This is a genomic window from Pseudomonas gingeri, from assembly GCF_013386115.1.
In the GTDB taxonomy this organism is placed as follows: Bacteria; Pseudomonadota; Gammaproteobacteria; order Pseudomonadales; family Pseudomonadaceae; genus Aquipseudomonas; species Aquipseudomonas gingeri.
Genome location: NZ_JACAOR010000011.1, coordinates 455,380 through 512,030 on the forward strand (window position 1 = coordinate 455,380; position 56,651 = coordinate 512,030).

A 56,651-nucleotide genomic window follows, 5' to 3' on the forward strand; every position below is an offset into this window, starting at 1 on the left:
CGCTTCATGAACTGTCTGATTTTGGTCGTGAGTTACAGGCGTGGAGTGGTGCGCTATTCGAAAACTCAATAAAGATCAACTGATATGAAATGCACTGAATTCAAGGGGCAAAAGGCGCTGGTCGCGTGTTCCCGATTGGTGGATTTTGCGGGTGCCGAGATGGCAACCCTGGAAGTTGCCGCAGCCTTGGCGGACCTCGGGTATGAGGTTGTGCTCGCGGCGATGGAGGTGGGTGGTTTCATCGAGGCCGAGCTGAACGCGAAGGGGCTGTATTTTGTCGATCTTTCCGTTGTCAGTCTGGCCGACAAGGACTTTGACCTTGTATGGGTCAGCCATTATGTGGTGGCGTATCATTTATTGGTGCGTGACCGGATTTCGGCCAGGCATGCTTTCTATTCTTCCTTGTCTCATTTCGAACCGCTCGAAACACCGCCGCTGCCGAATATACTTTTTTCACAGTACCTTGTTCATTCTCAGGAAAATTTCGAGCATTTTTCCGCGCGCTATCCTCACCTCGTTGACCGTCTCGGTATTTTTCCCAACGCCGCACCCGCAGAGTATTTTGAGGTAATCAGGCATTCGGCCCGGCCCGAACTTCGGTCCATAGGGATTGTTTCAAATCATGCTCCCGATGAAGTTCTTGAACTGTTGGCATTGCTCGAAAACCGTGGCATCAATGTCGAGCTGATTGGCCTTCAGGGGACACCGAAAAGAGTGACCCCTGAATTGATCCGTCAGTACGACGCTGTCATCAGTATCGGGAAAACTGTGCAGTATTGTCTGGCTGCTGGTATCCCCGTCTATTGCTACGATCGTTTTGGTGGCCCCGGCTGGATTACCAGCAGTCATTTTGAGATGGCATTCGCAAAAAACTTCTCAGGTCGATGTACGCCCAGAAAGCTTTCAGCAGCCCAGATCATTGAAGAGATGGTCGCCGGGTACGAAGCGACTTTGGCGCAGTCCCGTTCGTTGAGGGATCTTGCTCTTGATCGGTTTTCGCTCAAGCGGAATTTGATAGCGGTTCTTGACCGGTGCAAGAGCTTTCCTTTGCTCAGGAAGTTTTCCAAAACTGAAATCGAAATATTGTCCAGGGAGTCAGAAGTCTTTCTGGCACAACGACGGGTGATAAAAAACTACCAACAGGCTGTCGCTGAACGCGATGCCCGACTGGCAAACATCAACCCATCTGAAGCTGAGCAAGACGTGGTGGATAGGGATGTGAACAAGGTATTGATCGCACGTGAAGCCCAAGTCGAACTCTTGAATACCGAACTCTCGAATTGTGTAGGTCGGGTGGCCCGGTTGGAGGGGGAACTCGAGAGCTGTTCTTCCAATATGGAAACATTCAACATGACCCGGGCGGATTGGGAAGCCAAGCTGGCCGCAGCCCCTGTTCGCACGGCAAAACAGGAAGAAAAGGCGCCTCATGCCAATCTGGACTCCAAAGGACAGCGAGCGCGGCTGGCAGTTTCCAATGGCTTGCTTTATGAGCAAGAGGCCAGGATCGCCCGGCTGAGTGACGAATTGGCCTTGGCCAATCAGGAGCTACAGGATGCTTCATATTCCAGGAGGCAAGTGACGCAGGAGTCGACTCGGCGGATTGCCGAACTTGAGAGACTGTTGGCGTTGTCGCGTCAAGAGTTGATGTCGACACTCGATTCGACCAGTTGGAGAATCACTGCCCCATTCCGGCGCCTTGGGGGGTGGTGCAGGCTGCAAGCGGCCTATATGAAGGTGCTACTGGATAATTCGGTTTTTGTATTGCGCCAGCAAGGTGTTGTGCCATTTGTACGCAGGGCAACCGGCTTTCTGCTGCGTTGGCGACAAAGGAAGACGGCGTCGCTGAAACTGGCGAGATTCAACAAGGCTGAAAGCTCCGTGTTGGCGGTGGATGCGCCTTTGGTTTCGTTTGTCATCCCTATCTATGATCGGGTCGAGGTGTTGCGTGAAGCGGTGAATTCGGCCCTGGCCCAGACGCAACAGGTCTTCGAGGTCATCCTGATTGCCGATGGTTCTCCCCCCCAGACCTTGGCGGTAATCGAGGAGTTTCGCGACAACCCATTGGTCAGGATCTTCAAGTTCCCCACCAGTTCGGGCAACGCTGTGCGAGGTCGAAACAAGGGGATTCTTGAAGCGAAAGGTAAATACATCGCTTTCCTCGACAGTGACGATATCGCTGCCGTCGATCGCCTGGAGGTTTGCCTGCCGGTCTTGGAAAGTGGCGTGGATGTGGTCTATGGCGGTTGGCGCGCGTTACTGGATGGCACTCGCGCAATCGATGGATTGGTCAATGGTCAGGTGGTCTATAGCCCCGATTGCAGCCTGGAGATGCTGGAGAAAACCTGCGTGCCTTGCCAAAGCACCGTCATGGTCAGGCGAGATACGCTTCTGCGCTGTGGGTTACTGAAACATCGGATGGAATACAGGGAAGACCATGAGTTATGGCTGCGGCTTGCCTATCATGGCGCGAAATTCAAGGCCATTCCCTATGTTCTCACCGATCTGCGCTTGCATGCCGGCAACAATGAACTGAACTTCAAGAACGACGATAGCCACTGGCAATCCCTGCTCAGGGACGAATACCGCAAAAAGGGGCCCAGCCCCAAGAAAATCGCCTTTCTCCTGGCCGGGTTGGGTATATCCGGGGGCGCAGCCGTCGCGCTGAAGCATGTCAGCCTGCTGCTTGACGAAGGTCACGATGCTTTCGTGATTGATCTTGGCGGACAGGGAGATATCGATTGGTATGGAAATCCTGCGATCCGCGTGTACCGGCTGAATGAGTTATCAGCCTGTGGGATTGATAACATCGACATGCTTTTTGCGACGTTCTGGACCACCGTCGAATGGCTTGAAAAAATTCCGGCTGGAAGAAAGCTGTACCTGGTTCAGTCGGATGAGCGACTTTTTTATGAAGATCCCGCATTGAAACGTCGCGTCGCACAAACCTATGGCAAGGATATCGAATATATCGGCATTGCGAATTGGATCGTTGATTTCCTGCGGGACGAGTTTGGGCGTTCGGTCGTTTATCTTCCCAATGGCATTGATGCTGCTCTGTTTTATCCGGATGTTCCGCTATCAGAAAAGAACCCGCAGTGCCCGCGTGTTCTGATCGAGGGGCCTGTTTCCGTTCCTTTCAAGGGGGTAGCGGATGCATACGCCGCGGTCAGCGAGCTCGATTGTGAGTTGTGGGTCGTCAGCAGTGACGGTGTTCCGGAGCCGCATTGGCGCGTCGATCGTTTTTTCCAGAAGGTCAGGCAGGAGGATATGCGCAGGATTTACTCGTCGTGCGACATTCTGCTGAAGATGAGCAGGATAGAGAGCTTTGCCTACCCACCGCTGGAGGCCATGGCCTGTGGCTGCTCCGTTGTCGTCATGGAGGTGAAGGGCGGGATTGAGTATGCGGTGGATGGAGAAAATGTGTTGAAGGTGGGCTCCGGCGACGTGTTGGCCGCGAGATCGGCTGTCAGGAGGCTGATGGATGACGATGGCTTGCGTGACAGGTTGAGAAATTCCGGCTTCAGGACGGTAAGGAACTGGAGCTGGGAGCCGGCAAGAAAGGTCTTGTCGCAATTGACCGAGTCCTGAGTCGATCAGGCACGCTTCTGTCCTGCTTCGGTCGCGACATGGCGGGGCGGGCAACCCGCTCCGTACCGGGCTGAAACGCATCGTTTCCCCCTGCGCTACCTGCCAATGTCCGAATATGTCGCAGCGCCGCAAGCACGGGCGTTCGCCCACTCGTTAAGCTGCGCAACGGATAGTTTTCTCCCCGGGCCCGGCCTGTAGAATCGGCGGCGGCCCCCGAAGAAGCTAATCTTCGAACGTGAATGTGACCCCTGGGTCGCGGCCAGCTTCATCAACCTGTCACTCTGCACTGCCCAGATATACCCTGCAGAGTGATGCAGGACCCCTTTTTACGGGGAAAACGCGCGACGCTTCTCTCTATAACAAGCCCAAGCGGAGTACCACAGATGGCGTTCTTCACCGCAGCCAGCAAAGCCGACTTCCAGCATCAACTGCAAGCGGCACTGGCGCAGCACATCAGCGAACAGGCACTGCCACAAGTGGCGTTGTTTGCTGAACAGTTCTTCGGCATCATTTCCCTGGACGAGCTGACCCAGCGTCGGCTCTCCGATCTCGCCGGCTGCACCCTGTCGGCCTGGCGCCTGCTGGAGCGCTTCGATCACGCCCAGCCACAAGTCCGGGTCTACAACCCCGACTACGAACGCCATGGCTGGCAGTCGACCCACACCGCCGTCGAAGTCCTGCACCACGACCTGCCATTCCTGGTGGATTCGGTGCGTACAGAACTCAACCGCCGCGGCTACAGCATCCATACCCTGCAAACCACCGTGCTCAGCGTGCGCCGTGGCAGCAAGGGCGAACTGCTCGAAATCCTGCCAAAAGGCACCCAGGGCGAGGGGATTCTTCACGAATCGCTGATGTACCTGGAGATAGACCGTTGTGCCAACGCCGCCGAACTGAACGTGCTGTCAAAAGAACTGGAACAGGTTCTGGCGGAAGTCCGGGTCGCGGTCGCTGACTTCGAGCCGATGAAGGCCAAGGTCCAGCAGTTGATCGAAGGCATCGACAACAGCCAGTTCGCCATCGAAGCTGATGAAAAAAGCGAGATCAAGAGTTTCCTGGAATGGCTGGTGGGCAACCACTTCACCTTCCTCGGCTACGAAGAGTTCGTGGTCCGTGACGACCAGAACGGCGGTCACATCGAATATGACCAGAATTCCTTCCTCGGCCTGACCAAGCTGCTGCGTGCCGGCCTCACCGCCGATGACCTGCGCATCGAAGACTACGCCGTGAACTACCTGGCCGAGCCGACCCCGCTGTCGTTCGCCAAGGCCGCGCACCCGAGCCGCGTGCATCGCCCGGCCTACCCGGATTTCGTTTCGGTGCGGGTGATCGACGCCGACGGCAAGGTGGTCAAGGAATGCCGCTTCATGGGTCTCTACACCTCGTCGGTGTATGGCGAAAGCGTGCGCGTGATTCCGTATATCCGCCGCAAGGTCGAGGAAATCGAACACCGCTCCGGCTTCCAGTCCAAGGCCCACCTGGGCAAGGAACTGGCCCAGGTGCTCGAAGTGCTGCCGCGCGACGACCTGTTCCAGACGCCGGTGGACGAGCTGTTCAGCACCGTGATGTCGATCGTGCAGATCCAGGAACGCAACAAGATCCGCGTCTTCCTGCGCAAAGACCCGTACGGTCGCTTCTGCTACTGCCTGGCCTATGTGCCGCGTGACATCTACTCCACCGAAGTGCGCCAGAAGATCCAGCAAGTGCTGATGGATCGCCTGAAAGCCACCGACTGCGAGTTCTGGACTTTCTTCTCCGAGTCCGTGCTGGCCCGTGTACAACTGATTCTGCGGGTCGATCCGAAGAACCGCCTGGACATCGATCCGGTCCTGCTGGAAAAAGAAGTGGTCCAGGCCTGCCGCAGTTGGCAGGACGACTACGCCAGCCTGGTGGTCGAGAGCTTCGGCGAAGCCCACGGCACCAATGTGCTGTCGGACTTCCCGAAAGGCTTCCCGGCCGGTTACCGCGAGCGTTTCGCCGCGCATTCGGCCGTGGTCGACATGCAGCACCTGCTGAGCCTGACCGAAGCCAACCCGCTGGTCATGAGCTTCTACCAGCCGCTGGGCCAGGTGTCCGGCCAGCGCGAGCTGCATTGCAAGCTCTACCACGCCGATACCCCGCTGGCACTGTCCGATGTCCTGCCGATCCTGGAAAACCTCGGCCTGCGCGTACTGGGCGAGTTCCCGTATCGCCTGCGTCACAGCAACGGTCGCGAGTTCTGGATCCATGACTTCGCCTTCACCGCTGCCGAAGGCCTGGACCTGGATATCCAGCAACTGAACGATACCCTGCAGGACGCCTTCGTCCACATCGTCCGTGGCGATGCCGAGAACGATGCGTTCAACCGCCTGGTGCTCACCGCCGGCCTGCCATGGCGCGACGTGGCGCTGCTGCGTGCCTACGCCCGCTACCTGAAGCAGATCCGCCTGGGCTTCGACCTGGGTTACATCGCCAGCACCCTGAACAACCACACCGATATCGCCCGCGAACTGACCCGGTTGTTCAAGACCCGCTTCTACCTGGCCCGCAAGCTGAGCGCCGACGACCTCGACGACAAGCAACTGCGCCTGGAGCAGGCGATCCTGACCGCCCTGGACGACGTCCAGGTCCTGAACGAAGACCGCATCCTGCGTCGCTACCTCGACCTGATCAAGGCGACCCTGCGGACCAACTTCTACCAGACTGACGCCAACGGCCAGAACAAGTCGTACTTCAGCTTCAAGTTCAACCCGCACGCGATCCCCGAGCTGCCCAAGCCGGTGCCGAAATTCGAGATCTTCGTCTATTCGCCACGGGTCGAGGGTGTGCACCTGCGCTTCGGCAACGTCGCCCGCGGTGGCCTGCGCTGGTCGGACCGCGAGGAAGACTACCGCACCGAAGTCCTGGGCCTGGTAAAAGCCCAGCAAGTGAAGAACTCGGTCATCGTGCCGGTGGGCGCGAAGGGCGGCTTCCTGCCGCGTCGCCTGCCCCTGGGCGGCAGCCGTGACGAGATCGCGGCCGAAGGTATCGCCTGCTATCGCATCTTCATCTCCGGCCTGCTGGACATCACCGACAACCTCAAGGACGGCGCCCTGGTGCCGCCGGCCAACGTCGTGCGTCATGACGACGATGACCCGTACCTGGTGGTAGCGGCGGACAAGGGCACCGCGACCTTCTCCGACATCGCCAACGGCATTGCCATCGACTACGGTTTCTGGCTCGGCGACGCCTTCGCTTCCGGCGGCTCGGCCGGCTACGACCACAAGAAGATGGGCATTACCGCCAAGGGCGCGTGGGTGGGCGTACAGCGTCACTTCCGCGAGCGCGGCATCAACGTCCAGGAAGACAGCGTCACCGTGGTTGGTGTCGGCGACATGGCCGGCGACGTGTTCGGCAACGGCCTGTTGATGTCCGACAAGCTCAAGCTGGTCGCGGCCTTCAACCACCTGCACATCTTCATCGACCCGAACCCGGAGCCGGCTTCCAGCTTCGCCGAGCGCCAGCGCCTGTTCGACCTGCCGCGTTCGGCCTGGTCCGACTACGACACCAGCATCATGTCCGAAGGCGGCGGTATCTTCTCGCGCAGCGCGAAGAGCATCGCGATCTCCCCGCAGATGAAAGAGCGCTTCGACATCAGCGCCGACAAGCTGACCCCGACCGAACTGCTCAACGCCTTGCTCAAGGCGCCGGTGGACCTGTTGTGGAACGGCGGTATCGGTACCTACGTCAAGGCCAGCAGCGAAAGCCACGCCGATGTCGGCGACAAGGCTAACGATGCACTGCGCGTGAACGGTAACGAACTGCGCTGCAAGGTGGTGGGCGAGGGCGGCAACCTGGGCATGACCCAGCTCGGTCGCGTCGAGTTCGGCCTCAATGGCGGCGGCTCCAACACCGACTTCATCGACAACGCCGGTGGCGTGGACTGTTCCGACCACGAAGTGAATATCAAGATCCTGCTCAACGAAGTGGTGCAGGCTGGCGATATGACCGACAAGCAGCGCAACCAGCTGCTGGCCAGCATGACCGACGAGGTCGGTGGCCTGGTGCTCGGCAACAACTACAAGCAGACCCAGGCCCTGTCCCTGGCAGCCCGTCGTGCCTACGACCGGATCGCCGAGTACAAGCGCCTGATGAACGACCTGGAAGGCCGTGGCAAGCTGGACCGCGCCATCGAGTTCCTGCCGTCGGAAGAGCAGCTTGTGGAGCGTGTGGCGGCCGGCCAGGGCCTGACCCGTGCCGAACTGTCGGTGCTGATCTCCTACAGCAAGATCGACCTCAAGGCTGCCTTGCTCGACTCCAAGGTGCCGGACGACGAGTACCTGACCCGCGACATGGAAACCGCGTTCCCGCCGACGCTGGTGAGCAAGTTCGCCGATGCCATGCGTCGTCACCGTCTGAAGCGTGAAATCGTCAGTACCCAGATCGCCAACGACCTGGTCAACCACATGGGCATCACCTTCGTGCAGCGCCTGAAGGAGTCCACTGGCATGAGCCCGGCGAATGTCGCCGGTGCCTATGTCATCGTGCGTGACATCTTCCACCTCCCGCACTGGTTCCGTCAGATCGAGGCCCTGGACTACAAGGTCTCGGCCGAGACCCAACTGGAACTGATGGACGAACTGATGCGCCTGGGCCGTCGCGCCACGCGCTGGTTCCTGCGCAGCCGTCGCAACGAGCAGGATGCCGCCCGTGACGTCGCGCACTTCGGTCCGCACCTGGCAGCCCTGGGCCTCAAGCTCGACGAACTGCTGGAAGGTCCGACCCGCGAAGTCTGGCAGACCCGCTACCAGGCCTATGTCCAGGCCGGTGTACCGGAGTTGCTGGCGCGCATGGTGGCCGGTACCACGCACCTGTACACCCTGTTGCCGATCATCGAAGCGGCTGATGTCACCGGTCACGACGCCGCCGAAGTGGCCAAGGCCTACTTCGCGGTGGGCAGTGCCCTGGACCTGACCTGGTATTCCCAGCAGATCAGCGACCTGCGTGTCGGCAACAACTGGCAGGCCCAGGCCCGCGAAGCGTTCCGCGACGATGTCGACTGGCAGCAGCGGGCGATCACCATCTCCGTGTTGAAACTGGCCGACGCGCCGGAAGACATGGAAGCCCGCGTGGCCCTGTGGCTGGAGCAGAACGCGAGCATGGCCGATCGCTGGCGTGCAATGCTGGTGGAAATCCGTGCTGCCAGCGGCACCGACTACGCCATGTACGCAGTGGCCAACCGTGAGTTGATGGACCTGGCAATGAGTGGTCAACCCGTACTCGCATAGCCTGGAACAAGTGGTAACTGAAAGCCCCGACTCGTGAGAGTCGGGGCTTTTTTATTGATGGCGGTACATGCGTATTTGCACTTTATGAAAGGAGTTTGCGATCAGCCGAAAGGCTGTTTGCTGGTTTTATTGTGGGAGGGCGTTAATAGATATTTCATGGGTGGATAATATAGATGGAAGGAGCGCGGAAGCGATTGGCTATTTGAACTTTTTATCAGGGGGATGAAGATTAGTATAAGGCGATTGAGGTTATTCAAGGTTTTTTGCTGATGACTGTTTCTGCTCTTGAAACATCGAATGTCGCCGTGGTACTTGATGGCGAGGGCTATCATGCCCTGGTGGCCAGCCGGCTGCCGGCCTGGATGAAGGATGCACCCTTCGCGACCCGTAGCGCCTACACCGACAGCCTGCGGCGCCATCAGTCGGACAAGGCTCGTCTGGCGTCGTATCTGCGCGCTTTGCAAAGCCCGGAGGCGTTTGCCGCGCCGCTTCTGCAAGGCGCCCTGGACAAGGAGTTCGGCCCGGGCCTGGACGTGCATGAGGACCAGCTCAGGCATGTTCACATACTGGCGGCGCAAACACTGTCCACACCCTATCAGCAACGGTTGACGCAACAAACACTGTTGCAGGCCGCATTGCAGAACTTCGAAGAGAGTGAAACGACCTACTTTGGTTTCGATAGAGGCTCGCAGATATTGCGCAAGACTTCAGGCGTATTGCTGAAGGAGTTTACGCCGCGGGTATTTGCGCGGTTATGTCGCGAGCTGGACCTGGGCGGTAAATATAAAGAGCATATCGAGTCTTTCCTGTTGCGCAAGAATGCCTCCGGGCAACGCGATGACGAGTTTCGTCGATTGTTCATGACCAACGAAATCTCCGAGTTGGCGCTCCAGGCCGATATTGCCGTGATGAAAGGGCATATCGACGACTCGTCCTACCGGATGCTCAAGCAGTGGGTCGGCGGCAACGCCAGTCCCCTCTGGAGCCTGCATGCCGTGCAGTTTCATGAAATCAAGATGCTCGATGTGCGCATCCCTGACGGTGGCTATCGGGGGGCTTTGCTCAAGGGCGTCCTGTTGATCCGTTTCGACGTCCCGAGCAGCGGTGAATCCTGTCCCTGTGTGGTGTACCTGTCCGGTGATGGCGAACAGGCGCTCAAGCAGTATTCGAGCCTGGCGGCCTTCGAGGATGATCTTCGGCGCCGGCTGCGTGACCCGGGGTATCGGCACGAGTTTCGGCGCTACCTTCATCTGCGTTCTCAACCGGTGTTTTTCGCCGTGCTGAACGAACGCCTGAATCCCGTGAGTGGCGAAACCGGCCGGCGGGTGCCTGATGAGCAGGCACGCTTGCAGTTGCAGCTCGCGCGGATCACCGGCGATCCCTTTTTCGAGCTCTATGCGCAGCACACCGACAAGATGCTCGATGATGCCCGGTTACTGGCGGTGTCGACGGGCGCGGAGGACAAGAAGACCCGCAGCGCCCGTTGGCATGCCTTCCTGGATTGGGGCGTCAACCTGCTGTTTTTCGTGCCGGGCCTGGGCGAGGCGATGCTGGCGGTGGCTGCGGCCCAGATGCTGGTCCAGGTCTACGAAGGCATCGAGGCGTGGGACCACGACGACAAAAAGCAGGCCGTACTGGCCTTTCTCGGTGTGGTGCTGAACCTGGAACTCGGCGCCTTTATACAGGCCCTGGCCCGCAATACCGAGGCGACGGCTTTTATCGACAGCCTCAAGCAGGTCAGGCTGGCGGACGGTGACACCCGCTTATGGAAAGCCGACCTTGCCCCCTATCGACAGGCTCCGGCCCTGCCCGAAGGCCTCAGGCCCGACGCGTCGGGCCTGCACACGCGCAATGCCAGTACTTATCTATCGCTGGACGGGGACTACTACCGGCTCAGTCCCACTCGTGTCAGCCATGAGTATCGCGCCGAGCATCCCACCCGCACGACCTATTCGCCGCTGTTCAGTCACAACGGCTCGGGCGCCTGGACCCATGAGCTGGAGGAACCGTTGCAGTGGGATGCGTTCAAGCTGTTTGCGCGCCTGGGGCCCGAAGTGGCGGATTTTTCCCCGGAACAGGCGACCCGGATCATGACCATCAGCGGCGTGGAGGCCGATCAGTTGCGGCCGGTGTACCTGGATCAGATGAGCTGCCCGGCGCTGCTCAACGACACGGTGCAGCGCTTCCGGATCGATGCGGATATCCAGCGGTTTATCGACACCGGTACGACCAATGGTGGCGTGGTCGATTGGCATATCCAGGAACAGTTGCTGGAAGCCTTGTGGCCGCCGACCCGGGTGTTGCGGTTCGTCAATGGCGAAGGGCGGGTGCTGAAGGAATACGGTCCGCCGGACAAGGCGCGGTTGCCGGTGGTGACCGTGACCGAAGCCCAGATCCATGACGCCGAACTGCTCCAGGTGGTGTTGCAGGGGCTTGACCGGGAAGAGGTCGATACATTGCTCGGGCGCCAGCCGGGCCAGGCGCGATTGACCGATGCCGAACAGCTGACCGCGCTGAACCGACGGCTTGCCGACGAGGCCCGCAACCAGCGCAGCGCGCTGTTCGAGGCCTATTACCAATTTCGCAGCCGGTCGCGCAATGCCTTTGCCGCCTTGTTCAAGCGTGATTTCCCCAACCTGCCGACGATGATTGCCGATGAGTTGACCGGTGCGGCCAACAGCTATGAGGTGGCGTCGCTGGAGGCGGGCAGGGTGCCGCTGCGGCTGGCGGAAGAAAGCCGCCGGTATGCGCAGCAGGTACGTATCGCCCGGGCCTATGAAGGTCTTTTCATCGAGTCTTCGGTCAGCCTGGATGCCGACCGGTTGTTCCTGCATTCACTGGAGAACCTGCCGGGCTGGTCGGAAAACCTGCGCGTCGAGCTGTATGAGCCCGCCGAGCTGGCACCGGGCGGGCGACGCCTGCTCGACAGCCTGGGACCGACCTCCGACACGCCGCTGGCGTTGCTGCGCACGTCGGGGGGCTATGTGATCGAAGGGCAGCCCCGGCCTGGCGATCTCCAGATGGCGCTGTTGCAGGCGCTGCCGGATAACCGGCTCCAGGCACTGGGCTTTTCGCGCACCACCGCCCCGGAGTTGTTCAGGCAGGCGGTGGCACGTCACCTGGAGTTGTCGCGCCCACGTGTTCGCTCGTTGCTGGGCATGCAGGCGATCAAGCCCGGATTCAGGTCGCCCATGCGTTTGAGCGATGGCCGGATCGGTTATCCGCTCGGCGGTCGGCAGGGTGTGCATAGGGTGTCGTCGAGTCATTTGCAACTGCTGGTGGACAAGCTCTATCCCGGCCAGGACGTGGAGGTGGTCCGCCGGTTCCTGACGGTTGAAGGGGCGGATGACGGGGTTTTCCTGAGGGCCCTCAAGAAACAGCAGGAAGAGTACCAACGACTGAAACTGATGTTGGAATACTGGCGGCTCGACGGTGAGTACGAGCGTGGCAGCAGCGGCGGCTGGCTGGTCAACAAGGCGGCCAAGTCACGGGTGGTGGAGCGGATCCGCAGGTGCTGGCGCCGGGAGTCGCCGCCGCTGCTCGATGCCGGCGGCCAGCCGTTGGGGCATGAACTGGACCTGTCGGGCGAGCGCCTGCTGAAGTTGCCGGAACTCGAAGAGGGCAGTTTCGATCATGTGGTCTCGTTGAAGCTGACCCTGGTCGGGCAGCGCGATCGCCGCGACCTCGATACCTTTCTCAAGTGTTTCACCCAGTTGCGCGAGTTGCAGATCTCCGGGGGCAGGCTCACGCGGCTGCCGGTCGGCATTGGCGAGATGAGTGAGTTGCGCAGGCTGCAACTCAACGGCAATCGGATCGTCTGGACCGTGACGCTGGGGCAGCAACTGCGCAGTCTGAAACGCCTGAGGCGACTGAACCTGGACGGCAACCCCCTGGGGATGTTCAGCGCCAGCGGGATGCCCAGGCTGCAAGGGCTCCAGTTGCAGCGTACGGGGTTGTCCATCTGGCCCCTCGGGGCCCTGGACCTGCTCGATCTGGCCGTGCTGGACCTGCAGGGAAACCGCCTGACCTCGATCCCCTGGAGCTTCTACAGCCTGAGCAGTCGCAGGATGAGAACGGTATTGCTGTATGGCAATCCCTTCGATGCGCCGACACGCTATGCGATCGCCCAGTTCATTGACCGCCCCTCGATACGCTTCACCCTGCCTGAGGACACGGGCGTCCTGGAGCAGGGGGTGCCGAAGCTGATGCCGGTCGTGGAAAACTGGCTGAACAGCAGTATCCCGGTTGCCGAACAGGAACGGCTAAGGACCTTGTGGAGCCTGATGGTCGATGAGCCGGGCAGCCAGACGTTCCTGGAGTCGATTGCCGCGCTGCGTTACTCGGCGGACTATCGCGTCGAATACCGGGATCAGTTGATCCGGCGGGTCTGGCGGATGATCGAGGCGGCGGTGGCCGACACCCGCTTGCGTCAGCTCCTGTTCGACTGGACGAGCGACCTGGAAACCTGTGCCGATGGCTTTATCGAGGTGTTCAGCCGCCTGGGGGGCGAGGTCCTGCTCTACGAGGCGCAGCAACTGGCGGATGATGCCAGGGAAACGGCATACACGCGGCTGGCCCTGGGGCGCTCGCGCCTGGCCCGACTGAACGATATCGCCAAGGTCGAAACCGCCAGCCAGGAGATCACCCGGGCCGGCCATATCGAGGACGCCAGGGCGCAGGCCGTCGCGACGGCGAGCGGGCTGGGCCTGAGCGAGGCCGAAATCGAGGCGGCGGGGCAGGTGGCGGCCGCGGCCGCTGACGAGCGCTGGCCCCATGTCGATGAGGTCGAGATCTACCTGGCCTACCGTGTCGATCTCGCCAAGCGCCTGGCGCTGCCCTGGCAGCCCCTGACCATGCTGTATCGCGGCGCCAGCAATGTGACCCGGGACATGACCCGGGAAGCGGGCGATCGCATCCTGGCTGCCGAGAACGTACCCGGCAGGCAGGTCGAATTGCTGCTTGAACAACCGCTCTGGAGGGATTACCTGGAGACCCTGCCCGAGACGCAACGGCATGCGGTCGTCGCGCAGGAACAGTTGCAGACCCTGGAAGAACTGCGCGAGGCGTTGGAAGGCCTGGCGCGGCAGCCGCAGGCCTCGGCCGGGGAAATCGCCGGCTGGACCGCGACGGTGAAGCAGGGCGCGAGTGTCCTGGGGATTGCCGAGGCGGATATTCCCGTTGGCCGGGAAATGGACGATAGCGTCTATGAACAGGCGCTGGAAGCGATCGATCGCGAACGAAAAGCCGGGGAAGTGCGGATCACCCAGCAGGCACTGGACCGTGCCCAGGCGCCCGAAAGCCCGGATCCGTGAAGCCCGCCCCTTGAACGCAGCCGGCGCTGTGCCGGATCGGGACGGGCCGCCAAGGGGCCTGGCTCAGCTATCGGTGGGTCAGATCCCCATATTGCCGAGGGCCTGGACGATATTGCGCAAGGTGCCGGCGATGGCCGGGTGTTCGAGTTCGAAGCGCTCGACCGCCAGGTTGACGCCGTCGGCCACACTGCTGTCCTGGGTCGCGGTTTCCAGTTTCAACTGCAGTTCGATCTGGCGCATCAGGTCCTGCAGGTTTTCACGTTCGGCTTCGGACAGCGGTGGATTCTGCTCAAGTTGCTCGCGCAGGGTATCGAGTTGTTCTTGCAGTTCGCGGGCAGGCATGGTGGTTTCCTTCTATGGATAGTCTCTGGCATAGACCTTCGTACGGCGATAAAGGTCTGTGCCTGCCTTTCAGAGTAATCCACGACGGCGATCCGTGCCTGATCCTGATCAAGACCCGTGCTCAGGGTTTCTCGCCCTTGAGCCGGCGCAGGGCGATATCGTCCAGGCAGGTCGCCAGTTCACCGAGGTGATCGATCACCGAGTGCACGCCGAGGCTGAACAGCTCCACGGTGGCCTTGCCGCGCTTGCGTTCCCGTTCCTTCTGCGGCAGTGCCTGCCACTCCATGGGCGACAGGCCGCACAGGGGCCCGCAGGAAGCCAGGCCGATGGTCCACAGCCCGGCGTTCAGGCCCGATTGCAGCAGGCGCGGTTCGCCGCTGACCAGCACGCAGCCTTCCAGTTGCTCCACGCCGAGCGCCATCAGCGCATGCCAGCAGGCATTGGGCGCCGGCCACTGCACGCAGTTGGCGGGAGTCAGGGAAGGTTTGATCCAGTCGGGCAGGGTCGCGGCGAGCGGTTGGCTGACGGTGTGGGGCAATTCATCCAGCCAGGCGCAGGGCACGCCGCGTTGTTGCAGGCCCTGGAGAATCTCCAGTGCACCCGGCGTGGCGTGGTTGTGTTCGTCCGGATCCAGGTGCGGGCGGGCGCGGGCGCCGAAATCCACCAGGCAACCGGTCAGGCCGAAAAGCAGGGCGGTGGGCGCGGGCAAAGGTGCGACGGCGGGTAGTGGCATGGCAGCGTCCCTGATGATGACTGCGCAGAATAAGGCGCCGCCATGACAATTGGATGACTGCACGTCCTTGGCCTAACCTGTAATTCTTTGTAGGACTTGTCCGAGTCATACTGCCTAAACCCGGGCATCCGCTTTATACTGCGCCTCATCAATCAGGGCATGGCGCCCCGCATCCCGTCTCATCCAAGGAGTTTCTCTCTATGCGCTGGATCGATCGTCTAGCTCAGTTGTCGTTGTGTGCCAGCGTTGCGCTGGTGCCATTTGCCGCACAGGCGGCGGACGAAGATCCGTGGGAAAGCGTCAACCGTCCTATCTTCAAGTTCAACGATGCACTGGACACCTACGCCCTGAAACCCTTGGCCCAAGGCTATCAGGCGGTCACGCCGCAATTCCTGGAAGACGGTATCCACAACATCTTTCGTAACTTCGGCGATGTCGGCAACCTGGTCAACGACGTACTCCAGCTCAAGCCACAGGCGGCCGGTGTCGACACCGCGCGCCTGCTGCTGAACACCACCCTCGGCGTGGCGGGCTTCTTCGACGTCGGCACCAAGATGGGGCTGCAACGCAACGACGAAGACTTCGGCCAGACCCTCGGTCACTGGGGCGTCGGCAGCGGTCCGTACGTGGTCATCCCGTTCCTCGGCCCAAGTACCCTGCGCGATGCGCCGTCCAAGTACGTGGACAGCTACACCGAACCGTACCGCTACATCAACGACGTGCCGGCGCGCAACATCACCTTCGGCCTGGATATCATCGACACCCGGGCCAGCCTGCTGTCGAGCGAGAAGCTGATCAGCGGCGACAAGTACATCTTCATCCGCAACGCCTACCTGCAGAACCGCGAGTTCAAGGTCAAGGACGGCAAGGTCGTCGACGACTTCTAGTCCCCGGCCCCCCGGCTTTGCGCCGCGCAAACGAAAAAAGGCGACTCGGTGAGTCGCCTTTTTCATGGGGGTAATTGCGCTCAGCGCATTTTCAGGATGCGCAGGCCCAGTTTCTGATCGTTGGCCCACACCACCTCGGTTTCCGCCTCCAGGCCTTTGAGCGCCGGGTGATCGGAGTCGATGCGCACCGAAATCCGGTCGCCGGCGTTGAACTGCCGGGGCGCCTCGACCTGCATGCCGGTGCTGGACAAGTCCAGGCACACCGCTGAAATCTCCAGGCCGGCGTGGATCAGCGTCACGTCGGCATCGACGCGCATCCGGATGTAATCACGCTTTTCACTGTAGTCACGATCGGTTTGGCTCATGGACTCTGTCCTTCGATTCCGTTGTGGTTTTCACACTTCTTATAACTCCCGGTGATTTGAGGTGTAAAGACCTCAAGCGACCATCGGCATGAGCTTGAAACGCCCGGCGGATGGGAGTACCGTCTGCGCCTTAGAAGGGCACCTCTGATACCGATGCACCGGACGTGATCGTCCGACCGATCGAGACAGAGAGGCTGAGGCCTGTACGAGAATTCGCCGAGCGGCGATCAGGCAAGGCAAAAACAGGAGAGGACGTGGAGTTGGCTGCTGTCAATGAGCATTCCGGGCCTGTTTTTGACGCAGCATGATCGTCGTGCAGGCAGCTCTCGAGTGAATCCAGTAGTACGAGCCGGGCATAAAGCCTTGCCGTCTACGCCAACCTAATTCTGGCGCCGTTTGCCCACATGCAAAAAACCAGTGCCACGCTGCTGATAATTGATGACGACGAAGTAGTGCGCGCAAGCCTTGCGGCCTATTTGGAAGACAGCGGATTCAGCGTCCTGCAAGCCGGCAACGGCCTGCAGGGACTTCAGGTATTCGAGCAAGCACAGCCCGACTTGGTGATCTGCGACCTGCGCATGCCCCAGATGGGTGGCCTCGAGCTCATTCGCCAGGTGACCGACCTCGCGCCGCAAACGCCGGTGATCGTGGTTTCGGGCGCGGGCGTCATGAACGATGCCGTCGAAGCGTTGCGCCTGGGTGCGGCGGACTACCTGATCAAGCCCCTCGAAGACCTCGCCGTCCTGGAGCACTCCGTGCGCCGGGCCCTGGACCGTGCGCGCCTGCTGCTGGAAAACCAGCGCTACCGGGAAAAGCTCGAGACCGCCAACCGCGAGCTCGAAGCCAGCCTCCATCTGTTGCAGGAAGACCAGAACGCCGGTCGCCAGGTCCAGATGAACATGCTGCCGGTCAGTCCCTGGAGCATCGACGACTTCAACTTCGCCCACCAGATCATTCCGTCCCTGTACCTGTCCGGCGATTTCGTCGACTACTTCCGGGTCGATGAGCGGCGTGTGGCGTTCTACCTGGCGGATGTCTCCGGCCATGGTGCGTCGTCGGCCTTTGTCACCGTGCTGTTGAAGTTCATGACCACGCGGTTGCTGTTCGAGTCCAAGCGCAACGGCACCTTGCCGGAATTCACCCCCTCGCAGGTGCTGGGCCATATCAACCGTGGCCTGATCAACTGCAAGCTGGGCAAGCACGTGACCATGGTGGGTGGCGTGATCGATGAAGAAACCGGGCTGTTGACCTACAGCATCGGTGGTCATCTGCCGTTGCCGGTGTTGTACACCCCGGACAGCGTGCGTTACCTGGAAGGCCGTGGCCTGCCGGTGGGCCTGTTCAACGAGGCCACCTATGAAGACCACATTCTGGAACTGCCGCCGACATTTAGTCTTACACTGATGTCTGATGGCATTCTGGATCTTTTGCAGCAAGATACACTCAAAGAGAAAGAGGCTGCCTTGCCAGAATTGGTGAGAACAGCCGGCGGCAGCCTGGATGGCTTGCGCCAGGTTTTTGGATTGGCCACGCTAGGGGAGATGCCGGATGATATCGCCTTGTTAGTGTTGAGCAGGAATCTTTGATGAGTACCGGTAGAATCCAGTTCGCCGAACAGGATGGCACCTTCGTTCTGAAGTTCGTTGGTGAAGTTCGCCTGACCCTGTGTTCAGCGTTGGATGCCACGATCGAGAAGATCTTCACGGCGCTGAATTTCACGGCGATCGTGATCGACCTGACCGAAACCCGCAGCATCGACAGCACCACCCTGGGCTTGCTGGCCAAGCTCTCGATCCTGTCGCGGCAGAAAGTGGGCCTGTTGCCGACCGTGGTGACCGTCCACGACGACATCACCCGTCTGTTGCAGTCCATGGGTTTCGACCAGGTGTTCAACATCGTCAACCGCCCGATCCCGTGCCCGGAATGCCTGACCGACCTGCCTTCGCAGGACCAGTCGGAAGAAGTGGTGCGGGTCAAGGTGCTGGAAGCGCACAAGATCCTCATGGGCTTGAACGACTCCAACCGCGAAGCGTTTCACGACCTGGTGAACGCGCTGGAGCGCAGTTGAGCGACTGACGCCACGAGCGTACAAAAAAGGGCGACATCCACCTGGATGTCGCCCTTTTTGCGCTGCTCCCAAAACACCGCTGGCCCCTGTGAGCCGGGCTTACCCGCGAACAACAATAACGCAGTCCCTGTAGGAGCTGGCTTGCCAGCGAAGAACGATAATGCGGTCCCTGTAGGAGCCGGGCTTGCCCGCGAAGAACGATAACGCGGTCCCTGTGGAAGCTGGGCTTACCAGCGATAAACGATAACGCGGTCCTTGTGGGAGCTGGCTTGCCAGCGAAGAACGATGACACGGTCTATAGCCGGCCGCATTACCGCCCCTCCAGCAACTCCCCAGCCTGATCCAGCAGAGCCAGTGGATCCTTGGTCTTGTGAATATCCACCGACAGCAACTGCCGGAACCGCCGCGCCCCCGGAAACCCCGTGCCCAGCCCCAGCACATGACGGGTGATATGGTGCATCGCCCCACCGTCGGCGATATGCGCCGCCACATAGGGCCGCAACTGCGCCAGCGCCTCGGCCCGGGAAAGCGCCGGCGCTTCACTGCCAAACAACTGCTGATCCACTTCCGCCAGCAGATACGGGTTGTGATAAGCCTCACGGCCCAGCATCACCCCGTCAAACGTCTGCAGATGCTCGTGACACTGCTCCAGCGTCTTGATCCCGCCGTTGAGAACAATCTCCAGCTCCGGGAAATCCGCCTTCAACCGCGCGGCCACGTCATAGCGCAGCGGCGGAATATCCCGGTTCTCCTTGGGCGACAGGCCTTCGAGAATCGCAATCCGCGCATGCACGGTAAAACTGCGGCAACCGGCATCGCGCACCTTGCCGACGAAGTCGCAGAGCTCTTCATAACTGTCCCGGCCATTGATGCCGATGCGGTGCTTGACCGTCACCGGAATCGACACCGCATCGCGCATTGCCTTCACACAATCGGCCACCAGCTCGGGATGTCCCATCAGACAGGCGCCGATCATATTGTTCTGCACCCGGTCGCTGGGGCAGCCGACATTGAGGTTCACCTCGTCATAACCGGCGTCCTCGGCCATGCGGGCACAGGCGGCCAGATCGGCCGGCACACTGCCGCCCAGCTGCAACGCCAGCGGGTGCTCGGAAGCGTTGTAGCGCAGGAAACGCTCATGATCACCGTGCAGGATGGCGCCCGTGGTGACCATCTCGGTGTAGAGCAGGGTGTGCTTGGAAAGCAGGCGCAGGAAGAACCGGCAGTGGCGGTCCGTCCAGTCCATCATCGGGGCCACGCTGAAGCGTCGAGAGGGCTCGGAGCGGGTGGGGGTAACGTCGTTCAAGGGCATGGAAAATCGGTCGCTGTGGGCGCAGCCGGCGCGAATGGGGCAGGGCGCGGGCTTGAGTGGCGTGGGGCTGAATGGGGTGGAGTTTATCAGGAAATGGAGTTGGCTGGCGGGGGAGGCGAGAGGGCTGGTCTTTGAAATACAAAACGCCCGATGCGGTGCACCGGGCGCTGTGATGACAGATTCAGTTAACCAATCTGGATAATCGGCCCATCAGCTTGATTCGTCGTATTCGAAGGAAGAGGTCCGTAGATGAGTGAGACAAGGTTCAGGGTATTCGTGAAGGTTTCCTGGGCGCGTCCACTCGACACCGAGGTAGCCCACCGGACTTGGGAGTATCCACTGGAAGCAGGGGTGCACTTGCCTGTTTCATTGGGCTGAATCGCTTCAACATTGAACTCCATGGTCTGTTCCCCGTTGAAAATACTGGGGTTCCACCACCGCACGTTCGCGATCACGTTGCTCGATGCATCGCGAACGTCATCGAGGTGGATGATGAACTTCGCCGATTTAATGGGAAAGATCGTACTGTTGTGCAGTACTGGAGCGGAAGTATAGAGCTCTTGCCTGTTCTGGTTGATCTGCAATGCACCAGGCAGATCCAGAGTGATCTTGATGCCGTTCTGGTTGAAAAGGGTGAAGGTTTTAGCTGGGGTTTGGTCTTTGTTTGAGATTGCGTCAGACATTTTTTATTCCCTTTATCCATATGTGCTGAAATTCTGAGAAGAATTTTCCCTTTACGCGATTCCTAACCTTGGATCCGCGCTTTTATTCTTAGTAGGAGCGATTCGCTCTGTCAATGTTTGTATTCGGGCTCTATGTGAACGGGAAAAGGAGACGGATTTAATTTTAAGGAATATAAGCGGGAAAAGGGGACGGATTTAATTTTTATGAAAAAGGGGACGGATTTAATTTTTGGGTGAAAAAGGGGACTAGGAAAAAGGGGACGGATTTAATTTTTGAGGAAAAGAGGGCAGATCCTTTTCGACTTGCTACGCTGATATCTCCACGGAAGGAGGTTTCATGCCAAGAATGGGACGTGTTGTCTTGCCAAACTACCCGCATCACATTGTTCAGCGAGGGCACAATCGTCAGGTTGTTTTTGCAGAAGCTGGCGATTTTCAGCGTTACTTGTATGACTTACGTGAGCTGAAAGCCGTATTCGGGGTCAAGGTCTATGCGTACTGCCTTATGGATAATCATGTGCATCTGTTGCTCGCTCCCGGTGAGTCGGTTGCTGGTCTCGGGCAGTTAATGAAGGCTTTGGCCGCACGAATGACTCGCCATCGGAATAAGCTTGAAGGTCGTTCCGGAACGTTGTGGGAGGGGCGTTATAAATCAAGTCTCGTGCAATCAGATAACTATTTACTCGCATGCAGTCGCTATATTGAGCTAAATCCAGTTCGAGCAAGAATGGTTTCTCGGCCAGAGGATTATATCTGGTCAAGTTATCTATTACGTTCTAGTGAGCAGGCCTACGATAATTGGCTTGATACGGATCCTTGCTTTGAGGCCCTGGGTCACACCCTGGAGGATCGAAGGGTTAAATATCGGGATTTTGTAAATCAGGAAATTTCATCTGAAGAATTGACATTGATTCGAGAATCGTTACAGCGCGGGCAGTTGACTGGAAATACTCGCTTTGTTGATGAGATTGAGGCGGTTAAGGGCTTGCGGATAGAGCGACGTGGGCAGGGAAGGCCAGCGAAGCGTATATGAAAATAAATCTGTCCCCTTAAAATAGACTGGAACGCCCCGGCACCTGGGTGTATTGGGGCATTCAGCCTGTTTCAAAAATTGTGAATGATTAAGAGTTAGGTCAGATGCCTGAGATCGATCATTCGCCCACCGGGGGGCGGCAGAAGGCGAGCATTTTATGTTTTGGGTTCTGTGCCATCAGTTATTGCAGAAACGATGAATTCGTCGAGTTCCGCAAATGTCATGACCTTATAGTCTTCTATATAAAACTTAATGATGGTGGGGTATCGAGTAACAAAAACAGGCACAACTTTGATCGAGTCAAGATTGTAGGGCTGGCCGTCAAATTCTTTTAGGCGAAAAATGGTAGGGGTGTTTTCTTTGATCCACTTAATTTTAGAGCGAAATTTTTCATCGTATTTTTTTTGTTTGAAATGATCCTTTTGTTGTTGGGAAAACCCTCTCGAGTCTAAGGCCGGTGCTCCAGCCTTGCACTCAACGACAAAAAGCACTTCTGATTTTTCATGGTAAGCAATTATGTCAATCTCGCCGCAGGGAAGGGGAATAGAATGCCCCTCTGGGGTTCTCCATTTTTTTAAACTTTGGATGCGCTTGAATTGACGAGCCTTAAAAATGTCAGCTATCACAGACTCAAATACATCTCGTCTCTGATACTGTTCAATCTTTTCCAAGGCACAGTTCAGAACCGGATAAGATTTTAAATCTTGACGCTGACCATTAGAGCACTTGTACATGAATGTATCGTACCACTCTCCCAGCATGAATATGTTGATTATGATGTGCCAGGTTGCTTGTTTTATATGCGGCTTTTTAGTTGCTGACTTTGGGTAGACTGCGCCAAGATGATTTAGGTTGTCAATTCTGACGCCAGCGAAATTTATCATTCGTATGGGGTCCTTTTTGTCAAGGAAGTCCCTGTCGATGGCTACTAACGAGTTAGGTGATAAGTTTATAAAATCAAATATTTTGGCAACGGTTTCTTTCGGTATTCCACTTTCGTCTGATGCCCAGTCAATCATGTATCGACCTGGTAAAATTATTGTATAGCCAGAGGAGAGAATTGTTCGGCACATTGTGTCAATCAGTGCTTTTAGCTGAGCAATCGTGAAACCAAGCTCTTCCTGCATAGCCGTGCTAAGGGTCGACTCTACAAAAAGTTCTGTAGACTTAGCTCTTGCTGTTGTGAGTTTGCTCCATTCATTTCCTTCCTTCTTGAACATGTAGTTTGAACGGGCTGCAAGTGTGGGTTCTGCTGCGTCATCCAATAATGGGGTTAGCAAACCATGTTCGGTAGTTAAATCGAATTTGACGTGGCCGTAGACGTCAGGAAAGAAGTGGATAAGATTTGACCATTCTGCGGAGCTTGCCGAAATGCTGAGCAAAGTAAAGGCTTCAGAAACCTCGTCGTACGTGGGTTTGGCACGACTTATGCTGTTTAAGTTTTTTTTAGAGAGAAGATACTCTATCGCATAGCGCCAACCAAACCTGCCAATAGGTGCAAGCTCTTTTGGAGATTCGAAATCCTCCCAAGGGGTGAGCTCCTGTTTGTAGACAGCTGTCCACATAAAAGTCTGCTTGTAAGCTTCTAGTATCCAACTGGCTGGATGACGAGAGTTCAGCAGTTTATGCAGTTTCGCAATTGCTATCTCGTAAGCGAGATTTAAAATTGTCTTTGTTTGTTCCTCAGTTGGTGCGTCTTGCTGAAGCCGGAATTTGACTAGTTTAGCAATCTCGGAAATGACCGCGCTGTTGATCTGTGCGACAGGCTCATCAATAGGGGTGTGCTGCTTGTTTATATCCATATTTCCCCGCCATTAACAAAATTAATAGTTTTCTTGGTTTTTATTCGTTTACTTTAAATGCTATTCTGTTTGCCCGTTGTCGACGTCATCAATTGATGACCAATCATTGGACTGGTAGTCGGTGCTTGTTGCCTCTCGAAAGCTATCCTCAAATTTGCGGATTGAAACGAACAACTCGTCATCACCGAACGCCTTTGCTGTTAAGCAACAAGCCATGATGGCTCGGTACATATAATTCCAAAAATCAGCGCGATGCTCAGCTTGTCTTATAGTCCCGTGCATGCCTCGCATAAAAAATCCACGCGTAACTCCCCCATACATATCCATGATTTGAGGTGATGCCGCGTGGACGTAGCCAGAATACGCCTTGCTGACAGTTCGAGAAATGTCCAGGTGCTTGCTGGAACCTTTTGCGCCATTCACACATCGATCCAAGTACGCGCGAATTTTTTTCCTCGAAACCATCCCCCTGTCCGTCGACGAAACGGACTGCTCAGAGGGATTAAATTCTTCTTGGAAAAAGTACTCCAAGTATTTCTCATGTGCTGGAGTTGACTCGCCGATTATTACCGAGAAAGCCAAGAACGAAATATCTTCGGTAATTTCATCGAGAATACGTTGTAGAGATGCCTGTTCTTGTACAAAACCCGCCTCCAGGAGCAGCCTTGCAGCATGAATACTGCTAACCATCCGTGCGAGCTTCTGCACCAACGCCTGATGTATCGTTTTCTCTACATACCGATAAATGAATGAAACTCCAAATTGAACACGCTTGGGTGCAGGAACGCGCATTGAAAGTATATTAACTATGTGTTCCATATTATCTAACGCTTGTGCGTAATGTCTAGTCTCTGTCATTGACAAGCTAATCCTTTTCCAGATTTTTTAATCGTGCCAAGCCCTGATTGATAAAACCCGCATTCTCGCCGATTCGCTCAAGTGCCACACAGGCATTCTCCCGCACGGTCTCGTATCCCTGGCGCTCGACTAATAGCACCAATTCCATCAGCGCAGCTTTGAGGCCCAGCTGATTTTCGTACATCTTTTCGACGACGACGGTAAAGGAATATTCGCTGGCCATAAATTCGACTCCATTCGGAAAGCAGGAAGCATAGCAGGGCGCGCGAGGAGGCTAATTTCAGTTCGAGGCTGGGAAAAAGGTAATTTTGGTAAGCCGATGCGGAAAAAAGGCTGCAGCCCTTATAGCGCTTGGCTTTTATGTATTACCTTGGGAAATAATATTTGGTAAGCCAGGAGGTAATATTTCGCCAACTACCTGATTTTTAAGGGTTTCGTAAGCTGTTGAGATTACTACTACTAAAGGTAATTTTCTAACTTTTTTCTTACCCTGTTATTATCTTTTTAGAGTTTCTCTAAAATTCTGATTTTATTGTGTTTTTTTATGCTAAAAAGAAAATTACCAAAGTTACCTTTTTTCCAGGGGGCAACCTGAAAACGGGGTGAGGTATAAAGCGAGTAGGTTGGCTGGCCGTCCATGCACGCGGTTTAACTCTCAGAAAACTCGCCTGATCCGACGATAGACATTGCCGGGATTGGAGCCGAGAATCGATGCTTAAAATTTGCTAAAGCAGTCGGCAGAAGCGATAGGGTGATGAGGGAGTAAAACGTAGCTGGTACGCAACTGGTACGCGGGTTGGCGGGGAGGCGTTTGCGCCTTTAGTTACGGGAGGTATAAGAGAAGTTAGTCCAATCCATCATCGGTGCAACGCTGAAGCAGCGAAAGGGCTCGGAGCGGCAAGGGGTAACGTCGTTCAAAGGCATGAAAGGTCTGTCGTTGTGGGCGCAGCCGGCGCGGGGCGCGGGCTTGAGTGGCGTGAGGCTGAATGCGGTGGAGTTCATCAGAATATGGGGTGGTTCAGATGATGACGGCTGCGTCGGATAACTACGAGGCCAGGCTCTCAGGACTGCTTAAATCCGTTCACGCCGTTGAGAGCCAGGATCAAATCGTGCTCACTCATTGGCGGGCTGTAAGAAGTCACTGATCAGGGTGATGAAAGATGTGCCCCCTGGCTTAGGCCGAAGGGGCGGGAAAGATCACACCAGCTGAAACCGCTGACCTACACCTGAGCCATACCCCCATCCACGCAAAGATCGATACCCGCAACAAAACTGCTTTCATCGGACGCAAGGAACAACGCCGCCGAGGCAATTTCATCCGGGCGACCCAGGCGGCCCAATGGCACCGCTTGGGCAAAGGAGGTCTTCACTTGATCGACTTCCTCTTTTGTCGTCGCCTGGCTGTCCATGATCGGGGTATCGACCGGGCCGGGGCTGAGGGTGTTGACGCGGATACCGCGATCCTTGAGTTCGAGGGTCCAGGTCCTGGAGAACGAGCGGATGGCCGCCTTGGTCGCGCTGTAGGTGCTGTAGCCGGGAATGCCTTTGGTCGACGCGATAGAGGCGGTCAGGATGATCGAGCCGCCGTTGCGCATCAGCGGCAGGGCTTTTTGTACGCTGAACAACAGGCCCTTGACGTTGATGTCGAAGGTCTTGTCATAGTGCTCGGCGCTGATCTCGTCGATGGACTTGTTGTCGACGATGCCCGAGTTGGCGAAGAGCACGTCGATGCTGCCTTTCTCGCGCTGTACGACTGCGTAAAGCCGGTCCAGGTCTTGCTGGTTGGAGACGTCACCCTGAACGGCGGTGACATTCCGGCCGATAAGCGCGACTGCCTTGTCCAGCTCTGCCTGGCGTCGGCCAGTGATGAACACGTAAGCACCTTCGCTCACGAATCGCTGCGCGGTGGCCAGGCCAATGCCGCTGCTGCCGCCGGTGATGACTGCGATCTTGCCTTGTAATCTGCTCATGTCTATTTCTCTCGGGAGGATGCGAACACGACTGGCGCTGCGTTGAGTCGCCAGCCTCGTGGTGGGCATCAGTTTCTCCTTCGAGGTAAATACCGAGAACGCCGGTTGTGTGAATAACACCTATGCCTGAGTTGAATGAGGTGACAGGGTACTTTTTGTGAGTCGCGCACCGGATTGGTCGCAGGATTGAAGTCCCCACATCAATTCGATCCGGTCGCCCGTATCCAGTCCAGGGAGGCTCGTACCTGGGCAGCGATAGTGACTTGTCCTTTGAAACCTAACCCTGCGACCTCAACCCTTTCACCAGCCACGCCCCAACCAGCAGAACCAGCGCATTGATCGCAAAGGCAATCCTCACCGACAGCGCCCAGTCGCTGATTGCGTACAGCACAATCCCCATCACCGCTACGCCTGCGAGTGCACCGATCTGGCGATTGGCATTGAGCGAGGCGGCCGCGACGTTGGAGTAGGTGGCGCCGGCCACATGCATGACGCTGCTGATGGCCGCGGGCAGCGCCAGTCCCATGCCGGCATTGCACAAGGCAATGGCCGGCACGATCCAGAGGTAGGCCACGCCACCGCCCACGCAGGCGGTGACAAGGCTGCCAAGTACGGCAATGCTCAGCCCGGTGAGCATCACCCGGCGTTCGCCGAAGCGCTGGGCGAAGCGGCCGGACGCATAGTTGCTGATCGGCACCGTGGCCATGACCGGCAGCATCCAGGCACCGGTCTGCAGCGCCGTGGTGTGGTGAAACTGCTGGAGCAGCAGGGCGACCAGGAAGATCTCGCCAAACAGGGCGAAGTTGATCAGAAAGCCCAGGCCGTTGAGGGCCCAGAAATTGGCGTTGTGGCGCAGCGGCGCAGGGATCACCGGCGAGGACGAGCGCTTTTCCCGCAGGATTACTGCGAGCGCACCGAAGGCGGCCACGGTCATCGCGATCCGGTTGGCCGGGGCTGTCCAGCCCAGCGACGGCCCTTCGATCAGGACGAAGCTGAGTCCGGCCAGGGTCAGCATGATCAGCAGGTGCGTGGGAAGGTTGAAGACGATGGGCCTGCGTGGGGAAGGATGTATCGTCCACAGCGTCAGCAGGATACCCAGCAGGCCGATCGGCAGGTTGAGGTAGAAGATGCTTCTCCAGCCGAGGTCATTGACCAGCAATCCGCCGATAAAGGGGCCGGAGCCGGCGGCGGCCCCGACGATGGCGCCCCAGATGCCGACCATCCGTATGCGCGTGCTGCGGTCGGGAAAGGCTTCGGTCAGTAGGCTCAGGGAGCTGGGCATGAACAGTGCGGCGCCGATACCCTGCAGGAAGCGGGCGCCGATCAGCATCGGTGCCGACGTTGCCAGGCCACATAGCAAGGACGCCAGGATGAACCAGGCGAGACCGAGCATATAGGCGCGCTTGGCCCCCAGCACATTCGCCAGGGCTCCGCCGAGCAACAGGAACGAGGCGAACATCAGGGTGTAGGCGTCGATGACCCAGACCAGCGATGATAGGGTCACGTCGAATTCCCGTTGCAGATCCGAGAGCGCCACATTCACCACGGTCACATCGAGCATCGCCATGACAAAACCCAGTGCCACCGCCAAGAGCACCAGGGCAGTGGGGGCGCGGCTCGTGGGGGCCACGACGCTTTGGCAAGGCACACTCATGCAGCAAACTCCTCAATCTTGGCGGGGGGAGTCCGGTCGGGCTTCGTCAGTACGATAGTCGATGCTTGGTATCTAGAATGCCAACGCATAAAACTGATTTCATGCAGTTGAAAGTCGAATGGATTGTGCTTGAAAGACTTGGGAGGGGGGCGTGGTGCCGATCTCTATCCAGGCCGCCAGGGCGGGTAGGGGTCGGGGGTTGCCGCCGGATCATGCAGACCCCGCTTCTTTCTGGTGTCGAACAGTCAGGATCGTGACGGTATCGAGATCAATTCGATAGCGCGCTACATAGCCGCTGTCTCCAAAATCAATCAACCATTCCCGGTACTCATCGGGCAGGTCATCCACCAGTCTGCCGATCTGCGGCTGCGCTGCCAGTAGCCGCACACCCTGGATGATCGCTTCACCCGCGCGTTTCGCCGCATCGGCATTCTTTGGGCGAAGAAACTCCCGTAGCCGTTGAATATCCCGGATGGCGGCGGGGGCGAAGATCATTCGTGGCATGGAGGTGCAGGTAGCTCGTTCTCAGTTCCCCAACTCGACAGCCATTTCTCGACATCTTCGGCCGTCGCGTGCAGTCCGGTGGCTTGAAATTCTTCCCAGGCTTGCAGCGTCTCCTGTCGGAACGTTTCACGTTTTTCTTCGCGCTCGACGTACTGTGCGATAGCCTCACGCATGATCCAGTGCGAAGTACGGCGGCGAGCATCGGCCAGATGCTGCACGCGTCCTTTCAGCTCATCATCAAGCTTGATGGAGGTTGGGGTTGCCATGTCGGTCTCCTGTAGCAAAAGGTAATACCTGACGCTACTGCAGTTTAGTTACCGCACGCCACCCTGTCCATGACCTCGATTTCGACCTGAATCTTTGCGGGGCAATCAGCTCCGATCCGCACTACATTACTTTCAGACAGACCAAAATTTGCAAAGCCCGACAGGAGCCCCTCATGACGATGATTGACTCGGATCTCTTGAAGCCCTACCTGGCGGCCCGGGACAGCGCTCGCGCGGCCTGGCGGCTGACGGTGGCGTCCTTGAGCAAGACGCCGAAGGAGGCGCTGGAGGAGGGGTTCAGGGCGGTCAGGATCGCCGAGCGGGCGTATTACCGCTGCTGCGAGGATCTGTGCAATGTGGTGCGCAGCGAGATGGAGCGGGCGGAGGATGAGGTGGCCGTGCGGGGGCGTTTTGTCGACGGTAGCCTCTAGGAGGCAGGCCACGGGGACGTGGCCTGTTGATTCCGGCGATGGGTCTTAAATCGTCAGCCGCCGGGGTCGTTCCAGCAGGGCATCCACCATCGCCCTGGCCATTTCCACCGAGTGCGTCACGGTCCAGATCTGATCGCTGGCGATGCCATTGGCGCCTGTGCTGATGTCGTCGGCAACGTATTCGGCCGTTTTCAGAAGTTGTGAAACGCTGGTCAGTGCGTCCTGGAGATTGATGTCTTCGCGTACGGAGAAGAGCGACTTTTTCTGAGAAAGAAGTACTTCGGACGTTTCAATAATGAGTGCAGGCGAAGTGCAGGGTGGATCAGGAACAATTTTCTTGTGCATGTTCATGGGGGCAACTCCAATGGTTCGTTGGACCGCCACCGCCTGCTGTCAAACAAGTTTAGGTGGCAGCTGTACGCAGGTTGACAGACCGGGAACCAAAGAAACCGGCGCATCCGAAGATGCCCTGCGCACAGCCGCCGCAACACGTAATCACAGGCGTAAAAAAAACGCCAGCAAATGGAGTTTGGGCGCTTATGCGCAGTGGTTCATTTCGGTCTGTCAAAACCGGTCGCCGATTTGGCGGCGACCCTGAAAAACTATCGGGATAGACAGGCTGCGGCAAGGCTGCGAATCCTGCAAAACCGTAGGTCTTATCGACGTTTCGAGTGGGCTATCTCCTACTCGTTGTGCCGAGCGTGAGCCACCCGACGCGTTCGGGATCCTCGGCGTCTGAAAATAAAAATTTACAAAGTTGAAATGAACTTTTTCTGTTTTAAATAATGTCCTGTGTATTCATCTGCTTTGTAATCTTTGTGCGTAGTCCATTGCCTACATAGTGCGTAGGAGTAGCGGATAACTGGCTGTGGAAAACTCAAGATTACTCAATGAAATATGAAGCCGATCTGGAAAGTCCCTGTTTCACCGCCCATGAACAAAGCTCACATCTGCGTTAGGTTGACAGCGCTCCCCATGAGGGAGCCTGTTCAATCAATGGAGTGAGAAAATGAACAAACCTTTACCCAATCCAGTGCTCCGGCACGGTCGTGTCATTTCCCCCGCCAGTCGCGGTTCGGTAGCCGTCGAAGTCGGTCTGCTCGGTAACTGGCAGGTCAATGAAATGGAAGGCGGCAAGAACTTTCCGGCGCTGACCGCCGGGCCTTTCCCCGCGCCCTTCGAGACGGATGATCCCAGCGTCGTGCCTCCGGCTGACGGCCATATCCTCAGTGGTGGCAAGACCGATGACCGCGATTGCCTCAACTTCACCAACGAAGAAATGAGCCAGAAGCTCAATCGCCCCTTCACCTGGCCGCTGCTGAATGTCGATCCGGGCCAGGTCTTCCAGGTGAAATGGGAATACACCGCGCCCCATGTCACCCGTGGCTATCGCTGGTTGATCACCCGGGATGGCTGGGACCCGAAACAGCGCATCAGTCGTGCGCAGCTGGAGGCCAAGCCGTTCTTCGAGGACTTCTACCCGCAGGTGCCGTACTACCAGCATACCGACGAGCTCAAGGCCCGGGTCGATCATTCGGTGAAGCTGCCCTCCGGCAAGAAAGGCCATCACGTCATCGTCCTGCTGTGGATCGTCGCCAATACCGGCAATGCCTTCTACCAGGCCTTCGATGTGGACTTCAAATAACGCCGTGAACCGGCGGACAACCCTGTGCAATTTCTGAAGGATCAGAATGTGACCACTATCAATTTTTCACTGCAAAAATCCCAGGCCAATGATTCGGCATCGCTGATGCCGAGCCTGGATGGCAAGAAAATCCTCATGGGTTTCTGGCACAACTGGGCCGCAGGCCCGGGCGATGGCTATCAGGGCGGCAAGTTCGCCAATATTCCCCTGGTGGATATCCCCAAGGAATACAACGTTGTGGCCGTGGCTTTCATGAAGGGCAACGGTATCCCGACCTTCAAACCCTACAATCTCTCCGACGAGGAGTTTCGCCGCCAGGTCGGTGTGCTGAACAGCCAGGGCCGGGCGGTGCTGATTTCCCTTGGCGGCGCCGATGCGCATATCGAATTGCGCAAGGGCAGCGAGCAGCCGCTGGCCAATGAAATCATCCGCCTGGTGGAGACCTATGGTTTCGACGGGCTGGATATCGACCTGGAACAGAGCGCCATCGACTACGCCGACAACAAGGTCGTGCTGCCCGCTGCCCTGAAGCTGGTCAAGGATCACTACAAGGGCGAGGGCAAGCATTTCATCATCAGCATGGCGCCGGAGTTTCCCTATCTGAGCAGCAACGGCAAGTACGTCGACTACATCAAGGCCCTCGAAGGCTATTACGACTTTATCGCGCCGCAGTACTACAACCAGGGCGGCGACGGCGTCTGGGTGCCTGAAGCCAATGGCGGGCAGGGCGCCTGGATCGCGCAGAACAACGACGCGATGAAGGAGGACTTCCTCTACTACCTGACCGACAGCCTGGTGACGGGGACTCGCGGTTTCACCCGGATCGCCGCGGACAAGTTCGTCATCGGCCTGCCGGCCAACGTCGATGCGGCGGCGACGGGCTATGTGATCGACCCGAAGGCGGTGAGCAATGCCTTCAAGCGACTTGATGCGGCAGGGCATTCGATCAAGGGGCTGATGACCTGGTCGATCAACTGGGACCAGGGCCTGAGTAAGAGTCAGGTGCCTTACAACTGGGAGTTCCGTAATCGTTATGCGCCACTGATCCACGGTGCACGAGCGACGACGGCGGACAAGCGCCAGGCGTGAGACGCCAGCAAGACAAAACCCGGCATTTTCGCTGGGTTTTGTCTGTCTGGTCAGCGCCGTGCCCGGCGCTTGTCGGGGGGGATCAATATCGCCTACGGCCCGCTTCAGTCCTTCCTTGCAATCTTGGCCTTGGTCTTGACCTGTCCGCGCGGGTACAACGATTTCCCCAGTTTCTGGCGTTCATCCAGGGGCAGGGTGCCGGCAAAGTCCGCCACGGTGTTGTCCACCAGTACCCTCAGGGCATCGTCTGCCTCACGGGCGCGGCCAAGGTCGGCCATCAGTGCGCTGCGATCCAGTGTCGGCGCCTCCAGTTGCCTGATCACATCCATGCGCGCTTCACGCCCGGCGATGATCAGCGGCTGACTGTCCGCCTGGTTGCGTCGCAGCAACTGCCGCAATTCTTTGCGGCGTGCCTCGGGCAGTTGCTGCATCGCCTGGCGCAAGCCGTGGGGATTGACCACGGTCTCGGCGGGCTTGGCGTTGACCAGCCAGTGATACAGGCCGCCGCCGACACCGCCGATGAGGAACACATTGAACAGCAACGACACGACCAGCAGCGGTTTCAGGTACTTGGGCTTCAGGTGCTTGGGTGGCGGGGTCATTGCTCGCTTTCCTCGGCGTTGACGGTAAAGACGACATCGGCATCGCCATGGTCGAAGACGCTGGGCAGCACTTCGGCTGACAGCATCGGCAGCGGCAGGCTCAGGGACGCCACCAGGATACCGGCCGCGACACCGGCCACGCCGACCCCGACAAAACCCGCGGGGGAAAGCCAGCCGGCATAGCGGCTCCAGAACGATGGCGGTCGCGCGGGATTGGCCGACAGGCGGACCTGTCGGATCAGCGCCGGATCCACGGCCGGCAGTGTGTGGCTGTCGAGCAGGCTGTCGAGCCAGCGGGCCTGTTGCACGGCGTCGAGGGCGGTGCTGTCGCCGCGATCGAGCAGCGCCTGGGCGGCGGCCTGTTCGCCGGCCGGCCAGCGTCGCAGGTCGGCACCATAGGCCTCGGCCAATTGACCAAATCGTTCGGGCGTCATCGTTTTTCCCTCCCTAGGCTGGCTTCGCCGGATGTCTCGGCAAGGTAGCTGCGCAGGTTGCGCCTGGCCCGCGACAGCAGGCTTTCCAGTGCCTCGACGCTGATATTCATCAGGGCCGCGGCTTCGATGTTCGACAGCTCCTGGTAATACTGCAGCACGATGGCCTCGCGCTGCCGGTCGGGCAATGCCGCCAGCGCCGCGGCCATCTGCTCGCTGCGGGCGGTGGCTTCCAGTTGTTCATCGGGCGGCGGCGCGCTGTCGACCACCTCGATCATGTCCTCGTCATCGGCCAGCGGGCGCTCCTTGCGCCGGCGCAGGCGATCATGACAGAGATTGAGGGCGACCCGGTGCAGCCAGGTGTCGAAACGTGCCTCGCCGCTGCGCCAGTTCGCCGCCTGTCTCCAGATGCGCAGGAAGCTTTCCTGCGCGACATCTTTGGCCTCGTCGGCATCACCGAGGATCCGACCGGCGAGCGCCAGCAGACGGGGCAGCTTGCGCGACACCATCTCGTTGACGGCCGCCGGTTCGTTGTTGCCGATGCGGGCCAGCAACTCAACGTCCGGATCAGTTTCTTTCAATATGGCAAATCCCGGTCCGGTATCTGAGTGTCAGGTGCAGGGCGCCGCCTGGCAGCGGAGTGCGCAGCCAGGCGATGTGGGCTTAGCGGATCCAGTGGCCTTCGACCCAGAACCAGCGCGGTCCGTGGGCTTCCCAGTGGCCGGGTTCCCAGCGCGCATTGCGCATCACCGGCTGCCAGTGGCCCGGTTCCCAGACATAACCGCGACCTTCCCAGCGCCAGTGCCCGCGGTCCCAGGCGTAACCGGGACGTTCGACGGGAACGGCTTCGACGCGTACGGGCGGCGGGGCTTCGCGGATGATGACTTCGGTCTGGGCAAAGGTCGGCGTGCTGGTCAGGGCCGCGAATGCCAACGGGATAAGCAGGGCATAGCGTAATTTGGCCAGAGGTCGTGCAGGTCTCATGACAACTCCTTCATGCGGCGGACGAAAGTGAACGCTGCTGATGGGTTGAACGCGGGACGCCCGGAAAATCCGTCGCGAAAAAAACAGTTTTTTTCACGGCGGGTTTGAGGCGTTGTTCGAGGGAAGTATTGCCCAGGGTTTGCGGGCACTTCATGAAATTGTTGAAAGGTAGCGACGGATTCCGGCGGGTGGTGACGTTCAACCGGTAACCGCTGGCAATCGACAGGTGCCTTGGCCCTGTCTGTTACCCGCCATATCCACCGTGCCCTACCTGCTGAATCATGAGGAAAACCACCATGTCTCGTCGTCTCTCGTTGCTCGTTGCCGCCGTCCTGCTCCTGAGCCTCAGCGGCTGTGTGATCCTGCCGGGGCACCGCGATCATTGCTGCTGGCGCTACTACGGGGCTGTCTCCACCTCGACGGGGGTAGCGGTTTCCTGATCGGCGATCCCGGCGTCTTTCCGTGCCTGACGGGAAAAGGGGCGGGACGAGCCTTGCCCCTCATGACGCCGTCCCGGATCTTGTCCTGGGTTTTTTCGGCTTGCCCAGGACGCGATTCAGTTCCCCGGCCACGGCAATCAACTGCTGTTCAAGCGCCTGGACCTCGTAACGGCCGATGCCTTCGTTGAGCGTCAAGACTGCCTCGGCCCGTTTTCGCGGGGCGGGCGCAAGATTGTGGGTGGCTTGGGAAATCAGGGCCTGGCGCAGCAGGTTGTTGATAATGGTCTGGTAGCCCGTTCCCGCGCTTTCGGCGAGTGCGCGCGCCGCGTCGATCACCTCGTCGTCCAGCATGATGGTGATCCGTGTCTTGCCCGTGCTGCTGGCAACGGCCCCACGCCTGGCTTTGCTGAAGTCATACTCTTCTTTCATCGGTCAACTCTCCAGATATTGGCGACGTTCATTTCTCGAGGCGGCTCGTGCGCTGATGATTCGAACAAAATCCGGATCACGGTAGGTGTAGGCCGCCACCAGCAAGCGACCGGTGGCGTCCATTCCCATGATGATCCAACGCTCTTCGCCATGATCGCGGTCCTGAAAGGTGAGTGCCGCCTCGTCGTAGAACAGGGGTTCTGCATCGGCAAGGCTCACCCCGGCGTGCTTTTGCTTGTTTGTGGCGTTTTTGGTCTCGTCGTACTGGATTCGGAATGTTTTCATTATGCATACTTTATATGTATATGGAAGGTCTTCGATGTACCTTTCGGCGGCTGAATTCCGGGAATGGCAAGCCGATGAAAGAGAGGGGGCGGGGCGATTTATCGGGATAAGGACGGAATCCCGATGATGTGCGGCCGCCAAGTGACTGAAACAGGTTTGGGAGGAGGGATCCTGATCGTCGGGCCATAAAAAACCGCATCATTGATGCAGGTTGTTTCAGGCCGGTCTGGCCATGCCGGACACGGTGTGCGTCGGAGCTTGTACGCCACGTCGAAACTCTGGCCAGAGCCTTTGGATGGTCTTGATGGAGGCGCGGTCAGAACAGGGCTGACACAAATGGAATCAGTTTACAGCTTGCCTTTTTGGGTTTGTTTTAACTGGAAATTCGTAAAAAACAGGCCCATCATTCGCCGCGCTGTCTACGCTCCAGGGGACTGCTGCGTGTCTGTGCGAAGACCGTGAACCACTCGCCTTTTTTCAGGAACTCATCTTGTCTAACGTCTGCTCCAGCGGCCTCGATATTGGCTTCGCTTCTCTGAATTATTTACAAATCGGCATTCTGGGTGTCATTCAGGGCATCACCGAATTGCTGCCGATTTCCTCCACCGCCCATATGCGCATCGTTCCGGCCGTGCTCGGCTGGCAGGATCCGGGCTCGGCGTTTTCGGCAGCCATGCAACTGGCGGCCCTGGCGGCCGTGGTCAGTTATTTCTGGCGCGATGTGCGTGACGTGGTCGGTGGCAGTATCGGTGCGGTACGCCAGCGCGATTTCGACAGCCAGTGGTTCAAGCTGGCGGTGGCGATCATCCTGGCGACCATTCCCATCGGGATTGCCGGCCTGGCCTTGTCGTCCACCCTCAATGCCTGCGATTCACCCTTGCGCGGCCTGACGGTCATCGGGATTTCCTGCCTGGTGATGGCGGTATTGATGGCGGTGTCGGAGTTCAGTTGCCGGCATCAGCGGGTGGTCGGCGAAATGCGCCTGCGCGATGCACTGATTGTCGGCATTGCCCAGATCGGCGCGTTGATCCCGGGTGTGTCGCGTTCCGGCTCGACCCTGACCGCGGCCCTGTTCCTCAACTTCAAGCGTGAAGAGGCCGCGCGCTTCTCGTTCCTGCTCGGCCTGCCGGCGATTGCCCTGGCTGGATTGAAGGAGCTGTGGGTGCTGCACCACGCGCAGATCCCGGTGGAAGCCTGGACCCATCTGCTATTCGGCCTGGTGGTGGCCAGCGTCTCGGCGTTCGGCGCGATCTGGGGCCTGATGCGTTTCCTCGAGCGCTTCTCGACCTGGCCGTTCGTGGCCTATCGGGCTGTCCTGGGGATCTTCCTGATCGTTTCGGTCCACACCGGTTTCCTGTCCTGATCGAGTGCCGGGAGGCGCAACTTTCGCGCTGCGCCGCCTGGCCGGTTTCCCCCATTTGCAGGCCCTGTCCGGCGGGCAAAAAAAAGCCCGCATGCGGGCGGGCTTAAATGGGAGGTTCACCAAAGGAGCAGGGACAAATATAAACAGCCGGCGCCCTTGGCACAGTGAAAGAAGTTTTATCTGAACGGCGCTGGAAGCCACGCACGGCAAGGGCTCAGAGCGGTTTTTCGATGCGATCGTAGCGCTGTTTCAACTGCGTCAGGCGCTTCTCGTACTGATCCAGGAGACAGTCGTTGTCGCTGCCACAGGCGTTGCGCTCCTTGAGCCAGGCGACCTGCTCATCCTGCATGGCGCCCCGGTTTCCCATGGCGAACAGACCGCGCAGCAAGCGGTAGGTGGTGGCCATTTCGACGTCGAGGTCGTTGAGTTGCCGGTCGGTGCAAATGGCGATTTCGGCGGGCTGCTTGGCTTTGCCACAGTCGAAGCTGGCCGCCTGGGCAGTGCCCAGGAACAGGGTTAGCGCAGCCAGTACCCATAAAGATTTTTTCATGCTCGTCTTCAGCGCTCGGTTTTTACCTTGATTCCACTCAGACCAGCCTGGGCGCCATTGGTTTTACGGCCGCCTTGCGCTTGGCGCACCGATCGTTCCCACGCTCTGCGTGGGCACGCCGCCCGTGACGCTCCGCGTCACTCGCACAGCGGACGCGGAGCGTCCATAGAGGCATTCCCACGCGGAGCGTGGGAACGATCAACAAGGGGCGGTTTCAGTTGCGCAGCAATCGCGCTTGCAGGTGCTGGCGCACCTCAGGCCATTCATCGTCGATGATACTGAAGCGCACCGAATTGCGCTTGCGCCCGTCGGGCATGATCCGTTCGTTGCGCACGATCCCTTCCTGCCTGGCGCCCAGGCGCAGGATCGCCGCGCGCGAGCGGGCGTTGATCTCATCGGTGGTGAACTGCACGCGTACGCACTCCAGGTCCTCGAAGGCATGGCGCAGCATCAGGTACTTGACCTCGGTGTTGACGAAGCTTTTCTGCCAGCGGGCCGAGATCCAGGTGCTACCGATCTCCAGCTTGCGATAGGTGCGGTCGATCTTCCAGAAGCGCGTGGAGCCGATGATTTCGCCTGACTCCCTGAGCACGATGGCAAACGGCATCCCGTTGCCGGCTTCGCGCCCGGCGAGGGCGGCGCGGATGTACTGTTCGACGGTGGCTGTCGAGGGCACGACGGTGAAGGGCAGGTTCCACAGTTCGCCGTCCCGGGCCGCCTCGACCAGGGCATCGGCATCATCGAACTGGAGCGGGCGCAGCAGCAGGCGCTGCCCCTCGAGGGAGCGGGTAAGCAGGAGGTTTTTCACGGCACGGGCTCGCGGGGATGGTTCTCCCTCGCATTACAGTGAGCACGAGGGGCCTTGGCAAGGACCATTTGTGTTGAAAGCGCAGGTGCCAATGTCGGTGGCACCTGCGGACTGGCGACCTTACTCGACGGTGTAGCTTTCCAGTTGGTTGCCGTCGGCATCGAATACCAGGCGTTGCGCGTCGTTTTTCGGATCGTAGACCGTGTACTGGGCATCGTTGCTGTTGGCCGAGACCTTGCCCTGGGAGAAATAACCCAGTTCCTTGACCACGCGATTCTGCCGGTCGATCAGCACCAGGCCGTCAAATCCCTGTTCCGGCTCGGCTGCCGCCAGGTTCTTCTGGAAGGTGTAGATGGATTTGTAGGCCAGGGGAATCTGCAGCTTGCCTTGCAGGTCGATGGCCCCGCGCTTGCTGTCCTTGACCACGATGGCCATGCCGTTGGAGAACGGCTGGACATCGTCGTAGGGCAGGTTGAAGGGCAGGCGTTCGCCACGGCTGTTGATAAAGGCGAACTGCTTGCTCTTGAGGTTCTGCACCAGCAGCGGCTGTTCCCCTTCGAAGGTGCCGATCACATTGAAACCTTCCGGGTTGATCTTTTTCCCGGTCAGGTCGAACACCTCGTCCAGGTGCCGGTCGGCGCTGCTGGTATAGATGAAGTCGCCGTGTTGCGTCGCGTTGGAGTAGCGCGGCGGCAGGATTTCCTTGCCGGCCAGGGTGTAGGCACCGTATCTGGGTTGGAATTCATAGGTCTTGTCGCCGAGGCGGGCGATAAAGATATCGCCGCTTACCTGCGGACTGACGAACTTCATGGGGATCGTGAACTGCTGTTTTTTCAGGTCATAGACGCCATAGGGGCCGTTGGATTCACGCTCCACCAGCAGCAGGTCGTCCTTCAGCGATTGTTCGATGACCTCGAAGGGCAGTTGTTTGAGGGTATCGGTGCCGGGCAGCAGATAGAAGTATTTGCTCAGCAGTTCCACCGTGTCGTCGTCGACGGGCTTTTCGCTGACCACCATGCTGTAGATGCCCGGCTCGGACAGGGCCTCGATACGCAGGAAGCGCGGCTTGATCAGCCACTTGCCACTGGCATCGACAAAGCCGGCACGCCGGGTCTTGTCGTCATAGGCGATGTAGTGGCTTTGCACCGGCGTGCTGTTGAGCAATTCCAGGGAGGCCGTGCGCTGCACCGCCGGGGCCAGGACATAGAGGGTGACGCGCTGCGGCGTGTCTTCGAAGTGGTACTCGGCCTGGACATTGCTGTGGCTGTCTTTGCTGTCCGGCAGTGCCTGGACGAACTGTTCAAGATGTTGCTGGAGGTTCTTGCTGTCGGGGTACTGGTCGAAGTGCTTGCGCACCGTCACCAGTTCCTCGTAGTACTTCTTCAGGTTGGCCTTGGCTTCTTCCGAAGGCAGCGTGTGCGAACTGCTGCCGGTGTTGTGCAGGGGCTTGTCCGGATTGGCGCCATACGCCTGCACCACCAGGGATGTGTCCTTGGGGGGCGACAGCAGCAGGGAGACGCTCTTGTCGGAAATGGCCGACAGTTGATACTGCTCGCCGTTGCCGAAGCCGGCCTTCGGGTGATCCTTGTCCAGCACGATCTTGCGCACGGACGGATAACTCGGATAGGTCACCGTGACCTTCAGCTTGTCCAGCGGCTTGTTCACCGTGAGCGCCGCATCGGAAGGCCGTCCGCTTTCCTTCAGGGCGGCGGTTTCGCTCGGGTTGACGATATCGGCAAAGGCCTGTTCCGAACCGTCCCTGAAATAGACCCGGTCGATCTGGTACTGCTCTTCCAGGCGTTGCTCGGGCGGTGCGGCGCGTTGCCAGAAGTCATCGAGAGGGCTGGTGTCGAGACGGACCAGGCTGCCGGCGGTGCCGATTTTCTGGATGACCCGCGGGGTGTCCTTGAGGTTCGCCAGGGCCTGTTCGACCTCCGGGGTGGCAAAGGGCTGGAACGGCGGGTCGTACTGCAATTCGGTGGGGGGTGTATCGCCTGTCGCCGGGCTGATCTGCAGGTCCAGGCCCTCGATCATCGCCTGGGCATTGAGGGTGCTGCGCATCACCGTGATCAGGTAGTTGAGGCGCTTCCTGGCTTCCGGCAGCGACAGCGAGGCAAGATCGTCGATATCGCCTTCGTTCATGTCCTCGGCGCCGTATTCCTCGCCGCTGATGATCGTCGGTCGATCATGGGATTGCACCAGGTAGTAGCTGCCGCCTGCCGCCAGCAGGGCAACCACCAGTGCCGATAACGCCGCGATCCGGATATTTTTCTTGTGCATGAGACGCTCACTCCCTGAAACCGGCTCGCAATACCGCGAACAACGATGGTTCCTTGGAGGCGCCGAATGGGAAAACATTCCCTTCGGCGATGCTGTTTATTGGCTATCAGTGTGTATTCGTGGACTGTTTCGCAATCGAAGGGGGTTATTCCTGGCTGATATCCAGCAATTGCGGCTTGGCAATCGCCAGGTAGTCGCGGGTGGCGAGGACCATGGAGGCGTCCAGGCGCCCGGCATTGAAGGCGATTTCCTCATAACGACGGGGCAGGGCAGGGTCGACGATCAGTTGGATCCGCTCATCGAAGACGAACGGCGGAATCGCGCCGATCCGGCAACCGGTCAGCGCCATGGCGGTTTCGGCCTTCACCAGTTCGGCCTTTTTCCCGCCCAGGGCGGCGCCGAGTTTTTTCATGTCGAGCTTCTGGTCACCCGGCAGGATGGCCAGGGCATAACGCTCGGCCTGGCCCTTGAGGGCGCAGAGCATGGCCTTGGCGCCCTGGCCCGGTTCGGTGCCACGGATCTGCGCGACCCGCGCCGACTGGCCCTCGGCGTCGTGCAGCAAGACACGGTAGCTGGCGGCATGGGCGTCCAGCAGGCTGACCAGTTGATCGAAGATCGGATACATGGAGCGTTCCTCAGATTTGCGTGATCAGGTCATAGGAGAGCTTGCTGATCAGGATGACCAGCAGCACCAGGAACAGCGCGCGGACAAAGGGCACGCCCTTGTGCACCGCCAGCCAGGTGCCGGTCAGGGCGCCGAGGATATTGAACAGCGCCATGGGAATCGCCACCAGGTACAGCACGTTGCCGGTGGGGATGAAGAACACCAGCGCGGCGACGTTGGTCGCGATGTTCACCAGTTTCGCCGAGGCCGAGGCATGGAGGAAGTCGAAGGCGAAACAGCGGATGAACAGGAAGATCAGGAAGCTGCCGGTGCCGGGGCCGAACAGCCCGTCGTAGAAACCGATGGCGCCACCGATCAGGACCGCCAGGAGCTTTTCCCGAGTGCCGATGCGCATGGGCTTGTGCAGGGCACCAAAGTCCTTTTTCCAGAAGGTGTAGAGCGCCATCAGCACGATCAGCACCAGCACCGCCGGGCGGATCACCGATTGCGGCACGGCCGAGACCGTCGCCGCGCCGCAGAAGGCCATGACAAAGGCCGCGCAGGCCGCCGGGATCACCAGCCCCCAGTCGATCACCACCTTGCGTACGAACGACCGCGCCGCGAAGGTCGTGCCACACGCCGCGGCGACCTTGTTGGTCCCCAGCAGCGCGGCCGGCGGGGCCGTGGGCAGCACATTGAACAACGCGGGGATCTGGATCAGTCCGCCGCCGCCGACCGCCGCGTCGATAAGACCGGCACAGAAGGCGAAGACGCAAAGGAGGGTGATATCGACCATGAAATCAGGCTCTGACAATAAAGGGTTGAGTCGGGTCCAGCGGCACCACGCGGGCTGCGTCGTCGACCCCGAATACCCGGATCATCCAGCGGTCGCGGCCGTCATAGCGCGGGGCGAAACCGTCCCGGGCGTGCAGGGTCTGCTGGTTCTTGAAGATCAGCATGTCGCCGGGCTGGAGCAGGATGTGGCGGGTGACATCGGGGTGGTTGGCGGCCGCCTCGAACAATTGCAGGGCAACGTCCGCATTGGCCGTGGTCGCGGTGACGCTGGCTTTGTTGTAGCGGCAGTGCAGGCCGCCGGATGGGGTTCTGTAGAGCAGCGGGACGCTTTCCAGGACATTGCCCTGCTTGCCGAACGAGTCCGGCCGGCGAATGGCAAAGTTCGGCTGTTGCAGTTCCTGCTCGACAAAGTCGGGCAGGCTGTCCAGCACGTCCTGGATGGCGACGATGCGCGTAGGCACGTCCAGCTCGCAACGCAGGCCGGTCAGGCTCAGGTATTCGGGGCAGGCCGACAAACCGGTGACCGCTTCGCAGGTCAGCGGCAGGTGCGGGTTGTCGACATGCATGCCCAGGCCCAGGCGGGAGCCGAACGAGCTGGTGGTGGTTTCGTGTTCCTGCTTGGGCGAGACATGCCGGAAGACCGTGGTGTCGCTTTCTCCTTCATACCCCACCGGCCGGGTTTCCAGCATCGCCAGGACCGACAGGATCGCGCCGGCCAGGACCGGCACCTGTTCGATACCGGGTTCGGCGTCGTAGGGCGTGGCCGGCAACCCCGGGTCGACCGGCAGGCCGCGGACAATCAGGGCCACGTCGCGGGAGCGGGGGAAGTCGCGCAGCACCTGGCGTTTCTTCGCGCCCAGCACCGTCTCCAGCATCCGGGCGAGCGCCGGCATCTGTGCTATACCCGAAGCACTGTCAGTGATTGCGCGGTGCGCGAGGGCTTCATTCAACTGCTGATGCTCGGCGAACGAAATGTGAATTTCGGGCAGGGCCGACAAAGCGGATGCCGGCGGTTTAGGGGCCAGCCATTGCTGGCTTTCTTCACTGATCCGGGAGGCCGATTTCCTGACTGTTTCATCCAGCTTTGACACGTCCTTTGCTCCTGTATGCCTACGTCCCTGTGGGTTAAGCGCGCAGGCTAACGGAAGGGGCGTTTTTGTGTTGCAATGCCACATTGTGAAAAGTGCAACGAGGTCAGGAATGGCGCTGGATATGTTGGGTGAGCTCGAAGCGTTCGCGACCGTGGCGCGCAAGCGCAGTTTTATTGCCGCGGCGCGTACCCTGGGACGCTCGCCGAGCTCGCTGACCCGTGCCATTCAGGCCCTTGAGGAAAGTGCCGGGGTCAAGCTGTTCAATCGCTCGGCCAATGCGGTGAGCCTGACCGAGGCCGGTGAGCGCCTGTTGCCCCATGCCCACAAAATGCTGGATCTGCAACGTGAAGCCGATGAAGACCTGGCCGGCATCAGCGGCCTGGCCACCGGCTGGATCCGCCTTTCAGCCCCGGAGTTTCTCGGTCACGGAGTGATGCCGCGGCTGATCGCGCAGTACTGCGAGCGCTATCCCGAGGTGAGTATCGACGTGATCTTCACCGACGAAACCATCGACCCGGCCAAGAGCAAGCTGGACTTTTCTATCCGCGGCGCCTTTCCGCAGTCCAGCGACCTGATCGGTTTTCCGCTCTGGAGCTATGCCCGTCATCTGTATGCCAGTCCCGCTTATCTGGAGCGCCGTGGCACGCCAGATTCGATAGAGGCATTGGAAACCCATTCGTTGATCCTGCACACCGCCCCAAGGATTCTTAAAGAATGGAATTTTCGCAGCGAGCAGCAGGCAATGAGCTTGCGGGTGCATCCGAAATTTCGCTTCAGCTCCGGCGCGGCGGTGTTTCAGGCTGCGTTGGCGGGGGTGGGCATTGCCCGGCTGGCGGATTGGCTGGCCGAGCCCGAGGTGGAACTCGGGCGGCTGGTGCGGGTTTGTCCCGAGTACCGGCTGACGTCCAGCCATGGCGAGAATCCGCAGATGCATGCGGTGTACCCGGCCGGCAACCTGCCGCTGCGGGTGAAGATGCTGCTGGACCTGATCCGCGCCTTTGGCGACAACGTCGGCCGGGCCTGATCAGGCCGGTGGTGTTTCGCCGAAACGACCGCGCACCAGCTCGACGAAGCGCGCCGCCGCCGGTCCCAGGGTCTGGCCACTGCGAGTGATCAGGCCGATCTCGCGACTGACGCCGGGATGTTCCACCGGCAGTCGCCTGAGCCCATGGAGCCCGTCATCCGCCGATTCCGGCAGGAGCGTCATGCCCAGGCCCTGGCGCACCAGAGCCAGTACCGTGGACATGTAGTTGGCCTCCAGTCCCGGCACCAGGGCCAGGCCTTGCTCGTCGAACAACTGCTCGACCCGTTCGCGCACGCTGCTGTCGCGCCCGGTGAGGATCATCGGCTGGCCGCTCAGGTTCGACAGGCGCACGCGTTTTTTCCGCGCCAGCGCATGTTGCTGCGGCACGAACAGGCAGAGCCGGTCGACCATCACCACTTCGAAGTCCAGGCCATGATTGAGCCGGGCCCGCACGCCCAGGCCGAAATCCACCTCGTTCTCCCGCACCAGCGCATCGATGCGTTGGGCGACCACATCGCGCAGGCGCACTTCGACGCCGGGAAAGGCCTCGCGAAACGTGCGCAGTACCGGCGGCAGGGCGCCGGAGCAGATCGACGGCAGGGCGGCGATGGTCACCACCCCGCGTTGCAGGCTGGCCAGGTCGCGGGAGCCGCTGACGATATTGTCCAGGTCCAGCAGCAGCTTCTCCATCGGCCCCCGGGCCTGCTGTCCGGCGCTGGTCAGGCTGACCTGGCGCGGGCTGCGTTCGAGCAGGGCGACGCCGAGCCAGTCTTCCAGTTGCTGGACCTGCACGGTCAATGCCGAGGGCGACAGGTGCAATTCGTCCGCCGCCCGGGTGAAGCTGCCGGTACGGGCCACGGTAAGAAAAGCGCGGATATGCTGGATGGAGTTCTTCATTCTGTTTTTCCGAACATAAGGCGGTGAACATTCCAATTTACAAAGCTTAACCGCGTTCCAATACTCCAGGGAAAACAATAACCGTCCACCCCCGGGCCACTCGCCTGTCGGGGCGGCTCACTGGAGTCTTCCCATGCTTGCCACGCTGGGTGTCATCACCATTCTCTGTCTGCTTGCTGCTGTCATGAGCAAGCGCCTCTCGCCCCTGGTTGCCCTGATTGCCCTGCCGATCATTGCCGCGTTGCTCGGTGGCTTCGGCCTGCAGACCAGTGCCTTTATCGTCACCGGTATCAAGAACGTCGCCCCGGTGGTGGGGATGTTCGTCTTTGCCATCCTGTTCTTCGGGGTGATGACCGATGCCGGCATGCTCGACCCGATCATCGACCGTATCCTGCGCACCGTCGGCACGCGGCCGACCCGTATCGTCATGGGCACCGCGCTCCTGGCTTTGCTGGTACACCTCGACGGTTCGGGCGCGGTGACCTTCCTGGTGACGGTCCCGGCGATGCTGCCGTTGTACACGCGGCTGGGTATCGACCGACGGATCCTCGCCTGTGTCGCGGCCATGGCCGCCGGGGTCAACTTCCTGCCCTGGACCGGCCCGGTGCTGCGCTCATCGGCGGCCCTGCACGTACCGGTGGCGGACCTGTTCCAGCCACTGATCCCGGTGCAGATCGTCGGCCTGCTGTTTGTCTTCGCCAGCGCCTGGTGGCTGGGGCGTCGTGAAGAGCGTCGCCTCGGGCTCGGCGCGGGCGCCGCGGTGGACAGCGTGCCCACCCGGGTAATCGGTGCGGAGGAAGAGCGCCTGCGTCGGCCGCGGTTGTTCTGGGCCAACCTGTTGCTGACCGTGCTGGTGATGGTGGTGATGATCGCCGGCTGGGTCGACCCGGTGGTGATGTTCATGCTCGGCACGGTGGTCGCGCTGTGCCTCAACTATCCGAACGTCGACGCCCAGCGCGCCCGTATCGATGCCCATGCCAAGACCGCGCTGACCATGGCCAGCATTCTCCTGGCGGCCGGGGTGTTCACTGGGATCATGCAGGGCACCGGCATGCTCAAGGCCATGGCCGAAGTGGCGGTGGCGCAGATTCCCGCCGGGCACGGCAAGCTGATTCCGGCCGTGGTGGGCTTCCTGTCGATGCCGCTGAGCCTGCTGTTCGATCCGGACTCTTTCTACTTCGGCGTCATGCCGGTGATCGCCGAAGTCGGCAAGGCCCTCGGCGTGGAGCCGTTGCAGGTGGCCCAGGCGTCGCTGCTCGGTGTGCACACCACCGGCTTCCCGGTCAGCCCGCTGACCCCGGCGACCTTCCTGCTGGTGGGGCTGTGCAAGATCGAACTGGCCGATCACCAGCGTTTCACCATTCCGTTCCTGTTCGCCGCCTCGGTGCTGATGACCCTGACGGCGTTGCTTCTGGGCGTCTTCTGACATGAAGGACTTTGCGATGAAAACCTTGCGTATCGGTTCCGGTGCCGGTTACTCCGGCGACCGTATCGAACCGGCCGTGGAACTGGCGGCCCAGGGCGAGCTGGATTACCTGGTATTCGAATGCCTGGCCGAGCGGACCATTGCCCTGGCGCAACAGGCGCGGCTGAGCGATCCCGAGGCGGGCTACGATCCCCTGCTGCGCGAGCGCATGCAGCGGGTGCTGCCCTTTGTCGCCGGCAATGCGCGGCGGCTGCGGATCATCACCAACATGGGTGCCGCCAACCCGTTGGCGGCGGCTCGGGAAGTACGGCGGATCGCCCTTGAACTGGGCCTGACGAAGCTCAAGGTAGCCGCCGTCACCGGCGACGACGTGCTGGCGATCCTGCAGGCCGAGCCCGGCCGGCTGCTGGACAACGGCCTGCGGGTCGAGCAGTTGGGCGAGCGACTGATTTCCGCCAACGCCTATATGGGCGCCGAGGGTATCGTCCAGGCCCTGGCGGCGGATGCCGATGTGGTGATTACCGGGCGGGTCGCCGACCCGTCGCTGTTTCTTGCCCCGCAGTTGTTCGCGTTCGGTTGGGCGGCGGATGACTGGCAACGCCTGGGGCGGGGCACCCTGGTCGGTCATCTGCTCGAATGTGCCGGGCAGATCACCGGCGGCTATTTTGCCGATCCCGGGGTGAAGGATGTGCCTGGCCTGGCACGCCTGGGTTTCCCCCTGGCCGAGGTCGATGAACAGGGCCTGGCGATCATCACCAAGGTCGCCGGCAGCGGTGGCCGGGTGGATCGGGCGACGTGCGCCGAGCAACTGATCTACGAAGTGCATGATCCGGCGGCATACCTGACCCCGGATGTCAGCGCCGATTTCTCCCAGGTGAGTTTTCTCGACCAGGGCCCGGACCGGGTGGCGGTGCAGGGCGCCACGGGGCTGCCACGACCGGACTCGCTGAAGGTTTCGGTCGGTTACCTGGATGGCTGGATCGGCGAAGGGCAGATGTCCTACGGCGGTCCCGGAGCGCTGGCCCGGGCGCGACTGGCGCGGGAGGTGGTGCTGGAGCGCTTGCAGATCATCGGCGTCGAGATGGACGAGGTACGGGCCGAACTGATGGGCGTCGATTCGCTGCATGGCGAACGCCTCGGCAGTCGGGTCGACAGCGAGCCCTGGGAAGTCCGTTTGCGGGTGGCCGCCCGTTGTGCGCGGCGGACCGATGCCGTGCGTATCGGTAATGAAGTGGAGACCCTGTACACCAACGGACCCTCGGGCGGCGGCGGGGCCAGCAAGAGTGTCCGCCAGGTGGTGGCGGTGGCGTCGTTGCTGTTGCCGCGGGAGCGTCTTGGTGCCCGGGTTCATCTGGAGGATCTGCAATGACTACGGTGGTACTGCGGGTCCTGGCCCATTCACGCACGGGCGACAAGGGCGATACCTCGAACATCTCGGTGATCGCCTATCGCGCCGAAGACTATCCGCGTTTGCGCCAATGGCTGACGGCGGAGCGGGTCGCGGCCTGGTTCGCCGAATTGCGCGAGCCGACCGCCGGGCCGGTGCGCCGTCATGAGCTGCCGGGCGTGCAGGCGCTGAACTTCGTCCTGCCGGGTATCCTGCGTGGCGGCGTGACCCGCTCCCTGGCCCTGGATGCCCACGGCAAGAGCCTGGGCTCGGCGCTGCTCGACATGCCTGTGCAACTGGACGACTAGACCGGCTTACCTCGGCGCGAGAATCCGTTCGGCGATCATCTCGCCGATGGGCATGGCCGAGGTGGCGGCCGGTGACGGCGCGTTGCAGACATGGACCATGCGCGCCGTTTCGGCGAACAGGAAGTCATGCACCAGGCTGCCATCGCGCATCACTGCCTGGGCGCGGATACCGGCCTCGTAAGGCTGCAGGTCCTCGACGGTGAGTGACGGGCAGTATTTGCGGCACTGTTCCAGGTAGCCGCGCTTGAACAGTGAGTTCTTCATTTCCACGCTGCCGGAACCGAGATTCTGCCAAATGGTTTTCCAGAAGCCGGGGAAGCTGGCGTACTGCGCGACATCCCGCCAGTTGACCGAAAACTTGCGGTAGTTCTCCCGGCCCAGGCCCAGCACCGCATTCGGGCCGACCGTCACGCTGCCGTCGATCATGCGGGTCAGGTGCACGCCGAGGAACGGCAGTTCGGGGTCGGGAATCGGATAGATCAGGTGGTTGACGATGTCGTTCTTCGACGCCGGCAGGCGGAAGTATTCGCCACGGAACGGGATGATCTGGTGCTCGATGGGGATCCCGGCCAGGGTTGCCAGGCGGTCGGACTGCAGGCCGGCACAGGCCACCAGCTTGCGGGCCTGCCAGACGTCATCCGCGGTACTGACGGTGACGCTGTCGGTGTTTTCCCGGATCGCGGTGACGGTCTTTTCCAGGCGGATTTCCCCGCCACCGGCGCGGATCACCCGTGCCATCGCCTCGCAGACCTGCCGGTAGTCGACGATCCCCGTGGCATCGAGGAACAGGCCGCCGAGGCCGACGATATTCGGTTCGCGGCGCCGCAGTTCATCGGCGTCGAGGCGTTCGACCTTCAGGCCGTTGAGTTGCGAGCGCTCATACAGGGCATCCATCCGCTGGACTTCCAGAGGCGTGGAGGCCACCAGCACTTTGCCGCAGACCTCGAAGCGGATGCCGTGCTCCCGACAGAACTCCTTGGTGGCCTGGGAGCCGCGTTTGCACAGATCGGCCTTGAGGCTGCCGGGGGCATAGTAGATGCCGGCGTGGATGACCCCGCTGTTGTGCCCGGTCTGGTGGCGGGCGAGGGTGGCTTCCTTTTCCAGGATCACCAGCGAGGCGCCGGGCTGGCGCTTGAGCAGTTCCATGGCCGTGGCCAGGCCGACGATGCCGCCGCCGATGATGCAAAAGTCGTAGATCATGGTTCAGTCACCCTTTTCAGTGCAGGTCTTGTTATCAGGTTGTCAGACTAATCAATCCATAAAAAATCACACCACCCACTGTGGGAGTTGGCTTGCTGGCGATGGCGGCGCGAGATCGATGCAATTCCCGGTGGCCTCATCGCCGGCAAGCCAGCGCCTACAGTTCAATTCATCGCAGGCAACTCCAGTTGCAGGCGCTTGGCCGCCGCTCGCAGGTGGGCTTCGGCACAGGCCGCCGCGGCCTGGCGATCGCCGTCGACGATGGCCTGGAACAGTGCCTGGTGTTCCCGGCCGGCGTCTGCCGAGCCGCCTACCGAACGCGTCGCCGAGTTTTCCCAGGCGGCGCGCCGGGCTTCGGCCAGTTGCCCGCGGAGGAAATCGTGGAAGGCGACAAAGTAGTCGTTCTTGCTGGCCTCGGCGATGGCCCGGTGAAAGGCCACATCGGCACTGGCGGCGGCGGCGAAGTCGGTGCGTTTGTCGTGCATTTCCTGCAAGGCGTCGCGCATGCGTTGCAGGTCGCCGGCATCACGGCGCTGGGCGGCAATGGCGGCGGCCTGGGTCTCGATCCACAGGCGCATTTCGAACATCTGCGCCAGGTCGGTGTTGCGCCCGGTGCCTTTCGGAAAACGGAACACGGTCCCGGCAGGGGTTTGCGAGATATACGAGCCGAGGCCGCGACGGGCAACGAGGATGCCGTCGGCCTTGAGCTGGGCAATCGCTTCGCGCACCACGGAACGGCTGACATTCAGCTGTTCAGCCAGCTGCTGTTCGGTGGGCAGGCGCGATTCGGCCGCGAGGCGACCGGATTCGATTTCGGCACGAATGGCGCTGACGACCCGTTCGACCAGGGAGTCGGGGCGCTGGAGTTCAAGCATGGGAGTCTGCTCATAAGTCAGGTTGTCAGACAATGACCGAGCCGGATTTTCCTGTCAATACCGCGCTGCCATGGTCAATGCCGTTCAGCCGAGGAAACAGGCCATTGAAAACAGCGCATAACCTGCAGGCGCCGACCTGCCGACAATGAGGTCCTTGAGGCTTGCAGCGATCTGCATGACCCCATCGCTGGCAAGCCAGCTCCCACAGGGTTAGTGCTCGGCGCATATGCCATGTCTAGCCCAAATCCCGTGGGAGCCGGCTTGCTGGCGATGGCAATCGCAAGATCGATGCAATTCCCACTGGCCTCATCGCTGGCAAGCCAGCTCCCACATGGTTGGTGCTCGGCGCATATGCCATGTCTGGCCCGAGTCCTGTGGGAGCCGGCTTGCTGGCGATGGCGACCGTGAGGTCGATGCAATTCCCACCGGCCTCAATCGCTGGCAAGCCAGCTCCTACAGGGTTGGTGCTCGGCGCTTATGCCCTGTCTGGCCCGAATCCCGTGGGAGCCGGCTTGCTGGCGATGGCAATCGCAAGGTCGATGTATTTCCCACCCTCCAGGAGGATATCTGGAGGGCGCGATCCTCAGAGCAAGCCCAACCGCCCGGCCGCCCGTTCTGTGATCAGGCCGCGCTGGCGGCGCGATTCCACCACCCGCTGCCGGGCGATGGCGAGGATCGCCTCGGGAGCGGTTTCCGGGCTACCGGAATTGAACGGTGGCGCCGGTGCGTATTCCAGCTGCAATTGGATCGCCTGGGCTTCCTCGGCGCCCACCAGTTCGCTGACCAGGGTCAGGGCGAAGTCGATCCCGGCGGTGATGCCACCGCCGGTCAGCAGGTTGCCGTCACGGACCACGCGCTCCTTCACGGCTATCGCGCCGAGGGTCGTCAGCATGTCGTGATAGGCCCAGTGGGTGGTGGCCTTGCGTCCGCGCAACAGGCCGGCGGCGCCGAGCACCAGCGAACCGGTGCAGACCGACGTGACATAGCGCGCCTGCTCGGCCTGTCGGTTGATGAAGGCCAGCGTCTCGGGATCTTCCATCAACGCTCCCACACCGGCACCACCGGGGACACAGATCACGTCCAGCGCCGGACAGTCGGCAAAGGTGGTGGTCGGGGTGAAGGGCAGGCCGGTGCTGGACTTCACCGTTTCGAGGTCTTTCCAGACCAGGTGCAATTTGGCATCCGGCAGCGAGGCGAGGACATCGTAAGGACCGGTCAGGTCCAGTTGTTGCACGTTGGGGAACAGCAGAAAGCCGATGTGCAGCGTCATGTCGAAAGCTCCTCGTGAAGGGATAAGCGGGTCCGGCGTGTGTGGACGGCTTCACTCTAGTCCCGTAGCATTTGGCGAATGCGCCATACAGCCCACTTTTTACGCCAATCATCATGAACAGACCCCGCATCATCCAGGTACTGGCTTTTCCCAATGTGCAGGTGCTCGATGTCACCGGGCCGCTGCAGGTGTTTGCTTCGGCCAACGATCTGGCTCGTTCCCAGGGCCTGCCGTTGCCCTATGCGCCGCGAGTGATTGCCGCCCAGGCCGGGCCGGTGATGAGTTCGGCCGGCCTGGCGCTGGTGGCCGAGCCGCTGCCGGCGGCGACGACGCCCTGCGACAGTCTGATCATCGCCGGTGGCTGGGGCACCTACGCCGCTGCCGAGGACCCGCTGCTGGTGGAATGGGTGCGCCAGCAAGCCGCCTGCGCCCGACGGGTCGCCTCGGTGTGCACCGGGGCATTCCTGCTGGCGGCCAGCGGCTGGCTGGATGGGCGGCGGGTGGCGACGCACTGGACCCGCTGCGAGCAGTTGGCCGAGCAATATCCGAAGTTGCAGGTCGAACCCAATCCGATCTTTATCAATGACGGACCGGTCTGGACGTCCGCCGGAGTCACCGCCGGTATCGACCTGTCCCTGGCGCTGGTGGAACAGGACCTGGGGCGGCCGATGGCGCTGGAAGTGGCGCGGCACCTGGTGGTGTTTCTCAAGCGTCCGGGTGGTCAGTCGCAGTTCAGCGCGACCTTGTCCCTGCAGAAGTCCGGCAACCGTTTTGGCGACCTGCACGCGTGGATCGCCGAGCACCTGGCGATGGACCTGTCGATTCCGGTCCTGGCGCAACAGGTGGGCATGAGCGAGCGCAGTTTTGTCCGCCACTACCGCACGGAGACCGGCCAGACGCCGGCCCGTGCCATCGAGAATCTCCGTGTGGAAAGCGCTCGTCGCCTGCTCAGCGACACCGCCACGCCGATCAAGCGGATCGCCGCCCGCTGCGGCTTTGGCAGCGAGGAGACCTTGCGTCGCAGTTTCCTGCGGGCCCTGGGTGTGACACCCCAGGCCTATCGCGAGCGCTTCAGCAGCAGCGGGCTAACGAGAGCGGACGCCTGAACGATCGTTCCCGCGCTCCTGCGTGGGAATGCCTCCCGGGGTGCTCCGCGTCCGCGTTTATGGCAAAAGTCAAACCTTGATGCGCTGCCCCTGCAACACTTCCTGTTCGCGCCCGGCACTGTTGACGTTGACGGTGCGGGCGAAGCTCAGCTGATCGCCGTCGAACACACACAGCACCCGGTCGCGAAACGCGGTCTGCGGGTAGATCCAGGTCATTTCCAGGGTCTTGCCATCCAGCCAGCGGGCACCGGCGACGATCTGCGCGCCCTTGAATTCGTAACCGTGGTGCAGGGCCCGTCCCGGCATATCGGTGACGCCGCGCAGCCACTGCCCGATGCCTACCTCCAGGGCATGGCTGGCATGGGTATCGGTCAGCTGGAACCGCAGCAGATTGTCTTCAAAGGCAAAGGACAGCTGGCGGACGCCGAGGTTGTTGGCCTGCACCTCGAAAACCCCCGAGGGGGCCGCTGACGGCGCGCCGCTGGAAACCAGCACGGGGGGGTCGCCCATGCGCGCCAGGCGCTGTTGCAGTCGTGCATCCGCCTCCGGGCGCGGTTGCCTGTCGTTGCCGAAGGCGGCCGGGAAGTGGCGTTCGATAAAGGGAATCACCTCGGCGGAATTCTTCATGCCGCCGACGATGGCGAGGGTGGCGCCGTATTCGGGAAACACCATGGCCATCTGCACGAACACGCCGACGGCGGTATAGGCGTGGCGTGGCTTGATTGCCCAGTGGTAACCGTAGCGGCTGTCCGGGCCACCTTGCGGGCGGGTGGCCGCCTCGACCCAGTCCGCCGGCAGGATCCGCCGGCCTTCCCACATCCCGCCCTGGGCATGCAGGATCGCCAGCTTGAGCATCGCCCAGACCGGCGCGGTCAGGCCGTTGCCGCCGGGATTGACGCCATCGGGGCCGATGGCCCAGCGCTCGTTGTCGATGCCCAGCGGGACGAACAGGCGGGGCTTGAGGTATTCGTGAAGGGTCTGTCCGGTCACCCGGTTGATCAGGGCCGAGAGCATGTAGCTGGCGGCACTGGTATAGACGTAATGGCTGCCGGGGGCATAGGCCAGGGGGATCTTGAAGTACTCGGTGATCCAGCTGGTGTCGATGGCACGCCATACCGACCCCGAGGTGTTCGAGGCATGGCCGGTGCGCATGGTCAGCAGGTGCTCGACGGTCAGGTGCGCCAGCCGCGGGTCGGCATCGGCCGGCAGGTGCTCGGGAAAGAATGCCGCCACCCGGTCATCCAGCTTCAGCAGGCCTTCTTCCACGGCCAGGCCGATGGCGCAGGCGGTGAAGCTCTTGGCCACCGAATGCAGGACGCGGGGTTCGTTCGGGTCGCAGGGCCAGCTCCAGCCTTCGGTGACCACATGGCCGTGGCGGTGCAGCATCAGGCCATGCAGGTCGAGGCCGGCGGCCTGGACTTCGTCGAGGAAGGCGCGCACATGGTCGGCATCGATGCCGACACTGCCGGGGGTGGCGCGGGGCAGGCCGTCGTGGGAGGTGCGGGGCAGGGTGGGTGTTGCGCAATCGCTAGGCATGGACAGGCTCGGCGTCTTCGGGGGAGGAGTGGATCAGCGGGTACGGTGCACCAGCCGTGAATAGGAAATCAGCATGCTGGTCAGCTCCTGGCTGACGCTGGTCAGCGGCGAGGCGCGACGGCTGATCAGGCAGACATCGCGCGACGCCAGGGGCTCTTCGATGGCGATGGTGGTCAGGGCGCTGGAAAACAGTTTCATCCCCGGCAGCATGCGCGGCTCGATGGTCAGGTAGTCGGTTTCCGAGACGATGTGCAGGGTTTCCAGCAGCGAGTCGGTGGTGATGGCGATCTTCGGCGGCGCCAGGCCCTGGGCGCGAAACAGTTCGGTCAGGCGGTTTTCCGCGCCGCCCACCACGCCTGCCGGGCGCACGCTGATCCACTGGCAATCGGTGAGGGCCTGTACCGAGCGGGCCTGGGCCTGGGGGTGACCCTTGCGCGCGATGATGCCGGCGTTGGAACTGTAGAGGCGGTCGATGGACAGGTCGATATCGCTGACATTCGGGGCCAGCGGGCAGAGCACGAAATCCAGGCGGCCGTCGCGGACCTTTTCGATCAGGCCCTTGGTCGAACCGCTCGCCACGTGCACCTGCATGCGCGGGAAGCGCTGGGTGAAGCTGCTCAGCACCGGCAGGAGCAATTCGGCCAGGGGCTCGGAGGTCACGCCCAGGGCGATATGGCCTTCGGGTTCGCCTTTCCAGGGTTGCAGATCGAGCAGGGCACGTTCGCAATCGAGGGTGATGGAGCGGGCGCGGATCAGGAACACCTCGCCGGCCGGAGTCAGGTTGATGCCCTGGTTCGAGCGCTGCAGCAAGACCACGCCGAGTTCTTTTTCCAGGGTCTGGATCGATTGCGTCAGGGTACTTTGGGCGACATCCAGTTGGCGTGCGGCAGAACGGAAACTGCCCTTTTCAACCACGGAACAGAACGCGCGAAGATGGGTGAGAGTCATGACGGTCGGCCTCGTTTCGTTCGTTATTGATCAAGCTGTTCCAGTTGTTGTGTGCACGATGTTAATTATCGAATGAGAATTGTTTGTAGGGCGAAAACCGGGTCGTCCAATAATGCACCGGCCGCAGCTTATCGGATGCCAATTGGCCTTGAAAGATCGGTATTGACGATCAGGTTCAGTATTTCTGATCACTGAAATCGCAATTTTTTCCGCTCCAGGGCCCGATTTCTCGGTAGGGTTGAGCCATGACCACAACGGACCAGGGGTTGATCGCCTGGACCGATCCCGATCACTCCGAGCGTTCTTCTCAAGTTCCTCGGGTTGCTTCTAAGATCGGTTCCGGAACATGAACACGGTGTCGGGGCATTGATTGGAAATACCCGCGTCAGTGAGTCTGACCAAATATTATCAATACCCGGTTATTGATAAACGAAAGGTTATAAGCGATTCGATAGTGCCGCGGCCTATGGGATAAGCGCGATTAAAACAACAACAAATCATGAGGTGTTCGGCCGTGCCTGTTCTTGGGTCCTGCCAGCGTCCGAACCCGAGCTTAAGGATCATTTAGGGTGCATTTATCATGAATAAGACTTTAATCCTGGCTGGCGCCTTGTCAGCTGCGCTGATGGGCACCGCTCACGCCGAGAATCTGTTGAAGGTGGCGTTGAACGCCGACATTCGCAGCACCGAGCCAGGAGTCAACCGTGACACCAACTCCGACGCGATCATCCTGCACATCACCGAAGGACTGGTGGCCTTCCGTGAAGATGCGACCGTCGGCCCGCTGCTGGCCAAGGATGTGCAGATGTCCGATGACGGCCTGCGCTATACCTTCCATCTGCGTGACGGGGTGAAATTCCAGAACGGTGCGCCGTTGACCTCGGCCGAAGTGCTGTGGACCTGGAAGCATTACCTGGACCCGAAGACCCAATGGCGCTGCGCCCCCGAGTTCGACGGCCATGGCGGCGCGAAGATCGTCGATATCAGTGCGCCGGATGCACTGACCGTGGTGTTCACCCTCGACAAGCCCAACGGCCTGTTCCTTACCAGCACCGCGCTGCCTGAATGTGGCGGCAGCGGCATCCTGCACCCGGACTCGGTGGTGGACGGCCAGTGGAAGGCGCCCATCGGCACCGGTCCGTTCCGCCTGGGTGAGTGGAAGCCCGGCCAGTATGTCGAACTGCTGCGCAACGCCAACTACACCCCGCGGAATGAAAAGGCCCCGGACGGTTACACCGGCAACAAGACCACCAACCTGGACCGCGTCCGCCTGCTGGTGATTCCGGACCCGGCGGCGGCCAAGGCGGCATTGCTGTCGAAGAACGTCGACCTGCTGATCGATGTCACCCCGCTGGACGCCACCGAACTGGCCGCCAGTTCCGGCATCAAGGTCACCTCCAGCGGCACCATGTCGGTCAATGCCCTGCTGTTCCAGACCCGTGATCCGCTGCTCAAGGACGTGCGCCTGCGCCAGGCCATCGCCCATGCCCTGGACTCCGCGCAGATCGTCGCCGCGCTCACGGGGGGACGCTCCCAGGCCAACAACTCGATGGTCGCCAGCGGCAGTCACTATCACAAGGCGACGCAGGACCTGGGCTTCAACTTCGACCCGGCGAAAACCGCGCAACTGCTGCGCGAGGCCGGTTACAAGGGCGAGCCGATCAAGCTGATCGTCAACAAGCGCTACGCCGCGATCTTCGACATGGGCGTGTTCGTCCAGGCCATGGCCAAGGCCAGCGGCATCAACCTGGAACTGGAAACCCTGGAGTGGGGCACCCAGCTCGAACGCTACCAGACCGGCAACTACCAGATGATGGCTTTCCCGTATTCCGAGCGCCTGGACCCGGCCCTGAGCTTCGACTCGGTGACCGGCGACAAGGACAAGGAACCGCGCAAGGTCTGGGATAACCCCGAGGCGCGCCAGTGGCTGCGCGAGGCCCAGCGTGAATCCGATATCGACAAGCGCCAGGCGCTGTTCGACCAGTTGCATCGACAGATGCTCAAGGATGTACCGATGATCCCGATGTACAACGGCAACGCGATTGCCGCCTCCCGCGATTACGTGCAGGGCCTGCGCACCTGGCCGGTGTCCAAGCCGCGGCTGTGGACCGTCAGCGTGCCTGCGTCCGGGAGTAACTGAGGATGTTGCGTTTCATCGTTCAACGGCTGGCAATGGCGATCCCGACCTTGCTGCTGATCTCGCTGATGGTCTTCGCGATCATCC

The 56,651-nt window shown here is 60.3% G+C and carries 50 protein-coding genes and 1 pseudogene (2 of these 51 only partly in view); 20 read left to right on the forward strand and 31 right to left on the reverse strand.

Annotated elements, in window-relative coordinates:
- The 4 genes from HX881_RS32850 to HX881_RS23170 all read left to right on the forward strand — a co-directional run.
- On the forward strand, nt 1-83 hold the 3' portion of the coding sequence (locus HX881_RS32850) for a glycosyltransferase family 2 protein (protein ID WP_246356566.1). The gene continues 823 nt to the left of window position 1, outside the view; only the last 83 of its 906 coding nucleotides appear in the window; its start codon lies beyond the left edge, outside the window; it ends in the stop codon at nt 81-83.
- Between the two features lies 1 nt (nt 84).
- The gene (locus HX881_RS23160) at nt 85-3,588 is read left to right on the forward strand and encodes a glycosyltransferase (protein WP_246356556.1); all 3,504 of its coding nucleotides are present in this window, start codon (nt 85-87) and stop codon (nt 3,586-3,588) included.
- A gap of 383 nt (nt 3,589-3,971) precedes the next feature.
- A complete protein-coding gene (locus HX881_RS23165) occupies nt 3,972-8,834 on the forward strand; it encodes an NAD-glutamate dehydrogenase (RefSeq protein ID WP_017127874.1) in 4,863 nt (1,620 codons plus the stop codon).
- 269 nt (nt 8,835-9,103) lie between these two features.
- On the forward strand, nt 9,104-14,146 hold the full coding sequence (locus HX881_RS23170; protein ID WP_177086788.1) for a dermonecrotic toxin domain-containing protein: 5,043 nt from the start codon (nt 9,104-9,106) through the stop codon (nt 14,144-14,146).
- Nucleotides 14,147-14,224: 78 nt separating this feature from the next.
- Here the strand turns inward: HX881_RS23170 and HX881_RS23175 are convergent, their stop codons facing one another.
- Nucleotides 14,225-14,488, reverse strand: coding sequence for a DUF4404 family protein (locus tag HX881_RS23175; protein ID WP_177086790.1), 264 nt, complete (start codon nt 14,486-14,488; stop codon nt 14,225-14,227).
- A 121-nt stretch (nt 14,489-14,609) separates the two neighbouring features.
- Nucleotides 14,610-15,221 (reverse strand): HAD superfamily inactivated hydrolase PcrP, encoded by a 612-nt coding sequence (gene pcrP / locus HX881_RS23180; RefSeq protein WP_177086792.1) that lies wholly within the window; start codon nt 15,219-15,221, stop codon nt 14,610-14,612.
- Nucleotides 15,222-15,421: 200 nt separating this feature from the next.
- Here pcrP and HX881_RS23185 point away from each other — a divergent pair, with 200 nt between their 5' ends.
- On the forward strand, nt 15,422-16,108 hold the full coding sequence (locus tag HX881_RS23185; protein ID WP_017127878.1) for an MlaA family lipoprotein: 687 nt from the start codon (nt 15,422-15,424) through the stop codon (nt 16,106-16,108).
- Between the two features lie 80 nt (nt 16,109-16,188).
- On the opposite strand, the gene HX881_RS23190 is transcribed toward HX881_RS23185, so the two are convergent.
- Nucleotides 16,189-16,473 carry a PilZ domain-containing protein gene (locus HX881_RS23190; protein WP_017127879.1) on the reverse strand — a complete coding sequence of 95 codons (285 nt, stop codon included), beginning with the start codon at nt 16,471-16,473 and terminating at the stop codon, nt 16,189-16,191.
- A gap of 404 nt (nt 16,474-16,877) precedes the next feature.
- Here HX881_RS23190 and rssB point away from each other — a divergent pair, with 404 nt between their 5' ends.
- Both rssB and rssC read left to right on the forward strand, forming a co-directional pair.
- Nucleotides 16,878-18,059, forward strand: coding sequence for a two-component system response regulator RssB (gene rssB / locus HX881_RS23195; protein WP_177086794.1), 1,182 nt, complete (start codon nt 16,878-16,880; stop codon nt 18,057-18,059).
- Entirely contained in the window at nt 18,059-18,541 is a 483-nt protein-coding gene (gene rssC / locus HX881_RS23200) for an anti-sigma factor antagonist RssC (protein ID WP_017127881.1), read from the forward strand. The genes rssB and rssC overlap by 1 nt, the downstream gene beginning before the upstream one ends.
- A gap of 310 nt (nt 18,542-18,851) precedes the next feature.
- On the opposite strand, the gene dusA is transcribed toward rssC, so the two are convergent.
- Entirely contained in the window at nt 18,852-19,853 is a 1,002-nt protein-coding gene (gene dusA / locus HX881_RS23205; RefSeq protein WP_177086796.1) for a tRNA dihydrouridine(20/20a) synthase DusA, read from the reverse strand.
- 185 nt (nt 19,854-20,038) lie between these two features.
- Nucleotides 20,039-20,536 (reverse strand): hypothetical protein, encoded by a 498-nt coding sequence (locus HX881_RS23210; RefSeq protein ID WP_177086798.1) that lies wholly within the window; start codon nt 20,534-20,536, stop codon nt 20,039-20,041.
- A gap of 337 nt (nt 20,537-20,873) precedes the next feature.
- Here HX881_RS23210 and HX881_RS23215 point away from each other — a divergent pair, with 337 nt between their 5' ends.
- Nucleotides 20,874-21,569, forward strand: coding sequence for a transposase (locus tag HX881_RS23215; RefSeq protein ID WP_177086799.1), 696 nt, complete (start codon nt 20,874-20,876; stop codon nt 21,567-21,569).
- Nucleotides 21,570-21,724: 155 nt separating this feature from the next.
- On the opposite strand, the gene HX881_RS23220 is transcribed toward HX881_RS23215, so the two are convergent.
- The 7 genes from HX881_RS23220 to HX881_RS23250 form a co-directional block, all read right to left on the reverse strand.
- Entirely contained in the window at nt 21,725-23,371 is a 1,647-nt protein-coding gene (locus HX881_RS23220; protein WP_177086801.1) for a hypothetical protein, read from the reverse strand.
- 60 nt (nt 23,372-23,431) lie between these two features.
- Nucleotides 23,432-24,229, reverse strand: a complete 798-nt coding sequence (locus HX881_RS23225; RefSeq protein ID WP_177086803.1) for a hypothetical protein — start codon at nt 24,227-24,229, stop codon at nt 23,432-23,434.
- Nucleotides 24,230-24,236: 7 nt separating this feature from the next.
- Nucleotides 24,237-24,452, reverse strand: coding sequence for a hypothetical protein (locus HX881_RS23230; RefSeq protein ID WP_177086805.1), 216 nt, complete (start codon nt 24,450-24,452; stop codon nt 24,237-24,239).
- A gap of 997 nt (nt 24,453-25,449) precedes the next feature.
- Nucleotides 25,450-26,199: an SDR family NAD(P)-dependent oxidoreductase gene (locus tag HX881_RS23235; RefSeq protein ID WP_177086807.1), complete on the reverse strand. Its 750-nt coding sequence runs from the start codon at nt 26,197-26,199 to the stop codon at nt 25,450-25,452.
- A 277-nt stretch (nt 26,200-26,476) separates the two neighbouring features.
- Complete coding sequence (locus HX881_RS23240; protein WP_177086809.1) at nt 26,477-27,853, reverse strand: MFS transporter; 1,377 nt, start codon at nt 27,851-27,853, stop codon at nt 26,477-26,479.
- A 210-nt stretch (nt 27,854-28,063) separates the two neighbouring features.
- Nucleotides 28,064-28,357, reverse strand: a complete 294-nt coding sequence (locus HX881_RS23245) for a type II toxin-antitoxin system RelE/ParE family toxin (protein WP_042936135.1) — start codon at nt 28,355-28,357, stop codon at nt 28,064-28,066.
- Nucleotides 28,345-28,623, reverse strand: a complete 279-nt coding sequence (locus HX881_RS23250; protein ID WP_017127942.1) for a CopG family ribbon-helix-helix protein — start codon at nt 28,621-28,623, stop codon at nt 28,345-28,347. Before HX881_RS23250 ends, HX881_RS23245 begins: the two co-directional genes overlap by 13 nt.
- Before the next feature lie 173 nt (nt 28,624-28,796).
- Between HX881_RS23250 and HX881_RS23255 the strand changes: the two genes are divergently transcribed.
- Nucleotides 28,797-29,054 (forward strand): hypothetical protein, encoded by a 258-nt coding sequence (locus HX881_RS23255; RefSeq protein ID WP_017127943.1) that lies wholly within the window; start codon nt 28,797-28,799, stop codon nt 29,052-29,054.
- 45 nt (nt 29,055-29,099) lie between these two features.
- Here HX881_RS23255 and HX881_RS23260 read toward each other — a convergent pair whose 3' ends face one another.
- Nucleotides 29,100-29,405: a DUF3077 domain-containing protein gene (locus tag HX881_RS23260; protein WP_246356557.1), complete on the reverse strand. Its 306-nt coding sequence runs from the start codon at nt 29,403-29,405 to the stop codon at nt 29,100-29,102.
- 658 nt (nt 29,406-30,063) lie between these two features.
- Between HX881_RS23260 and HX881_RS23265 the strand changes: the two genes are divergently transcribed.
- Together HX881_RS23265 and HX881_RS23270 are read left to right on the forward strand one after the other, a co-directional pair.
- Nucleotides 30,064-30,699, forward strand: a complete 636-nt coding sequence (locus HX881_RS23265) for a lytic polysaccharide monooxygenase auxiliary activity family 9 protein (protein WP_177063762.1) — start codon at nt 30,064-30,066, stop codon at nt 30,697-30,699.
- A gap of 48 nt (nt 30,700-30,747) precedes the next feature.
- Nucleotides 30,748-31,785 (forward strand): annotated as a pseudogene (locus HX881_RS23270) (chitinase); the annotation flags it as partial.
- Nucleotides 31,786-31,892: 107 nt separating this feature from the next.
- On the opposite strand, the gene HX881_RS23275 reads toward HX881_RS23270, so the two are convergent.
- From HX881_RS23275 to HX881_RS23290, 4 genes are all read right to left on the reverse strand, one after another.
- Entirely contained in the window at nt 31,893-32,390 is a 498-nt protein-coding gene (locus HX881_RS23275) for a periplasmic heavy metal sensor (protein WP_017127947.1), read from the reverse strand.
- Nucleotides 32,387-32,824, reverse strand: coding sequence for a hypothetical protein (locus tag HX881_RS23280; RefSeq protein WP_177086811.1), 438 nt, complete (start codon nt 32,822-32,824; stop codon nt 32,387-32,389). Before HX881_RS23280 ends, HX881_RS23275 begins: the two co-directional genes overlap by 4 nt.
- Nucleotides 32,821-33,402, reverse strand: a complete 582-nt coding sequence (locus HX881_RS23285) for an RNA polymerase sigma factor (RefSeq protein ID WP_177086813.1) — start codon at nt 33,400-33,402, stop codon at nt 32,821-32,823. Before HX881_RS23285 ends, HX881_RS23280 begins: the two co-directional genes overlap by 4 nt.
- Before the next feature lie 82 nt (nt 33,403-33,484).
- Entirely contained in the window at nt 33,485-33,805 is a 321-nt protein-coding gene (locus HX881_RS23290) for a YXWGXW repeat-containing protein (protein WP_017127950.1), read from the reverse strand.
- Between the two features lie 296 nt (nt 33,806-34,101).
- Between HX881_RS23290 and HX881_RS23295 the strand changes: the two genes are divergently transcribed.
- Nucleotides 34,102-34,245 carry a hypothetical protein gene (locus HX881_RS23295; protein ID WP_167331653.1) on the forward strand — a complete coding sequence of 48 codons (144 nt, stop codon included), beginning with the start codon at nt 34,102-34,104 and terminating at the stop codon, nt 34,243-34,245.
- A 60-nt stretch (nt 34,246-34,305) separates the two neighbouring features.
- Here HX881_RS23295 and HX881_RS23300 read toward each other — a convergent pair whose 3' ends face one another.
- Together HX881_RS23300 and HX881_RS23305 are read right to left on the reverse strand one after the other, a co-directional pair.
- Nucleotides 34,306-34,674: a BrnA antitoxin family protein gene (locus HX881_RS23300; protein ID WP_017127951.1), complete on the reverse strand. Its 369-nt coding sequence runs from the start codon at nt 34,672-34,674 to the stop codon at nt 34,306-34,308.
- A 3-nt stretch (nt 34,675-34,677) separates the two neighbouring features.
- The gene (locus tag HX881_RS23305) at nt 34,678-34,959 is read right to left on the reverse strand and encodes a BrnT family toxin (protein WP_177086815.1); all 282 of its coding nucleotides are present in this window, start codon (nt 34,957-34,959) and stop codon (nt 34,678-34,680) included.
- A 490-nt stretch (nt 34,960-35,449) separates the two neighbouring features.
- Here HX881_RS23305 and uppP point away from each other — a divergent pair, with 490 nt between their 5' ends.
- The gene (gene uppP, locus HX881_RS23310; protein WP_017127953.1) at nt 35,450-36,322 is read left to right on the forward strand and encodes an undecaprenyl-diphosphatase UppP; all 873 of its coding nucleotides are present in this window, start codon (nt 35,450-35,452) and stop codon (nt 36,320-36,322) included.
- 214 nt (nt 36,323-36,536) lie between these two features.
- Here the strand turns inward: uppP and HX881_RS23315 are convergent, their stop codons facing one another.
- From HX881_RS23315 to HX881_RS23340, 6 genes are all read right to left on the reverse strand, one after another.
- A complete protein-coding gene (locus HX881_RS23315; RefSeq protein ID WP_177086817.1) occupies nt 36,537-36,872 on the reverse strand; it encodes a lysozyme inhibitor LprI family protein in 336 nt (111 codons plus the stop codon).
- 214 nt (nt 36,873-37,086) lie between these two features.
- A complete protein-coding gene (locus tag HX881_RS23320) occupies nt 37,087-37,680 on the reverse strand; it encodes a GNAT family N-acetyltransferase (protein ID WP_343054813.1) in 594 nt (197 codons plus the stop codon).
- Between the two features lie 120 nt (nt 37,681-37,800).
- Nucleotides 37,801-39,960, reverse strand: a complete 2,160-nt coding sequence (locus HX881_RS23325; RefSeq protein ID WP_177086818.1) for a WG repeat-containing protein — start codon at nt 39,958-39,960, stop codon at nt 37,801-37,803.
- Between the two features lie 145 nt (nt 39,961-40,105).
- The gene (locus tag HX881_RS23330) at nt 40,106-40,585 is read right to left on the reverse strand and encodes a YbaK/prolyl-tRNA synthetase associated domain-containing protein (protein ID WP_177086820.1); all 480 of its coding nucleotides are present in this window, start codon (nt 40,583-40,585) and stop codon (nt 40,106-40,108) included.
- Between the two features lie 10 nt (nt 40,586-40,595).
- The gene (locus HX881_RS23335; RefSeq protein WP_177086822.1) at nt 40,596-41,360 is read right to left on the reverse strand and encodes a sulfite exporter TauE/SafE family protein; all 765 of its coding nucleotides are present in this window, start codon (nt 41,358-41,360) and stop codon (nt 40,596-40,598) included.
- 4 nt (nt 41,361-41,364) lie between these two features.
- On the reverse strand, nt 41,365-42,252 hold the full coding sequence (locus HX881_RS23340) for a TauD/TfdA family dioxygenase (RefSeq protein WP_246356558.1): 888 nt from the start codon (nt 42,250-42,252) through the stop codon (nt 41,365-41,367).
- A gap of 307 nt (nt 42,253-42,559) precedes the next feature.
- Between HX881_RS23340 and HX881_RS23345 the strand changes: the two genes are divergently transcribed.
- Entirely contained in the window at nt 42,560-43,474 is a 915-nt protein-coding gene (locus HX881_RS23345; RefSeq protein WP_177086824.1) for a LysR family transcriptional regulator, read from the forward strand.
- Here the strand turns inward: HX881_RS23345 and HX881_RS23350 are convergent, their stop codons facing one another.
- A complete protein-coding gene (locus HX881_RS23350; protein ID WP_177086826.1) occupies nt 43,475-44,371 on the reverse strand; it encodes a LysR family transcriptional regulator in 897 nt (298 codons plus the stop codon). It abuts the gene before it with no gap.
- Between the two features lie 133 nt (nt 44,372-44,504).
- On the opposite strand from HX881_RS23350, the gene HX881_RS23355 reads away from it, so the two are divergent.
- From HX881_RS23355 to HX881_RS23365, 3 genes are read left to right on the forward strand one after another with little or no spacing between them, the layout of a single operon-like run.
- Nucleotides 44,505-45,797 carry a CitMHS family transporter gene (locus tag HX881_RS23355; protein ID WP_017127960.1) on the forward strand — a complete coding sequence of 431 codons (1,293 nt, stop codon included), beginning with the start codon at nt 44,505-44,507 and terminating at the stop codon, nt 45,795-45,797.
- A gap of 16 nt (nt 45,798-45,813) precedes the next feature.
- Nucleotides 45,814-47,166, forward strand: a complete 1,353-nt coding sequence (locus HX881_RS23360; protein ID WP_177086828.1) for an acyclic terpene utilization AtuA family protein — start codon at nt 45,814-45,816, stop codon at nt 47,164-47,166.
- Nucleotides 47,163-47,492, forward strand: coding sequence for an AtuA-related protein (locus HX881_RS23365; protein WP_177086830.1), 330 nt, complete (start codon nt 47,163-47,165; stop codon nt 47,490-47,492). Before HX881_RS23360 ends, HX881_RS23365 begins: the two co-directional genes overlap by 4 nt.
- Nucleotides 47,493-47,498: 6 nt before the next feature.
- On the opposite strand, the gene lhgO is transcribed toward HX881_RS23365, so the two are convergent.
- From lhgO to inhA, 3 genes are all read right to left on the reverse strand, one after another.
- Nucleotides 47,499-48,692 carry an L-2-hydroxyglutarate oxidase gene (lhgO, locus tag HX881_RS23370; protein WP_177086832.1) on the reverse strand — a complete coding sequence of 398 codons (1,194 nt, stop codon included), beginning with the start codon at nt 48,690-48,692 and terminating at the stop codon, nt 47,499-47,501.
- Nucleotides 48,693-48,856: 164 nt separating this feature from the next.
- Nucleotides 48,857-49,567, reverse strand: coding sequence for a FadR/GntR family transcriptional regulator (locus HX881_RS23375; RefSeq protein ID WP_177086834.1), 711 nt, complete (start codon nt 49,565-49,567; stop codon nt 48,857-48,859).
- 583 nt (nt 49,568-50,150) lie between these two features.
- Nucleotides 50,151-50,837, reverse strand: coding sequence for an isonitrile hydratase (gene inhA / locus HX881_RS23380; RefSeq protein WP_103032620.1), 687 nt, complete (start codon nt 50,835-50,837; stop codon nt 50,151-50,153).
- Nucleotides 50,838-50,950: 113 nt separating this feature from the next.
- Between inhA and HX881_RS23385 the strand changes: the two genes are divergently transcribed.
- Nucleotides 50,951-51,943 (forward strand): GlxA family transcriptional regulator, encoded by a 993-nt coding sequence (locus tag HX881_RS23385; RefSeq protein WP_177086836.1) that lies wholly within the window; start codon nt 50,951-50,953, stop codon nt 51,941-51,943.
- Between the two features lie 69 nt (nt 51,944-52,012).
- Here HX881_RS23385 and HX881_RS23390 read toward each other — a convergent pair whose 3' ends face one another.
- Nucleotides 52,013-53,479, reverse strand: a complete 1,467-nt coding sequence (locus HX881_RS23390) for a serine hydrolase domain-containing protein (protein ID WP_246356559.1) — start codon at nt 53,477-53,479, stop codon at nt 52,013-52,015.
- Between the two features lie 33 nt (nt 53,480-53,512).
- On the reverse strand, nt 53,513-54,427 hold the full coding sequence (locus HX881_RS23395) for a LysR substrate-binding domain-containing protein (protein WP_017124714.1): 915 nt from the start codon (nt 54,425-54,427) through the stop codon (nt 53,513-53,515).
- Between the two features lie 580 nt (nt 54,428-55,007).
- Here HX881_RS23395 and HX881_RS23400 point away from each other — a divergent pair.
- Nucleotides 55,008-56,567 carry an ABC transporter substrate-binding protein gene (locus HX881_RS23400; protein ID WP_177086838.1) on the forward strand — a complete coding sequence of 520 codons (1,560 nt, stop codon included), beginning with the start codon at nt 55,008-55,010 and terminating at the stop codon, nt 56,565-56,567.
- Nucleotides 56,568-56,569: 2 nt separating this feature from the next.
- Nucleotides 56,570-56,651 carry the 5' end (the start) of an ABC transporter permease gene (locus HX881_RS23405; RefSeq protein WP_017124712.1) on the forward strand. 860 nt of this gene lie beyond the right edge of the window, so 82 of the gene's 942 nt are visible here — the first part of the coding sequence; the start codon lies at nt 56,570-56,572; the stop codon falls past the right edge of the window.

Excerpts from the sequence above, each read along its gene's own strand:
- HX881_RS23160 (WP_246356556.1), top strand. The coding sequence starts at position 85 with ATGAAATGCACTGAATTCAAGGGGCAAAAGGCGCTGGTCGCGTGTTCC.
- HX881_RS23165 (WP_017127874.1), top strand. The coding sequence starts at position 3,972 with ATGGCGTTCTTCACCGCAGCCAGCAAAGCCGACTTCCAGCATCAACTG.
- HX881_RS23170 (WP_177086788.1), top strand. The coding sequence starts at position 9,104 with ATGACTGTTTCTGCTCTTGAAACATCGAATGTCGCCGTGGTACTTGAT.
- HX881_RS23175 (WP_177086790.1), bottom strand. The coding sequence starts at position 14,488 with ATGCCTGCCCGCGAACTGCAAGAACAACTCGATACCCTGCGCGAGCAA.
- pcrP (WP_177086792.1), bottom strand. The coding sequence starts at position 15,221 with ATGCCACTACCCGCCGTCGCACCTTTGCCCGCGCCCACCGCCCTGCTT.
- HX881_RS23185 (WP_017127878.1), top strand. The coding sequence starts at position 15,422 with ATGCGCTGGATCGATCGTCTAGCTCAGTTGTCGTTGTGTGCCAGCGTT.
- HX881_RS23190 (WP_017127879.1), bottom strand. The coding sequence starts at position 16,473 with ATGAGCCAAACCGATCGTGACTACAGTGAAAAGCGTGATTACATCCGG.
- rssB (WP_177086794.1), top strand. The coding sequence starts at position 16,878 with ATGCAAAAAACCAGTGCCACGCTGCTGATAATTGATGACGACGAAGTA.
- rssC (WP_017127881.1), top strand. The coding sequence starts at position 18,059 with ATGAGTACCGGTAGAATCCAGTTCGCCGAACAGGATGGCACCTTCGTT.
- dusA (WP_177086796.1), bottom strand. The coding sequence starts at position 19,853 with ATGCCCTTGAACGACGTTACCCCCACCCGCTCCGAGCCCTCTCGACGC.
- HX881_RS23210 (WP_177086798.1), bottom strand. The coding sequence starts at position 20,536 with ATGTCTGACGCAATCTCAAACAAAGACCAAACCCCAGCTAAAACCTTC.
- HX881_RS23215 (WP_177086799.1), top strand. The coding sequence starts at position 20,874 with ATGCCAAGAATGGGACGTGTTGTCTTGCCAAACTACCCGCATCACATT.
- HX881_RS23220 (WP_177086801.1), bottom strand. The coding sequence starts at position 23,371 with ATGGATATAAACAAGCAGCACACCCCTATTGATGAGCCTGTCGCACAG.
- HX881_RS23225 (WP_177086803.1), bottom strand. The coding sequence starts at position 24,229 with ATGACAGAGACTAGACATTACGCACAAGCGTTAGATAATATGGAACAC.
- HX881_RS23230 (WP_177086805.1), bottom strand. The coding sequence starts at position 24,452 with ATGGCCAGCGAATATTCCTTTACCGTCGTCGTCGAAAAGATGTACGAA.
- HX881_RS23235 (WP_177086807.1), bottom strand. The coding sequence starts at position 26,199 with ATGAGCAGATTACAAGGCAAGATCGCAGTCATCACCGGCGGCAGCAGC.
- HX881_RS23240 (WP_177086809.1), bottom strand. The coding sequence starts at position 27,853 with ATGAGTGTGCCTTGCCAAAGCGTCGTGGCCCCCACGAGCCGCGCCCCC.
- HX881_RS23245 (WP_042936135.1), bottom strand. The coding sequence starts at position 28,357 with ATGCCACGAATGATCTTCGCCCCCGCCGCCATCCGGGATATTCAACGG.
- HX881_RS23250 (WP_017127942.1), bottom strand. The coding sequence starts at position 28,623 with ATGGCAACCCCAACCTCCATCAAGCTTGATGATGAGCTGAAAGGACGC.
- HX881_RS23255 (WP_017127943.1), top strand. The coding sequence starts at position 28,797 with ATGACGATGATTGACTCGGATCTCTTGAAGCCCTACCTGGCGGCCCGG.
- HX881_RS23260 (WP_246356557.1), bottom strand. The coding sequence starts at position 29,405 with ATGAACATGCACAAGAAAATTGTTCCTGATCCACCCTGCACTTCGCCT.
- HX881_RS23265 (WP_177063762.1), top strand. The coding sequence starts at position 30,064 with ATGAACAAACCTTTACCCAATCCAGTGCTCCGGCACGGTCGTGTCATT.
- HX881_RS23275 (WP_017127947.1), bottom strand. The coding sequence starts at position 32,390 with ATGACCCCGCCACCCAAGCACCTGAAGCCCAAGTACCTGAAACCGCTG.
- HX881_RS23280 (WP_177086811.1), bottom strand. The coding sequence starts at position 32,824 with ATGACGCCCGAACGATTTGGTCAATTGGCCGAGGCCTATGGTGCCGAC.
- HX881_RS23290 (WP_017127950.1), bottom strand. The coding sequence starts at position 33,805 with ATGAGACCTGCACGACCTCTGGCCAAATTACGCTATGCCCTGCTTATC.
- HX881_RS23295 (WP_167331653.1), top strand. The coding sequence starts at position 34,102 with ATGTCTCGTCGTCTCTCGTTGCTCGTTGCCGCCGTCCTGCTCCTGAGC.
- HX881_RS23300 (WP_017127951.1), bottom strand. The coding sequence starts at position 34,674 with ATGAAAGAAGAGTATGACTTCAGCAAAGCCAGGCGTGGGGCCGTTGCC.
- HX881_RS23305 (WP_177086815.1), bottom strand. The coding sequence starts at position 34,959 with ATGAAAACATTCCGAATCCAGTACGACGAGACCAAAAACGCCACAAAC.
- HX881_RS23315 (WP_177086817.1), bottom strand. The coding sequence starts at position 36,872 with ATGAAAAAATCTTTATGGGTACTGGCTGCGCTAACCCTGTTCCTGGGC.
- HX881_RS23325 (WP_177086818.1), bottom strand. The coding sequence starts at position 39,960 with ATGCACAAGAAAAATATCCGGATCGCGGCGTTATCGGCACTGGTGGTT.
- HX881_RS23330 (WP_177086820.1), bottom strand. The coding sequence starts at position 40,585 with ATGTATCCGATCTTCGATCAACTGGTCAGCCTGCTGGACGCCCATGCC.
- HX881_RS23335 (WP_177086822.1), bottom strand. The coding sequence starts at position 41,360 with ATGGTCGATATCACCCTCCTTTGCGTCTTCGCCTTCTGTGCCGGTCTT.
- HX881_RS23340 (WP_246356558.1), bottom strand. The coding sequence starts at position 42,252 with ATGCCGGCGCTCGCCCGGATGCTGGAGACGGTGCTGGGCGCGAAGAAA.
- HX881_RS23345 (WP_177086824.1), top strand. The coding sequence starts at position 42,560 with ATGGCGCTGGATATGTTGGGTGAGCTCGAAGCGTTCGCGACCGTGGCG.
- HX881_RS23350 (WP_177086826.1), bottom strand. The coding sequence starts at position 44,371 with ATGAAGAACTCCATCCAGCATATCCGCGCTTTTCTTACCGTGGCCCGT.
- HX881_RS23355 (WP_017127960.1), top strand. The coding sequence starts at position 44,505 with ATGCTTGCCACGCTGGGTGTCATCACCATTCTCTGTCTGCTTGCTGCT.
- HX881_RS23360 (WP_177086828.1), top strand. The coding sequence starts at position 45,814 with ATGAAAACCTTGCGTATCGGTTCCGGTGCCGGTTACTCCGGCGACCGT.
- HX881_RS23365 (WP_177086830.1), top strand. The coding sequence starts at position 47,163 with ATGACTACGGTGGTACTGCGGGTCCTGGCCCATTCACGCACGGGCGAC.
- lhgO (WP_177086832.1), bottom strand. The coding sequence starts at position 48,692 with ATGATCTACGACTTTTGCATCATCGGCGGCGGCATCGTCGGCCTGGCC.
- HX881_RS23375 (WP_177086834.1), bottom strand. The coding sequence starts at position 49,567 with ATGCTTGAACTCCAGCGCCCCGACTCCCTGGTCGAACGGGTCGTCAGC.
- inhA (WP_103032620.1), bottom strand. The coding sequence starts at position 50,837 with ATGACGCTGCACATCGGCTTTCTGCTGTTCCCCAACGTGCAACAACTG.
- HX881_RS23385 (WP_177086836.1), top strand. The coding sequence starts at position 50,951 with ATGAACAGACCCCGCATCATCCAGGTACTGGCTTTTCCCAATGTGCAG.
- HX881_RS23390 (WP_246356559.1), bottom strand. The coding sequence starts at position 53,479 with ATGCCTAGCGATTGCGCAACACCCACCCTGCCCCGCACCTCCCACGAC.
- HX881_RS23395 (WP_017124714.1), bottom strand. The coding sequence starts at position 54,427 with ATGACTCTCACCCATCTTCGCGCGTTCTGTTCCGTGGTTGAAAAGGGC.
- HX881_RS23400 (WP_177086838.1), top strand. The coding sequence starts at position 55,008 with ATGAATAAGACTTTAATCCTGGCTGGCGCCTTGTCAGCTGCGCTGATG.